This is a genomic window from Gimesia chilikensis (genome assembly GCF_007744075.1).
Classification (GTDB): Bacteria; Planctomycetota; Planctomycetia; order Planctomycetales; family Planctomycetaceae; genus Gimesia; species Gimesia chilikensis_A.
In genome coordinates, this window is record NZ_CP036266.1 from 1,935,413 (window position 1) to 1,993,083 (window position 57,671).

39 protein-coding genes (2 of these 39 running past the window's edge) are annotated in these 57,671 nt (G+C 51.9%); 23 read left to right on the forward strand and 16 right to left on the reverse strand.

The window, feature by feature from the left end; translation table 11 throughout:
* From HG66A1_RS07405 to HG66A1_RS07435, 7 genes are all read left to right on the forward strand, one after another.
* Positions 1–396, forward strand: partial view of a DUF1553 domain-containing protein gene (locus HG66A1_RS07405; RefSeq protein WP_197997023.1) — the end only. Its footprint begins 2,586 nt before the window's first position; only the last 396 of its 2,982 coding nucleotides appear in the window; the start codon falls outside the window, past its left edge; the stop codon is at positions 394–396.
* A 59-nt stretch (positions 397–455) separates the two neighbouring features.
* Positions 456–1,865 carry a DUF1501 domain-containing protein gene (locus HG66A1_RS07410; RefSeq protein ID WP_145181580.1) on the forward strand — a complete coding sequence of 470 codons (1,410 nt, stop codon included), beginning with the start codon at positions 456–458 and terminating at the stop codon, positions 1,863–1,865.
* 298 nt (positions 1,866–2,163) lie between these two features.
* The gene (gene pheS / locus HG66A1_RS07415; protein ID WP_145038121.1) at positions 2,164–3,147 is read left to right on the forward strand and encodes a phenylalanine--tRNA ligase subunit alpha; all 984 of its coding nucleotides are present in this window, start codon (positions 2,164–2,166) and stop codon (positions 3,145–3,147) included.
* Between the two features lie 53 nt (positions 3,148–3,200).
* A complete protein-coding gene (gene pheT / locus HG66A1_RS07420) occupies positions 3,201–5,651 on the forward strand; it encodes a phenylalanine--tRNA ligase subunit beta (protein ID WP_145181582.1) in 2,451 nt (816 codons plus the stop codon).
* 418 nt (positions 5,652–6,069) lie between these two features.
* Positions 6,070–9,408 carry a DUF1553 domain-containing protein gene (locus HG66A1_RS07425; protein ID WP_145181584.1) on the forward strand — a complete coding sequence of 1,113 codons (3,339 nt, stop codon included), beginning with the start codon at positions 6,070–6,072 and terminating at the stop codon, positions 9,406–9,408.
* Positions 9,409–9,459: 51 nt separating this feature from the next.
* Positions 9,460–10,875 carry a DUF1501 domain-containing protein gene (locus HG66A1_RS07430; protein ID WP_145181587.1) on the forward strand — a complete coding sequence of 472 codons (1,416 nt, stop codon included), beginning with the start codon at positions 9,460–9,462 and terminating at the stop codon, positions 10,873–10,875.
* Between the two features lie 54 nt (positions 10,876–10,929).
* Positions 10,930–12,042 carry an Ldh family oxidoreductase gene (locus tag HG66A1_RS07435; protein ID WP_145181589.1) on the forward strand — a complete coding sequence of 371 codons (1,113 nt, stop codon included), beginning with the start codon at positions 10,930–10,932 and terminating at the stop codon, positions 12,040–12,042.
* 10 nt (positions 12,043–12,052) lie between these two features.
* Here HG66A1_RS07435 and HG66A1_RS07440 read toward each other — a convergent pair whose 3' ends face one another.
* The 6 genes from HG66A1_RS07440 to HG66A1_RS07465 form a co-directional block, all read right to left on the reverse strand.
* Positions 12,053–12,709: a TlpA family protein disulfide reductase gene (locus HG66A1_RS07440; protein WP_145181591.1), complete on the reverse strand. Its 657-nt coding sequence runs from the start codon at positions 12,707–12,709 to the stop codon at positions 12,053–12,055.
* Between the two features lie 43 nt (positions 12,710–12,752).
* A complete protein-coding gene (locus tag HG66A1_RS07445) occupies positions 12,753–14,609 on the reverse strand; it encodes a beta-propeller fold lactonase family protein (RefSeq protein ID WP_145181593.1) in 1,857 nt (618 codons plus the stop codon).
* A gap of 121 nt (positions 14,610–14,730) precedes the next feature.
* Positions 14,731–15,285, reverse strand: coding sequence for a hypothetical protein (locus HG66A1_RS07450; protein ID WP_228030537.1), 555 nt, complete (start codon positions 15,283–15,285; stop codon positions 14,731–14,733).
* A gap of 192 nt (positions 15,286–15,477) precedes the next feature.
* Positions 15,478–18,165, reverse strand: a complete 2,688-nt coding sequence (locus tag HG66A1_RS07455) for a PQQ-binding-like beta-propeller repeat protein (protein WP_145181595.1) — start codon at positions 18,163–18,165, stop codon at positions 15,478–15,480.
* 277 nt (positions 18,166–18,442) lie between these two features.
* Positions 18,443–19,753: a DUF1501 domain-containing protein gene (locus HG66A1_RS07460; protein WP_145181597.1), complete on the reverse strand. Its 1,311-nt coding sequence runs from the start codon at positions 19,751–19,753 to the stop codon at positions 18,443–18,445.
* Positions 19,754–19,834: 81 nt separating this feature from the next.
* The gene (locus HG66A1_RS07465) at positions 19,835–21,817 is read right to left on the reverse strand and encodes a DUF1549 and DUF1553 domain-containing protein (protein WP_145181599.1); all 1,983 of its coding nucleotides are present in this window, start codon (positions 21,815–21,817) and stop codon (positions 19,835–19,837) included.
* A gap of 548 nt (positions 21,818–22,365) precedes the next feature.
* Between HG66A1_RS07465 and HG66A1_RS07470 the strand changes: the two genes are divergently transcribed.
* From HG66A1_RS07470 to HG66A1_RS07480, 3 genes are all read left to right on the forward strand, one after another.
* Positions 22,366–23,796 carry a sulfatase gene (locus HG66A1_RS07470; protein ID WP_197997024.1) on the forward strand — a complete coding sequence of 477 codons (1,431 nt, stop codon included), beginning with the start codon at positions 22,366–22,368 and terminating at the stop codon, positions 23,794–23,796.
* Between the two features lie 171 nt (positions 23,797–23,967).
* A complete protein-coding gene (locus tag HG66A1_RS07475; RefSeq protein WP_145181603.1) occupies positions 23,968–26,985 on the forward strand; it encodes a PVC-type heme-binding CxxCH protein in 3,018 nt (1,005 codons plus the stop codon).
* A gap of 268 nt (positions 26,986–27,253) precedes the next feature.
* Entirely contained in the window at positions 27,254–28,435 is a 1,182-nt protein-coding gene (locus tag HG66A1_RS07480) for a fasciclin domain-containing protein (protein WP_145181605.1), read from the forward strand.
* Positions 28,436–28,528: 93 nt separating this feature from the next.
* Here the strand turns inward: HG66A1_RS07480 and HG66A1_RS07485 are convergent, their stop codons facing one another.
* Positions 28,529–29,149, reverse strand: coding sequence for a GntR family transcriptional regulator (locus tag HG66A1_RS07485; protein WP_145181607.1), 621 nt, complete (start codon positions 29,147–29,149; stop codon positions 28,529–28,531).
* Between the two features lie 304 nt (positions 29,150–29,453).
* Here HG66A1_RS07485 and HG66A1_RS07490 point away from each other — a divergent pair, with 304 nt between their 5' ends.
* The 3 genes from HG66A1_RS07490 to HG66A1_RS07500 all read left to right on the forward strand — a co-directional run bounded on the left by HG66A1_RS07490 (position 29,454) and on the right by HG66A1_RS07500 (position 38,969).
* A complete protein-coding gene (locus tag HG66A1_RS07490; protein WP_145181609.1) occupies positions 29,454–34,649 on the forward strand; it encodes a PVC-type heme-binding CxxCH protein in 5,196 nt (1,731 codons plus the stop codon).
* A 432-nt stretch (positions 34,650–35,081) separates the two neighbouring features.
* Positions 35,082–37,460 carry an ABC transporter substrate-binding protein gene (locus HG66A1_RS07495; protein ID WP_145181611.1) on the forward strand — a complete coding sequence of 793 codons (2,379 nt, stop codon included), beginning with the start codon at positions 35,082–35,084 and terminating at the stop codon, positions 37,458–37,460.
* Between the two features lie 285 nt (positions 37,461–37,745).
* Positions 37,746–38,969, forward strand: coding sequence for a serine/threonine protein kinase (locus tag HG66A1_RS07500; protein WP_145181613.1), 1,224 nt, complete (start codon positions 37,746–37,748; stop codon positions 38,967–38,969).
* 7 nt (positions 38,970–38,976) lie between these two features.
* Here HG66A1_RS07500 and HG66A1_RS07505 read toward each other — a convergent pair whose 3' ends face one another.
* Together HG66A1_RS07505 and HG66A1_RS07510 are read right to left on the reverse strand one after the other, a co-directional pair.
* Complete coding sequence (locus HG66A1_RS07505; protein ID WP_145181615.1) at positions 38,977–41,913, reverse strand: serine/threonine-protein kinase; 2,937 nt, start codon at positions 41,911–41,913, stop codon at positions 38,977–38,979.
* A gap of 54 nt (positions 41,914–41,967) precedes the next feature.
* On the reverse strand, positions 41,968–42,600 hold the full coding sequence (locus tag HG66A1_RS07510; RefSeq protein ID WP_145181617.1) for a sigma-70 family RNA polymerase sigma factor: 633 nt from the start codon (positions 42,598–42,600) through the stop codon (positions 41,968–41,970).
* A gap of 759 nt (positions 42,601–43,359) precedes the next feature.
* On the opposite strand from HG66A1_RS07510, the gene HG66A1_RS07515 reads away from it, so the two are divergent.
* The 5 genes from HG66A1_RS07515 (at position 43,360) to HG66A1_RS07535 (ending at position 45,625) form a co-directional block, all read left to right on the forward strand.
* Positions 43,360–43,809, forward strand: a complete 450-nt coding sequence (locus tag HG66A1_RS07515) for a DUF883 family protein (protein ID WP_197997025.1) — start codon at positions 43,360–43,362, stop codon at positions 43,807–43,809.
* A gap of 54 nt (positions 43,810–43,863) precedes the next feature.
* A complete protein-coding gene (locus HG66A1_RS07520; RefSeq protein ID WP_145181621.1) occupies positions 43,864–44,166 on the forward strand; it encodes a hypothetical protein in 303 nt (100 codons plus the stop codon).
* Positions 44,167–44,217: 51 nt separating this feature from the next.
* Positions 44,218–44,700 (forward strand): hypothetical protein, encoded by a 483-nt coding sequence (locus tag HG66A1_RS07525; RefSeq protein ID WP_145181623.1) that lies wholly within the window; start codon positions 44,218–44,220, stop codon positions 44,698–44,700.
* Positions 44,701–44,913: 213 nt separating this feature from the next.
* The gene (locus HG66A1_RS07530; protein WP_145181626.1) at positions 44,914–45,369 is read left to right on the forward strand and encodes a phage holin family protein; all 456 of its coding nucleotides are present in this window, start codon (positions 44,914–44,916) and stop codon (positions 45,367–45,369) included.
* Between the two features lie 40 nt (positions 45,370–45,409).
* Complete coding sequence (locus HG66A1_RS07535; RefSeq protein WP_145181628.1) at positions 45,410–45,625, forward strand: hypothetical protein; 216 nt, start codon at positions 45,410–45,412, stop codon at positions 45,623–45,625.
* A 54-nt stretch (positions 45,626–45,679) separates the two neighbouring features.
* Here the strand turns inward: HG66A1_RS07535 and HG66A1_RS07540 are convergent, their stop codons facing one another.
* Positions 45,680–47,239, reverse strand: coding sequence for an alkaline phosphatase family protein (locus HG66A1_RS07540; protein ID WP_145181630.1), 1,560 nt, complete (start codon positions 47,237–47,239; stop codon positions 45,680–45,682).
* A gap of 331 nt (positions 47,240–47,570) precedes the next feature.
* On the opposite strand from HG66A1_RS07540, the gene HG66A1_RS07545 reads away from it, so the two are divergent.
* The gene (locus tag HG66A1_RS07545) at positions 47,571–48,158 is read left to right on the forward strand and encodes an ANTAR domain-containing response regulator (protein ID WP_232106854.1); all 588 of its coding nucleotides are present in this window, start codon (positions 47,571–47,573) and stop codon (positions 48,156–48,158) included.
* Positions 48,159–48,174: 16 nt separating this feature from the next.
* Here HG66A1_RS07545 and HG66A1_RS07550 read toward each other — a convergent pair whose 3' ends face one another.
* The 6 genes from HG66A1_RS07550 to HG66A1_RS07575 all read right to left on the reverse strand — a co-directional run bounded on the left by HG66A1_RS07550 (position 48,175) and on the right by HG66A1_RS07575 (position 52,463).
* Positions 48,175–48,450, reverse strand: a complete 276-nt coding sequence (locus tag HG66A1_RS07550) for a GlsB/YeaQ/YmgE family stress response membrane protein (protein ID WP_145181632.1) — start codon at positions 48,448–48,450, stop codon at positions 48,175–48,177.
* Between the two features lie 53 nt (positions 48,451–48,503).
* A complete protein-coding gene (locus HG66A1_RS07555) occupies positions 48,504–49,865 on the reverse strand; it encodes a DUF2254 domain-containing protein (protein ID WP_145181633.1) in 1,362 nt (453 codons plus the stop codon).
* A 202-nt stretch (positions 49,866–50,067) separates the two neighbouring features.
* Positions 50,068–50,979 (reverse strand): PRC-barrel domain-containing protein, encoded by a 912-nt coding sequence (locus tag HG66A1_RS07560; RefSeq protein WP_197997027.1) that lies wholly within the window; start codon positions 50,977–50,979, stop codon positions 50,068–50,070.
* A gap of 185 nt (positions 50,980–51,164) precedes the next feature.
* Positions 51,165–51,368, reverse strand: coding sequence for a CsbD family protein (locus tag HG66A1_RS07565; protein WP_197997028.1), 204 nt, complete (start codon positions 51,366–51,368; stop codon positions 51,165–51,167).
* Between the two features lie 76 nt (positions 51,369–51,444).
* A complete protein-coding gene (locus HG66A1_RS07570; protein ID WP_145181638.1) occupies positions 51,445–51,636 on the reverse strand; it encodes a hypothetical protein in 192 nt (63 codons plus the stop codon).
* A gap of 113 nt (positions 51,637–51,749) precedes the next feature.
* Positions 51,750–52,463, reverse strand: a complete 714-nt coding sequence (locus HG66A1_RS07575; protein WP_197993877.1) for a PRC-barrel domain-containing protein — start codon at positions 52,461–52,463, stop codon at positions 51,750–51,752.
* 729 nt (positions 52,464–53,192) lie between these two features.
* Between HG66A1_RS07575 and HG66A1_RS07580 the strand changes: the two genes are divergently transcribed.
* From HG66A1_RS07580 to HG66A1_RS07595, 4 genes are all read left to right on the forward strand, one after another.
* Positions 53,193–54,668 (forward strand): sigma-54-dependent transcriptional regulator, encoded by a 1,476-nt coding sequence (locus HG66A1_RS07580; RefSeq protein WP_145181642.1) that lies wholly within the window; start codon positions 53,193–53,195, stop codon positions 54,666–54,668.
* Positions 54,669–55,108: 440 nt separating this feature from the next.
* Positions 55,109–55,276 carry a DUF1328 domain-containing protein gene (locus tag HG66A1_RS07585; protein WP_145181643.1) on the forward strand — a complete coding sequence of 56 codons (168 nt, stop codon included), beginning with the start codon at positions 55,109–55,111 and terminating at the stop codon, positions 55,274–55,276.
* A 135-nt stretch (positions 55,277–55,411) separates the two neighbouring features.
* Complete coding sequence (locus HG66A1_RS07590; RefSeq protein WP_145181645.1) at positions 55,412–55,666, forward strand: hypothetical protein; 255 nt, start codon at positions 55,412–55,414, stop codon at positions 55,664–55,666.
* 244 nt (positions 55,667–55,910) lie between these two features.
* On the forward strand, positions 55,911–57,671 hold the 5' portion of the coding sequence (locus HG66A1_RS07595) for a PAS domain S-box protein (RefSeq protein WP_145181647.1). 1,659 nt of this gene lie beyond the right edge of the window; only the first 1,761 of its 3,420 coding nucleotides appear in the window; the start codon lies at positions 55,911–55,913; its stop codon lies off the right edge, out of view.

Consider the following 57,671-nt stretch of genomic DNA (forward strand, 5'->3'; position numbering starts at 1 on the left):
CTGCCGATCGTGCGGGGGAGTGTGCCTTCCGCGCTGACCGTGTTTGATTTTCCCGCTCCGGAAATGCTGGTGGGGAATCGATCGGTCACCACGGTGCCGGCCCAGGCGCTGTTTATGATGAACAGCCCGTTTGTGATTTCCCAGGCGGAAGCGACCGCCGAGCGGATTTTGAAAGACGAGCAACAGAGCGATCGCGAGCGGGTCACACAATTGTACCTGACCTGCCTGGGACGCGAGGCGAATGCCAAAGAGCAGGCCGAGGCACTGCAGTACATCGATTCGCTGTTCGGACTGAATCTGAAAGAGAATGACGACAAGAGTCGGGCCCGTCGTAAAGCGTGGGCTTCGTATTGTCAGATTCTGTTCGCTTCGACCGAGTTTCGCTTTTTGAATTAGACTGACACCCGGAACCTGAATTACGAGTTGGTTTACTGTTATAGAGAGTTGGATAGGCTATGGATTCACTGAATTTCTCCCGACGTCAGATGTTGAAGTCTTCGGCTTGCGGTTTCGGATATATGGCCCTGGCGGGCTTGAGTGCGGAAGCGGCGCTTAAGAGTGCGTCGCCGCTGGCATCGAAAGAGCCGCATTTTGCGCCGCGGGCGAAGCGGGTGATCTTTCTGTTCATGCATGGCGGACCGAGCCACGTGGATACGTTCGACTATAAGCCCCGGTTGAACAAAGAGGATGGTCAGCGTCTGCCTTTCAAGGCGGCGAAGAACATCGAGAAGTCATCGCAGGAAAATCTGCGACTGATGAAGTCTCCCTGGAAGTTCAAGCAGCGGGGAGAGAGTGGCCTGTGGATTTCGGAACTGTTTGATAACGTGGCGGAGCACGCGGACGATTTGTGCGTGATCAATTCGATGCACACCAACGGCCAGTCGCACGGGCAGGCGGTGATGAAACTGCATACCGGTTCGGACAGCCTGGTGCGGCCTTCGGTCGGTTCGTGGATGGTGTATGGCCTGGGGACCGAGAACAACAATCTGCCCGGGTTCATTTCAATTTGTCCTTCGCGGGGACATGGGGGCGTGCGGAATTACGGAAGCGCGTTTCTGCCTGCGGTTTTCCAGGGGACTGCGATTGGTGATGCGGATACCAAAGCGAAAGAGGCACAGATCAAGTTCCTGGCAAACAACAGCACGTCGGCCCTCGAGCAACGGAAACAGCTGTCGCTGCTGCAGGCGATGAACGAGCGGCATCTGAAAGAGGTCAAAGTTGATAATGAAATCGAAGGGGTGATTAACTCTTACGAGCTGGCTTTCCGGATGCAGTCGGAAGTGCCCACGCTGATGGATTTGAGTGCCGAGACGAAAGAGATGCACGCGTTATATGGGATCGATGACAAGACGACGGAGAACTTCGGGCGTCAGTGTCTGATGGCACGACGGTTCGCCGAGGCGGGCGTGCGTTACATCGAAGTCGCGCTGGGGAACAATCGCTGGGATCAGCACAGCGGACTCAAGAGTGGTCACGAACGGAACTCGCAACAGGTCGACAAGCCGATCGCCGGTCTGCTGGCGGATCTGAAGCAGCGCGGGTTGCTGGAAGATACATTGGTTGTCTGGGGCGGTGAATTCGGCCGGACCCCGATTGCCCAGGGGAAGAACGGCCGCGATCATAATCCGCAGGGGTACACGATGTGGCTGGCGGGAGCCGGGGTGAAGAAGGGGCATGTGCACGGGGCGACTGATGAGTATGGATACTATGCGACCCGGGACAAGGTGCATATCCATGATCTGCATGCGACGCTGCTGCATCTGATGGGCATGGATCATAAGCGGCTGACTTATCGATACGCGGGCCGCGACTTCCGGCTGACCGATGTGTACGGCGAAGTCGTACATGAGATTATGACCAGCTAAACAGGACCGATCGCAGGAGGGAACCTGATTATTCTGAAGACTGTCCGTAGGGAAAGGATTCCTGCGATGTTTCTCGACTCTGTTCAAAAGCCCTTAAACCGAAAGCGTTTAAGGGGTTCTGATGATGCGTATGGCCCCGCTGTGGGTGGTTGCAGAATTTTGCTGGAATCGGTACAATCCTTTGCTTTGGTGGGCTTTGCGCGCAACTCGTTGCCAATCCTTGAGATATGTACCTGTTGCGGATCTGTAAAGTGCTGAATTCCAGTCTTAGAGAACTTTGAAAACCTGAAGAATTATAATGGCTGACAACAACGACGCGCTGGTCGAAACCGCGGTAGAGAGTATGGCAGCTGCCACAACCCTTGCCGAACTGGATGAGGTGCGTGTCCAGTACCTGGGGAAAAAGGGAAAACTGAGAGCCCTGCAGGCCGAGCTGAAATCACTGTCCCCCGAGGAGAAGCGTGAATTCGGGAAGATGCTCAACAGCGTCAAAGAACGAATTCAGGGGGCCTTGAACGATCGCAAAGAGGCTCTGGAAGCCAGCGAGAAATCGGGGCCGGACCTCGAGATGGTCGATGTGACACTGCCCGGCGTTCGAACGCTGCCGGGGCACCGCCATCCGCTGATTGCGACGATGGAAGAGGTGAAATCGATTCTGCTCGGACTGGGTTTTCGCTACGACGATTACCCGGAAGTCGAATCGGAGTTCTTCAACTTTGATGCGTTGAACACGCCCGACTGGCATCCCGCGCGGGACATGCACGACTCGTTCTACACCACCAAAGGGAACGTGCTGCGAACCCATACGTCGGCGTTCCAGACACGGGCGATGAAGCAGTTCGGTCCGCCACCCTTGCGGGCGATGACCTCGGGACGCTGTTACCGGCGGGACGAGATTGATGCGTCGCACTTTCCGATTTTCCATCAGCTGGACGTGATTGCCATTGATGAGAATATCAGTTTTGCGGACCTGAAATGGGTGTTGTACCAGGTGGCCAGCAGTCTGTTTGGCGACGACGTGCAGCTCCGTTTCCGCCCGAGTTATTTCCCGTTCACCACGCCGAGCGCGGAAGTGGATGTGATGTTCAACGGGAAGTGGCTGGAGATTCTGGGCGCGGGAATGATTCGTCCCGAAGTCCTGGAAGCCGGCGGTGTCGACCCCGAGAAATGGCAGGGCTTTGCCTTTGGCCTGGGGCTGGACCGGATGGCGATGATCCGGCACGGCATTACCGATATCCGCTACATGTATGAAAACGAAGAAGCGTTTTTACGTCAGTTCTAATCATTCTTGCGGAACACTCACTGACGTAATTTTTCTGGCATAGAGAGAAAACGATGCACATTAATACTGGTTGGTTGCGCGATTACCTGTCGGCGGATTGCAAAGAGAGCGATCTGCTGGATGCCCTGATGACGGTCGGGCTGGAAATCGAAGAAGAACATCACCTGGGCCAGGCCCTGGCGCCCATCCGGATCGGTTTTATCCGGGAGAAGAAGCCGCTGGCTGGTGCAGATCATCTGTTCGAATGCCAGGTGGAAATCGAAAAAGGAAAGCTGATTACCATTGTCTGTGCGACCGCGCATCCGGTGGAAGTGGGCTGGGGTGTGCCTGTGGCGGTGGCCGGTACGAAGCTGCCCAGCGGGGCTCTGATTTCCGAAGGTAAGATTAAAGGGACATTATCTCAGGGAATGATCTGCCTGGACGGAGAGATGGGGCTGATTGCCCGTTCGACGGGGCTGCAGGTCTTCGAAGACGAAGCGACGCTGGGAGCCAGTCTGCCGTCAGTCGCCCCGCTTGAAGAATCGCTGGTGGAAGTCTCGGTGCTGCCGAACCGTCCCGACTGCCTGGGGATGATCGGTGTGGCCCGTGAAGTGGCTGCCGTCCTCGATATGGAATTGAAATATCCGAGTGCCCGCGAATTGAATTCTGCGGGCGCAGGTGACGCGGTGGCTGTTGAGATTGCCGACGATTCGCTCTGCTCACGTTATACATGCCAGGTATTTGACAGCGTCCAGGTGCGGAAGTCGCCTCACTGGCTGCAGAGCCGATTGCAGACGGCCGGTCTGCGGGCGATCAACAACGTGGTCGACATCACCAACTTCGTGATGCTGGAATGGGGACAGCCGATGCATGCTTTCGATTTTGACAGCCTGAAGGGGAACAAAATCGAAGTCCGTCGGATTAAAGAGGGCGAAACGCTGAAGCTCCTGGATGAGACAGAGGTCGATGCCAAAGAGCAGCCGCTGGTGATTGCCGACGGCGAGAAACCGATCGCGCTGGCGGGGATCATGGGAGGCGCAGACTCACAGACGACCGCTGAGTCGAAGCGGATTCTGCTGGAGTCGGCCTGTTTCGATCCGGTCTGCATCCGGACTTCATCCCGCAAGCTGAAGATCAGCACGGATTCTTCCTATCGCTTCGAGCGGGGGACCGATCCGAACGGGATGCTGAGCGGCGCGTTCAACCGGGCTGCGGAGCTGCTGCAGGATCCGGAACTCGCCGGGGCGAAGCCGGCTTCGCCCGTGACGGACAGTTACCCGAACGTCAAACAGCCGACACAGTTCCCCCTGGATGCACCGCGCATTTCGAAAATTCTGGGGGCCGAGATTACCAATCAGCAGATTACGGATTGTCTCTCCAAGCTGGAAATGACGCACGACGACAAGACGATTTCGGTGCCGACCTGGCGGGTGGATGTGAATAACCCAGTGGTGCTGGCCGAGGATGTGGCCCGGCTGTTGCGTTATGACAGCATCGTGATGAAACCGATGGTGGCGACTACGACCAAGGGGCGGTATTCCGAAGCGGATACGCTGCGGAGTCTGATTGCGAGCTTCCTGACCGGAAACGGATTCCTGGAAAGCCGGACTCCGCCACTGACGACCGAGCAGACCGCGCTGGCGTTCAGCCAGTGGCCGGGCGAATCGATTCAGGTGCAGAACCCGATTTCCAAAGAGATGACGACGCTGCGTCAGAGTCTGGTGGGGAGTCTTGTGGAAGTCGCGGAACGAAATGCCCGTCGTGGCGCCAGCAGTTTCCGCTTCTTCGAAATCGACCGGACCTTCCGCGAGAACAATTCTGAAAACGATGAGCGGTGGATGGTCGGCGGCGTACTGGGCGGTCCGATCAATGACGCTGCCTGGATTGCCCGGGAGAGCGAGATAGACTTCCTGCGTGCCAAGGGGCTGCTGGAAAACCTGCTGGCACATCTGGAAGTTGAGCAGGTTACCTATACCAATGAAGAGCCGGCCCTGGGTTACCGAGTGGAAGAGTTCGCTGTGATTTCACATGACGGCGAGCGGATCGGAGCCCTGGGCCGCATCGATCTGGGAGCCCTGGGAATCAAAGACCGGGCACGCGTGCCCCTGTATGGTTTCGAGCTGGATATCTCGACGCTGCTGAAGGGGAGAGGACCAGCCCGGATGTTCGCTGGTCTGGCACGAACCCAGGTGATTGCCCGTGATATTTCGATTCTGGTACCCGTCGATCTGCCTTACCTGGAGATCGAGCGGTCACTGGAGAATGCCTTCGCCGCGGCTGTGGATAATCTGGAGGCGGAGCCCCGTAAGGAGAGCGAAGGGGAGATCAGCCTGCAGCCAAAGCTGGAGAACGTGGTCTGTATCGATACCTTCGTCGGTGAGAGCGTGGGAGAGGGGGCCAAAAGCCTGACGATCCGAATGCTGTTCCGCGATGCGAACCATACGCTGACCTCGGGTGAAGCGCAGCAGCTGATGGACTTTGTCGTGAAGCAGCTGCAGTCCGAACACGGAGCTGTCCAGCGGTAACGGTCGCTGCTGCCCCCGATGCAATCGATTGAATTCAAAGCACACCTCAACGGTTTGGGGTGTGCTTTTTTCGTTGGGGTGAGAGCGTCTTTCACTGAACAGGTTGCCCTTTTTCGGTTTGTCCCAAAGGGTATAACTGGTTGTGATCCTGAGCCGTGTCGCGCATTGATTTCGCGACGTTTCTGCTGAACGGAGACCGATGGTCTGATTAGAGTGGGGAGTGGCAGATTCCGGCAATTTCAGAAAGTGCCGAAGATCTTTCAGACTGTGGTTGAAAATGCCTCAGGAATAGATTATATATTATATATAATCAGTTGGCTGTGAGACTGATCCTTCCAACCCGAGCCTCATTCCCGTGTAATCAAATAAGCGCCTAAGTATTGTCAGTTACATTACAAGCGTGCCAGGATGCTGAGCCATGAGACGACTGTTGCTGTTGGCATTTGGATTGTTCTGCCTCGTTTCTGCGGTCGAGAAACGCACGCTGATCGCGGCGGAAGCGGACCTGAAGCAGGCTGAGTTCTTCGAGAAACGGATTCGTCCGTTGCTGATTGCCGAGTGTTATGACTGCCACAGTGAGGATTCGGTTGAGAGCGGGTTGCGGGTCGATTCGCTGTCAGGATTGATACGAGGTGGCGAGCGGGGTCCTGCCCTGGTGCCGGGCAAGCCGAAAGAGAGCCTGCTGATCAGTGCCGTCCAGCACAGCGGGCAGCTGCATATGCCCCTCAAAGATAAGCTGAGCCAGAAGGCGATTGCCGATCTGATTCAATGGGTTGAAGCAGGCGCTTACTGGCCGAACGCGAAGCCGATCTCGGAAATCCGCAAAGAAGCCGCGGGAGATACGGGGCCGCTGTTTACAAAAGCGGAGCAGGAGTTCTGGGCCTTTCAACCGCCGCAGGAACCTGCGGTGCCGCAAACCCGGAACCGGGAGTGGGCACAGCAGCCGCTGGATCAGTTTGTACTGGCGCGCCTGGAACAGGCGGACGCGGAGCCGGCCTCACGCGCTGATAAGCGGACGCTGATCAGGCGGGCGACGTTCGATCTGATCGGTCTGCCTCCGACGAATAAGGAAGTCGAAGCATTTCTGGCCGACGATTCACCGGATGCGTTTGCGAAAGTGATTGACCGTCTGCTGGCATCACGACGTTACGGTGAGCGTTGGGGGCGGCACTGGCTGGACGTGGCACGCTATGCCGATTCGAACGGTCTCGATGAAAACCTGTCGTACGCGAACGCGTTCCGCTATCGGGATTACGTGATCGCCGCCTTCAACCAGGATAAGCCTTTCGATCAGTTTGTGCAGGAACAGCTGGCGGGAGACATTCTCGCAAATCAACCGGGGGCTGAGAACCGTCCTGAGAAAATCACTGCGACCGGCTTCCTGTCGATCGGGGCCAAGATGCTGGCCGAAGATGACCAGGTCAAAATGCAGATGGATATCATCGACGAACAGCTGGATACGGTGGGGCGGACTTTCATGGGGCTGACCCTGGGATGTGCCCGCTGCCATTCGCATAAGTTCGATCCGATTCCGATTGAAGACTACTATTCGCTGGCGGGGATCTTCAAAAGCACGAAGACGATGGAGAACTTCAAGGTGGTCGCCCGCTGGCAGGAACAGATGCTGGCCAGCCCGGAAGAGATTCAGGCGCTGGAGCAGCAGAAACAGCAGATCGCGAAGCTGGATGCCGAGATCAAGCAGATCGTGAAACAGGCCGATGAACGGTTTCTGAGTGCGGCGCGAAAGCGGTCCCGCGATTATCTGCTGGCGTCTGCGATTAAAAACTATCACGATCAACTATTGAAATCGACTGGGCCGATTGGTGCCGACCCCGGTGCCTATAAGTCTCACGCGGCAATCCTGGTCGAAGCGGAAAACTTTCAGACCGGTAACGTGAAGAAAGCGACGACCGGGTACGGCGAGGGGATTGGCGTCATCTATAACAAGGGGACGCTGCCCAACATTGCCGAGTATGAAATTGAGGTCCCGAAAGCCGGCCGCTATCAGTTGGAAATTCGGTATGCAGCGGCCCAGTCCCGGCCGGTGGAACTTTCGATCAACGGTGAGCTGGTCAAGAATGATGCGGCCAGTGCGGTGACCGGCAGCTGGTATCCCAAGTCGCAAGAGTGGAAGGTGGAAGGTTTCTATACACTCAAGCAGGGAAAGAACCGGGTGCGGCTGGAGAGCAAGATTCCCTTTCCGCACATTGACAAACTGCTGATTGCGGAGCCCCGCACCGCGACAGAGCAGCCCGGAGGAGTGCTGGCTGAGATCCCGGTTCCGGAGAATCTGGTTTCGAGTCTGACGCTGCAATGGGCCTCATTGATCAAGAAGTCTGCTGAAGATCAGGATTCGCCGTTTGCCATCTGGAATCATCTGATTCAAAAAGGATCGGTGCCCGAAACGTTGAGTCCCAAATGGGAACGCTTCAGTGGATTGAATGAACTTCCGGAGAAAGAGCGGATTTTGAAAGCTGCTGCACTTTACGGTACTCTGTTCAAGGAAGTGCTGGCAGAGTGGGAGGCGTATCAGAAAACGGAAGCCGGGAAAGAGGCGCAGGGACTGCCTGACCCACAGCGGGAAAAGCTGCGGCAGATGCTGACCGATGCGAAGTCCCTGTTTGCCTTGCCTTCAGATCGGGAGAGCTGGTATGCAGAGGCGACTCAAAAGAAACTGACAGCCCGGCGTGAGCAGAAGAAAAAACAGGAAGCGGCTTTGCCTGTCTACCCGACGGCGATGTCGGTCTCCGAGCAGAAGCCGGAAAACCTGAAAGTGCATTTGCGGGGCAGTCATTTCACGCTGGGGAAAGAAGTTCCCCGGCAGTTCCTGCAGATTATTGAGGGCGAAGAGCAAACACCCATCGATGACCAGCACAGCGGTCGCCTGCAACTGGCAGAGTGGCTGACCAGCGGTTCGCATCCGCTGACAGCACGCGTGATGGTGAACCGCATCTGGCGGTGGCACTTTGGTGACGGGCTGGTCAGAACGCCGGACAACTTTGGAAAGCTGGGAGAACGTCCCACTCATCCGGAACTGCTGGACTGGCTGGCGGTGCAGTTTGTGAAACAGGGCTGGTCGATCAAAGAGATGCATCGACTGATCATGCTTTCGTCAACGTACCAGATGAGTTCTGAGTACAACCCGGAACTGGCGGCACGCGATCCCGAGAACCGCCTGTTGTGGCGGGTGAATCGCAAGCGTCTGGAAGCGGAGGCAATTCGGGATTCGATTCTGCAGGTATGCGGCAATCTGGACCTGGAGATGGGTGGTTCAATGCTGGGTGTCGAGAACCGCAAATATGTTACCAGTACGCGAAACGTCAATCCGGTAATGTATCAGACCAACCGGCGTTCGGTTTATCTGCCGATTGTGCGAAGTGCTTTATATGAAGTTTTGCAGGCCTTCGATTTTGCCGATCCAAGTGTGCTGTCCGGGAACCGGGTGCACACGACGGTCGCACCGCAGGCCTTATTCATGATGAATAGCGATTTCATCATGCAGCAGACCAGTGACTTTGCGGAGCAGGTGCTGCACGAGACGCACCTGGATCGGCCGGGGAAGGTCAAGCTGGTTTACGAACGGGTTTTCAGTCGGCCGGCGAGCGAGTTAGAGGTGTCGCGGGCACTGGCTTACATGGATCAGTATAGGCAGGAACTGGAGCCGCTGGAGATGAAACCGGAAGAGCAGGAGCAGCGGACCTGGCAGAGCCTGTGTCGGGTGCTGATTTCTTCGAACGAGTTTCTGTTTGTGGATTGAGGGAACACATTGCGGGAATATAGCTTCCCTCCGTAGGAAATGGAACGAGATATGAATCACGGAATACATCATCAGAGACCAGCCAGGATCTCGCGGCGGGAAATGCTGCGTCAGAGTTCAGCCGGGTTTGGCAGTCTGGCACTGGCGGGGCTGCTGGGGAGTGAAAGCCAGGCGGCTGGAGCTTCGCTGGCGCAGCAGCCGCACTTCGCGCCCAAAGCCAAACGCGTGATCTTTCTATTCATGCACGGCGGTCCCTCGCACATGGATACGTTCGACTACAAACCGCAGTTGCAGAAAGACAGCGGGAAGCCACTCCCCTTTGATAAGCCGAAGATTTTCTCGGCCCAGACGGGCAACCTGCTCGGTTCTCCCTGGAAGTTCAAGCAGCACGGTGAGAGTGGTGCCTGGGTGAGTGAGCTGTTTCCGCATGTGGCGGGTTGCGTGGATAACCTGTGCATTATCAACTCGATGTACGGTTCGAATTCGCGGCACGGCGGGGCACTGCTGGAACTGCATACCGGGAGTGACACGTTTGTGCGTCCGAGTATGGGGTCGTGGATCACATACGGCCTGGGATCGGAGAACCAGGATCTGCCCGGCTTTATCACGGTCTGTCCGACGCTGACCCATGGGGGGGTGAATGCCTACAGCTCATCGTTTCTGCCGGCCGATTACCAGGGGACGCCGATCGGCAATGCAAGTATTCCTGCGGACAAGGCACTGATTCCCTTTATCAAAAACAAGAGCGGTGTGCCGCTGGCGACACAGCGGAAGGAACTCGATTTTCTGCAGCAGATGAACCGGGAGCACTTGAGTGAAGCGGGCCCCGATGCGGCGCTGGAGGGGCGGATCAACTCGTTCGAGCTGGCGTACCGGATGCAGACGACGGCCCCGGAACTGCAGGACATCAGTGATGAGTCAGAAGCGACCCAGAAGATGTATGGACTGGATAACGACGTGACGAAAAACTTCGGACGGCAGTGTCTGATGGCGCGGCGGTTCGCGGAGCGGGGCGTGCGGTTCGTACAGATTACGCATAGTTACAAGTGGGATCAGCATTCCGGATTGAAGACGGCGTTGCCGCGGAACTGTCAGGAAGTGGATCAGCCGATCGCGGCCCTGATTAAAGATCTGAAATCACGGGGACTGCTGGAAGACACGCTGGTGCTCTGGGGTGGCGAATTCGGTCGGACCCCCGTGAGCCAGGGAGCGGACGGCCGGGACCATAACCCGCAGGGCTATACCATGTGGCTGGCCGGGGGCGGAATCAAAGGAGGCCTGCAGTACGGTGCCACGGACGACTATGGTTATTACGCCGTGAAGGACAAGATCCACGTGCATGATCTGCACGCCACGATGCTGCATCTGCTGGGGCTGGATCATAAACGGCTGACGTACAAATTTGCCGGACGGGACTTCCGGCTGACCGACATTCATGGCGAGGTGATGTACGACCTGTTTGCCTGAGAACGTTTCGTGTCCCGATTGATGCGGGGCACAAAGTGATAGACGAGGTGTGTTTTGCCACAGATTGAAGTTGAGAGTGCGTTGGTCGATGCGACACAGTTGAAGCGGTTCTGTCTGCAACTGCTGACCGAGGCGGATCTGCATCCGGAAGAAGCGGAGCTGGTGGCAGACTCGCTGGTGGAATCGAATCTGCGCGGCATCGATTCACATGGTGTGGCCAGACTGCCGCACTACCTGGAGCGGATCAGGCAACAGAGCATCAAGGCTCGCCCGACGATGCAGTGGGAGCCACTGGGCGAGGCTGTGGGCCGGGTTGACGGCGATCATGGACTGGGCCAGCTGGCGATGGTAAAAGCTGCCGACCATGCGGTTGAGCTGGCGCGGGGCTCCGGTGCCGGCTGGGTTTCGATCTGTAATTCTTCGCATTGCGGTGCGCTGGCCTATTATGGTTTGCGGATTGCCCGGGAGGGGATGATCGGCTTTGTGTTTACGCACGTCGATCCGATGGTCACGCCTCATGGTTCTGCGGAGCCCTTCTGTGGGACGAACCCGGTCTGCATTACGGCACCCGGCAAAAATGCGCAGTCGCTGTGCCTGGATATGGCCACGAGTATCACGCCCTGGAATACGGTGGCCAATGCTGCGACGGAAGGGGTTTCGATTCCGGGCGGCTGGGCCCTGGACGCCAACGGGGAGGGGACGACCGATCCAAATCAAGTCGCTGCTCTGTTTCCCTTTGGCGGGTTTAAGGGTTCCGGTCTGGGGTTGTTGATTGACGTGCTCTGTGCGCTGCTGGGTGGTGCACCGATTGGGCCGGATATCCCGAAGATGTATGGCGATCTTTCCCAGCGACGGTTACTGGGTGGACTGGTGGGCGCGATTGACATCAGCCGGTTTACAGATGTGTCCGGGTTCCAGGATCGCATCGCCGAGATCATTCAGCGCTGGGGGGCTTTGAAACCCCTGGCGGCCGGTGAGAAGGTTTTGTATCCCGGTGAGCCAGAGGCATTAAAGCGGGAAGAGCGCCTGCAAACGGGGATTCCCGTAGGGCTCAAATTGATTGCACAGTTCAACGCACTGGCAGAACAACGTGGATTGCAGCCATTAGATGTAGAGACTTCTGTCGCTGAGGAAATCACATCCTCAACGACGGAATCGGTGAGTTGAGGGAGCCCGTTTACTCTTTAGACTCTGCGGGCTGTTTGAGCATTTCATCGATGTAGGGAATGATATGTTTGTCGTAAGTGAAACCCTCTTTCCCGTATTCCTGTTTTTCATTGTCGAAGCGTTTGGCCAGCTTCCCGTCGGGGCCATAAACGTAAGCTGCGGGGATTGAGGCGAGATCAATTTTCTCATACAGATCCATGTCAGGAGTGCTGGAGATGATGTTGATAATCTCCGCATTGTGTTTGGTGTAGAACTCCATCAGCTCTTCTTTATTGGATTCGGGGGGGGAGTCCTTACTTCCGTCGTAATTCATGTTGTACGAAACACAGACGACCTTTTCCGGGTATTTTTTCTGCAATTCGACGAGGTGAGGGAACTCGGCGATGCAGGGCTCGCACCAGGTGGACCAGAGGTCAACGACCACGACTTTTCCTTTTTGTTTCTGAACGAATTCCTGCACCTGATCCCAGTTGGCGATTTCCGCGGTTACTCCGTTCTCTTCGAACGTCTGGGCTCCAGGGATGGCAGGGGCCGGAGATTCCGTTTTTGCAACAGCGGTTTCAGCAGCCGGGGTTTCTTCTGGTGTGGAATCGGCGGTCGGCGTTTCCTGGCTGCAGGCGGAGAGAAGGGCAAGTGAGAGCGCGAATACAAGCGGTTTGAATGACATGCGTCAGATCTTTCGTGGTGTGTAATTTAGTGTCGTGGGGCGTTTATTTGTTAACTTTCACCAGTCCGGCGGCTTCTGCCTGGGGGACCGGGTCTTCATAGGGGAGGGCTTTCAGAAACTCGATGAGGTCAGCCCGTTCCTGTTTGGAGAGCTGGCTGGTAACGCCGTGCTGGTCGTCATGGTTGTAGACGGTCAGGACTTCTTCGAGGGTCTGTGCTTTTCCGTGGGACAGATAGGGAGCAGTGCGATAGATTCCCAGCAGAGTAGGGGTGTCATATTCGGGGCCCATCAGTTCGCCGGGGTTATCGACGGCGGTGCCCACGTTGTGCCGAATGATTTTGTCGGTGGGATTCGAATCAGAATAGAAGGGCCCGGAATGACAGGTGGCGCACTTCGTCTGCTTGGAAAAGAAGAGCTCTCGTCCCCGTTGGGCAGCCGGGCTGAGTCCCTGTTTGGCATGAGGGCTGAGGGTGAATTCGTGTGTGTTGGAATAGGCGGCCATCGCATCCAATGCCTGCGAGAGTCCTTTATTGGGAGCTTTGAGTGAATCGTTGATTCTACCGGTGACCAGGCCCCGTCCCTGCATCAGAGGGCCGCGGATGGTGTGCTCAAAATCCTGGACTTCATCCCGGTCGGCGGACCAGTGGATCGGATGAGTCCAGGCCATGCCAGCCAGGGATTGAGTGTTCCGCAGGCCTTCAGGGTTGTGCCAGGTTTTGCCGTCGGGTTGTCCATCGGGATGACAGCTGGCACAGGAGATCCAGAGGCGGCTCGACATGGGCTGCAGTGCAGTATAGAACAGACGCTTGCCGAGAAGCACTTCTTCGCTGTGCGGATTCTCGGTAACGGCGATCGTGGCTCGTCTCTGCAGGGTGTCTGTGTCATAGGCGACGATGTTAAAGTCGAGTGCGTTGTAAATGTAAAAAGTTTTTCCATCGGGCGCGACGCGGACTCCGCGGGGATTATGTCCCAGATTCAGCCGGGCCCGGAATGTCAGTTCGCGGTAGTCATCGTCGATGACATTGCACACGAACATGTCGTCGGTGCCGGCGAAGACGACGAAGAAGGTTTTGCCGTCGGGGGTAATCGCGGTATCCCAGGGGTTGGAAGTCACCCGGGCTCCCTGGAAGGAGTCCATGGGAATCTTCTTACGGCGTGAGCCATCAGCGGGTTTGGTATCCACGATAGAGACGATGGGAAAGATCGAGCCGGCCCCGTGGGCGACAGTAATTCGCGAGCGAATGTGTGGCAGATATGCCTTGGCCCGTCGGGGGTGCAGGGTGATCTGACGAGCGAGATTGTCTGTGCTGCCGCCTTCCCATTCATCGATGGTCTTGCCGGTTATTGCGTCAGTCTGACGGACCAGTGCAGTGTAGTATTCGGTGGAAAACAGGCTCTGGTCATCGTTGGAAATCGCCAGGCCTTTCACATGCTGGCCTACTGAAAACTCGTTGCTGACGCTTTGGGTTTTCGTATTGATCTCTACGATGCGGCCCGGATAATCCAGGGTCACATAGACCTTGTCTCCTTTTGAGGTAGAGACGATGCCGTAGGGTTCGTCGAAGACTTCAGTCTGTCCGAGTTGTTTGCCGGTATCTGCGTCAAGGAAGACGACGACGTCATCATCGTAGACGGCGGTCGCTAACTTGTGGGTGTCACCCAGAAAGGTGACGCCCTCGGGGTGCCGACCGACTTTGATTTCATGTACTTTTTCGTTTTTGTCCAGGTCGATGATCGATACCGTTCCGCTGTCTCGGTTCGAGCAGGCGAGCAGTTTGCCGTCGGTCGAAATGCCGAGCAGGCTGCTGGAACTGCCGGCGAGTGTTGGCCGGGGGGCGAAACTCAACAGTGTAAGTATAAGAGGCAGGGTAAAGCGAACGGACCTGGCACAGAGAAACATGGAGACCCCTTTAACAAATGTGAGGATTCGTTCCGGGCGGGAGAAGGCAGGAATTATAAACCCCGCTCACCCGGAAGGGTAAGCGGGGTCAGCTCATTCAATAAACGGTTCTTCCGAAGCCTTATTTCAGGATCTTGGAAGTTTCGTTGACGAGAGTGTCGATTTTGTCTTTGGACAGATCACCCTTCTTGAAAGCGTGATTGACTTTGACTTTGCTGTTAACCCACATCAGTACGGTGATGTCGGCGTCTTTGGAAATCTTGTAAGAAGAAGGACCGGCCTGACCTTCGAAGTTGGTCAGCGGTGTGTTTTTGATCTTCTTGCTGTCAGCAATTTTCTTCAGCTCAGAGCTGGACTTGTCGGCATCGTCGGTCAGATGCACAACGAAGGCAGCCATTTTCTTGTCGCGATTCTGGCCGACTTTTTCGTCGATTTTTGCGATCAGTTCCTGAACGTTGCCGTCCATTTCACGAGCGAAGATGTTGACAACAGGACGTCCGCCGTACTGGCAGCGATAGCACAGAGACTTTCCAGCATTGGGGCCGGTGCAGTCGTTAACTGTGTAGGCGCCGACACGGCTGCCAACTTCGATTCCGGATTTAACTTCTGCTGCAGTGCTGACAGAACCAGCTGCAACGAGCATCAATGCGACTGTAAGTGAAAGCAGTCTCTTCATGTATTTCTCCTCGTTTTCCAATGCTTGAAAAAAATGTGTCCCTGCCAATGCAGGCGATACGTCACGACTGACGTATGCGGTAATTTTAAATTTTGGTCAATCGGAGTGCAAATGAACGGCCCTTTTTTCTGCTTGTCTCAAAAACACTCCTTCATCAATTCTTCACTTCGATCCCCATCCGGGACTGTCATTTCAGGGGCGTTCCCAGATCGCGGGCAGTTTGTGGGATGCTTCGCCGTAGGTCTGGGAGACGATAAATCCACTGGCCTGCGACGTGTAAAAGATCCGTCCGTTGGAAACAACGGCTCCCAGGCATTCCCGCGAATCGATGGCGGGGCCCGTGGAGACCAGCTTGCCTTCGTCAGACAGGTCGATCATGTCCATATTGGCTCCGAGTACATAAGGTTCGGAGAGGGTAAAACGGCAGCAGGCATAGTTGTGGCCGATGCTGCTGACGACTTTGCCCGTTTTATGGTCGAAGACATTTCCTTTGCCGCGGAGGGCATTGGAGAAAATGTAATCCTTGCCAACGGTCACCACGTTGAGTGCAGAGGTGACGGCATCAGACTGCCAGACCAGGGAGCCATCCTTGGCATCCAGGCACCAGACGAAACGGTCCTGGGTACTTTCATTGGCGCGATTATAGCCGCCGATATAAACCCGGCCGTCGCGGGCACTCAGTGTGCATTTCGAAGTGACATAATACTTATTAGTCAGCCAGATCACTTCGCCTGTTTTGGGATCCAGGCAGGCGGTGATGCCGTTATTTTCAACGGGCAAGCCACGGCGTCTGCGTTGACTGCTGGCATAACCAAAGAAGGTCGAGTAATAAAGTTTGCCATCCAGAATGGCGATGCCACAGTCGTTGCCGCCACGTCCGTAGTCGGAGAAATCTTTTTCCCAGACGACTTTACCGGTATCCAGATCCCAGGCCCAGATGCGGGGACGATGATCTTTGGGATAGTAGGGGTTGTCGTTGGAATAGATCCAGCTCATCACTTCGCGACCGTCGGTAGTTTCAACCGGTTTGCCGCCGAAGGTGAAGGCTTTCTCGGTTCCCTGAGGAGCGTACTCTCCAGAGCCGGAAGCATAGATGGCAATGTTACCGTGTACCACGGGCGGGAACTGGCGGCTCCAGCTGGGAGATCCGGTAAAGGGGGCTTCCCAGAGCATTTCTCCGGTAGCGGCATCAAGACAACGCATGCGGGATTTTTTGATACCGGCCTGCGGAATCAGCAGTTTCTCATTGATATAGAGCGGGGACGTAAAGGAGAGATAAACGTCGGGCCAATAACGTCTCCAGAGCAGACGCCCGGTGTCCTGTTCGTAAGCAATGATCTGGCCTTCGGCGGTGTGGGTATAAAGACGACCGCCGCCACATACGGGCAGATGTTTGACGGTTCCTTCCAGACGTCGGGCCCAGCGCATTCTCAATGGGGGCTTCAAACCCTGTTCGTTGGCGTTGGTGCCCCCGAAGTCGCCGTAATTGGTGTACCAGTTAAACTGGGGATCTGCCAGCGGGCCAGTGAGGGGGCTGCGGATTTTCCAGACCAGCAGGTTCTGATCGGGCAGGGGAGTCTGTTCGGTTGGCGTTTTACCATCGGCCTGCAGGACGTAGAGATATCCATCTTCACAGGGGACGTAGATTTTCTGATCGGCGACCGCTACCGAAGCGGTGATCGGAGCGTCGAATGCGGTGCTGAAGGTGACAGCGTCTCCACCGGCAAGAGGGACAACATAAAGTTTTCCGTCCAGGCCGCCGTAGATCGCATATTTCTCAGTCAGGACCGGAGAGGCGACCGAGGGGGCTTTGCAGAGAACTTCTGTGGATTCGTCATCGAGTTTGTGGCGACACAAGCCGAGTCCCGCTTCGGGGCGGACACGGTAGACATCATTTCCCCGAATACTGACGGAGGCAAAGCTCAGCAGACCGGGATCCCGAATCGAGGTCTGAGTTCCTTTGACGTAGTCGGCTTCGATTTTTCCGTCTTTCAGTCGCATGACTTCAACTCGGCCCGCGTTATCACGGCGATGCCATTGCACGAAGACGTTGCCAGCTTCATCGGCACTTTGCCCAAAGGTCGCGGGGTACTCCGATCCAGCGTACTTGGGGATTTCGCCAACCACCTGCAGACGGGGGGCGGTCCCTGTGTCTTCAAGGAAAACGGTGCGACCACCGGCGGGAACGACGATGCTGTTACCAGCGAGACAGATGTCACGCGAGCAGACAAAGTGATCGCGCCAGGTGACGCGGTCTTTACGATGTTTAAGCCAGTCAGCGCCGCTCCAGCGGTTGCCGTCAAAGTCGACAACTTCTTTGACGAAGTCCCAGGTCCAGATGACGTCACCTGCCGGTTTGACGGCATAGACCTGCGCACCAAGCGTGGCAAAGTAAACGCGATCACCTTTCACAGCGGGGGCGGAGAAAATCGGTTCCTGGCAGTCAATTTCTTTGACGACGGTACCGTCATTCACATTCAATACATAATAGTAACCAGCGGTGGTACCGACGTGGAGATATTCATCAATGATGGCGGGAGATGCGACATTGTTACAGTTGCCTGCGCCGCCGCGGGTCGCGAATTTCCAGATGACGTTGTTGGTCTTCGTATCAATGGCGAAGACAACCCCCGAGCCATCGATCACGAAGACTTTGTTGTGGCTGACGACCGGCGAGGTAAACAGGGCATCGGTCAGAGGGATTGCGGCTGTGATAGAGAGAGGCGTTTCAATTTTACGATCAGCGACATTGCCAGAGTGGGTGGGAGTCCCTTTCAGCTGCAGCCAGTCTTCGGCCTGAAGCGCGGTTGTCGTGCAGACGATCAGCACCAGGCAGATACGAAGCGGAAGTAGACAACAGCTGGCGGCGGCTCTTATCATTTTCAGTCTTTCTCAGGCTGCAACAATGAGGATCACGGGGGGGACTCACGGGGCAAACTGTCGGCAAGTTAACTGATAACACGGGTCTGGCTGGTCATTCAGGTAGGATTTGGTAACGCGTTTTGCCAGACGATCTGTATTCGATCATAGGCAGGAAAAATCAGGGAGTCTACAATTTTTCTTCAAATTCAGCAGATTTCTGAATGTTCTTTACAAGGCAAAAAAAACGGCTTCCCGAGAGGAAGCCGTTTGCTGGTTTCAGTTGGAAGGCCCTGATTTAGAGCAGTTTCAGTACCGGATCGCCATCGTGGGCCACCTTGAAGGGGCGACCGTTGGGGGAGAAAATTTCCTTGTCGATGGGAAGTCCCAGGGCAGTGGCGATGGTGGCATTGAAGTCAGCCGGAAGTACGCCGTCCGTTTCGACACTTTGTCCACCTTTATCCGACTTACCGTAGAACTGACCACCCTTGATGCCGCCACCCATCAGGGCTGCTGAGAAGACACCGGGGTGATGGTCACGGCCGGCATTCTGGTTGATTACCGGGGTTCGACCGAATTCGGTGGTGAGCACGACGAGGGTCTCGTCGAGCAGGCCGCGGTCGGAGAGATCCTGAAGCAGGTTCCCGAGTGCTTTATCAAGGATACCTGTCTTGTTGGGCAGGATGTTATCATCATAAATGTCGCGGTGCATGTCCCAGCCACCGAAGGTGACTTCAACACAGCGGACATTGTTTTCCACGAGACGACGGGCCAGCATACAACCCTGTCCAAAGGAGTTGCGACCATAGCGGTCCCGGTCTTCGGCTTTTTCTTCATTCAGGTCGAATGCTTTCAGCTCATCGCTGGACAGCAGGTTCGTTGCCTGAGAATAGAAGTCGGTGTAGGCGACTACGCTCTCGTTTTTGAACTTCTTCTGAAACTTCTGATCGAATTTGTTGATCAGGTTCATGCGTTTTTCGAAGGAGTTATCCGAGAGATAAGAAGGAGCGTCGGTATTTTCCAGCCCCCGGTTGGGATCGCCAATCGGCAGCGGGCTGAAAGAAGGATCGAAGAAACCGGCGCTGGGGTGCCGAGCGGGCGAACTGATGAGTACGGTATCCGGCAGGTTCTTGTTTTGTCGGCCATTGAATTTCTGAATCCAGGGACCCATGCTGGGGTGCCGGGTCGAAGCGATTTCCTTGTAGCTGGTCCGCATCAGGTATTCTCCGGGGCCATGGGCACCGGTTTCTGTGTACATGGAATTGATGACGGCCATCTTGTCGAAATTTTCTGCCAGGGTCGGCAGGTGTTCGGAAATCTGGGCACCGGCTACGTTGGTTTTGATTCCCTTGGTTTCTCCCTGGTTCTTGTGACCCGGTTTCAGGTCGAAAGTATCCAGGTGAGTCATGGCGCCAGCCATGTAGAGATAGATCAGGCGTTTGGCTTTGCCACCTTTACCCTGAGTCTTGTCACCTTTTTTCTTGGCGGGAGCTGCGTTTACGATGTTATTAAACATCGGAAGCACGCTGACTCCCAGTGCGGATTTGGCCGCGTATTCAAGAAACTGCCGACGTCCCTGTCCATCCAGTTTTGAGAGTAAGTCTCGCATAAGTATGCCTTTGATTTAATTAAAATTTGATTTTGTATTGAGTCAAAGCCGCACCAGGCTGTGCTGGCGCGGCTGAAGTTTTTATTGAATGAACAGGAACTCGCGAGTATTCACGAGTGCCCAGATCACGTTTCCGTAACCGGCGGCGCCGTTGGTTTCGATTTCCTCCATCGCGAGTTTGAGTTCATCGCTGTCGGGGTAACGATTCAGAATCGTCATGAAGACCACTTCGATCCCTTCCTTGAGCGATTTCGACTCAATCACGTTGTTGTAAATCGTAGAGCCTTTTTCGAGCATCATGTGGGTCACGGGACCGTTGAACATGAACAGGACTTGTGGTACCGAACCGCCATCGGAGGAAGCTGAAATCAGTTCGCGATCCGACTGACCGAACGTACGCAGGAAGTGGCTGGGAGAGACGGGGGACGGCAGCTCCGAGGCCCGTGCCAGCAACTGACCTTTGTACTTGTACTTCTTTTCCCGTTTGTAGCGGGTGCGGTCAATCTCTTCCCGTTTCTGTTCATCTGCGTCGAGGACTTCCCGGGCAGAAGCCTTGTTCAGATCGACAGAAATGATTTCCGTTTCCATTTCCGCAGGCAGTTCGCGGTATTCTTCCGGTTTGACGACAGCCAGGGTCAGGAAGGAATCCCAGGCCTGCTCTGCAGTCATCCGACGCAGTACCGGGCCGGGGAAATGGTAGTACTCGCTGAGCGGTACGTCTTCCGTGGAAGCCTGCCGCTGATAGGTTTTCGTATTGTACAGAATTCGCAGGTACTCTTTCATGTCGAAGTTGAGTCGTTTCATCTCAGCTTCGAGATGCTTCATCAGTTCGGGGTTCTCTGCGACGGTATCGTCCATCATGTCATCGACGGGTTCGATCTGTCCGCGTCCAAAGGCCTGTTTCCAGAGCCGGTTGGCAATGGTCTTAGCGAAACGTGGATTGTTCTTGGAAACCATCCAGCGGGCGAAGGCCTCGCGGGGTGTTTCTCCCGGTTTCACAACAACAGCTTCACCGAAGATCGTTTTCGGCTCAACAACCGATTTTGGTTTGGCATCGCTGTAGGCGTAGTCGTGTGGCAGACGAATCTTGCGATTGGCCTGGTCGTTCACGACCATCATATTGACCCGGATCATACGGTTGAATCGTCCCTGATTGCGGCGGCGATCCTTTTCATCCTGATCAAGGTCCTGATATTCTTGACGGAGACGACGATTCGGGTCGCCTTCCATGTAGTAGCGTTTATCACCCCCGCTGGCACGCGTAGACGTTCCAAAGGTGAAGGCGGCCATTTCATAGAATTCTTTCTGCTTCCAGCGATCGAAGGGGTGATCGTGGCACTGAGCACAGCCGATGCGGGTTCCCAGGAAAATCCGAACGGTGTTATTCATGTTGTCCAGGGGCATACCGGAATCACGCTGCATGTAGCCGGTGGCGGGGTTTTCCCAGATCAAACCTTCGGCGGTGATCATTTCGGAAACCATTTTGTCCCAAGGCTTATTTTCGGCCAGAGACTGTTTGATCCACTGCCGGTAGGGAGCACCGTCAACGTTATTGTTCAGACGGTCGGTATATCGCAGGACGTCAGCCCAGTAATTGTAATAGTGGCTGGCGTAGCCATCGCTGTCCAGCAGACGGTCAATCAGCCGCTGACGTTTGTCAGGATGTCGCGATGCGAGGAAGTACTTGGTTTCCCGGTAGGTGGGAATGGTGCCCGTAATGTCCAGGTAGATGCGACGCAGAAACTGAGCGTCGTCAGTCATCGGATTGGGTTTGACGTTATATTTCTTATAGTTGGCTTCTACCAGACGATCGATTTCCTCAGCTGAACGCAGGGCGGAAGCCTGTTTCACGGGATCGACGGGTTTCGACTTGACCATGAAACGCGGCGGTAGCGGTTCTTCTTTTTTCTCTGCCGGTTTCTTTCTGACGGGTTTTCTACGTGGGGCAGCTTCCGAATCGGGCAGGCTGGTAACCACCAGTACTGCCAATACCACAAGACAACTTGCACTCAGCTTACCATACCACGCAAAACCTGCGCGGTTACGGACTTGTTCTCCTGACATACAAAACTCCCAGAGTCGTTCCTTGATTTGTTTCAGAGATGACAGAAAACCAGAGATATGGCGATGTGATTCATCTGGTTTGATACCTCATATTTTATACAACTCGCATTAGCCAAGACTAATGCTAACCGGCTTTTTTTGGCTCAACTCCCGAAGAATTCATATTCGGGAACGGTACAAAAGGTAACTGTACTTCCCGGTACTATTCGAGCTGAATTCCGTCAGTTTGATCTGTACCGCTTGTAGGGTTTCAACGAGACCAGTGACAGGTTGCGGACGGGGTCGCAGAGAGCTAACGCTCCGGCATAGATATTTAACCGCCTGAGGTCAGTGAATCTCATTCGATATTTTGAAAAATTTCAGCATGTAAGCACTACCGCGCGTCAGCCATTTGAGGGCCAGGGAACGGTAAGAGTAAGTCTTGCCTTTCCAGGTAGTCCCCGCGATTGCTTGATTCAACCGCGCAGTCTGGTACAGTGGAATCTCATCCAGACTGGTCAGCGTGCTCAGACCCGAAACCCTCAGATCATCAGCCAGGAGCAGTATTCGTGAGATGTTTTCCCCGGAGCGTGGTGTTACAGACCCTGGTCTGTCTGTGCCTTTTTCTATCAGTTTCCCACCGTCCGCTCTGCGCGGCCGATGTCCCTCAACACCCGAATATTATTGTCGTGCTGGTGGACGATCTGCGGTGGGACGAACTGGGGTGCATGGGGCATCCGTTTGTCAGAACACCTCACATTGACCGAATCGCCCGGGAAGGGGCCCGCTTTCGCAACGCGTTCTGTTCGACCCCCCTCTGTTCGCCGGTCCGAGCCTGCCTGTTGACGGGGCGTTATACTCACAATCATGGCATTCTGGATAACATCAATCGGAGCGAACACAGCCATACGCTTAAAACGTTTCCCCAGACACTGCAAAAAGCGGGTTACCAGACAGCCTATGTGGGTAAGTGGCACATGGGGAATGACGACACGGCCCGCCCCGGCTTTGATTACTGGGTGAGCATGAAAGGGCAGGGGACATCATTCGACCCGGTTTTGAATATCAATGGAGAGCGGAAACAGTTTGAGGGACACACAACAGATGTGTTGAATCAAAAAGCGAATGAATTTCTTGAGCAGAATCAGGACAAGCCATTCTGCCTGTACATCGCCCAGAAAGCACTCCATCCCGAGCTGACACAGCGGGACGATGGAAGTATTACCGATCCCTCCGCCGCGAAGTTCATGCCGGCGAAGCGACACGAAAACCTCTACAGCGATGCTGCGATTCCCCGCCGTTTAAATGTGCTGGACGACCTGGAAGGAAAGACGGCGTTACAGAGAAAGATTTCCGGACTGCCCCCTCTCAGTCAGAAGACGGGGACCAGTGATGATGTCATTCGGGATCGTCTGCGGATGCTGGCCGGCATTGATGAGGGGGTGGGCATGTTACTGAATCTATTAGAGAAACAGGAGCGCCTCGATCAGACCGTGTTTGTCTTCACCAGCGATCACGGTTACTGGTATGGAGAACATGGCTTGAGTGTGGAACGTCGGCTGCCTTACGAAGAAGGGATACGCGTGCCACTGCTGGTCCGGTTTCCTCCCCTGGTCAAAGCCGGAACGCTGGTGGATGAGTTTGCTGTGAGTGTTGACCTGGCTCCCACGATGGTAGATCTGGCACACGTAAAATCAGATCAGAAATATGACGGACGCAGTCTGGTACCCCTGCTCAAGGGAGAGCACCCAACTGACTGGCGCAAATCCATTCTGATCGAGTACAACAGCGATACGGTCTTTCCCCGACTGGACCGCATGGGGTACAAGGCAGTACGCACCCCTCACTGGAAGTTGATTCAGTTCAATGAGCTGGAAGGGATGGACGAACTGTATGATGTGCAGAACGATCCCTACGAGTTCAAAAATGTGATCGATCAACCGGAAAACGAAAAAGTGGTCAAGCAACTGCAGGCAGAGCTGAAACGACTGATGCAGTAGCAGAGAATTCTCCCCCACAAGCGGAACTGCGCTCTGATTTCCAGTTTTTCGCGGAGTTCCGCAAATCCTTCCTTCAATCTTCCCTGCAGGTCGCTCTATAATGAGCGACAGCGAATAAATTAAATAAGTTAATATATTGTCCCGCCTCAGTGATTTAAACAGGATCTGATTATGCCCTCCCTCCGCGTCTCTACCCATCTTTCTCGGAACTTCTCGCTGATTTTGTTCCTGTGTGTGCTTGTTGGGTTTATCAGCAGTCTGACTCTAACTGCAAATTCGGCAGATAAAAGTGCTTCCCCCAAGAAGGTCGACTACGCGGCAGAGATGAAACGGATTCCTCCGCGGGCTCCAAAGGATGCGTTGAAGTCATTTAAGATTCATCCTGATTTCAAAATCGAACTGGTGGCCGCTGAGCCATTGCTGCGTGATCCGGTTGCCATGTGTTTCGATGCCCGGGGACGGGCATACGTGGTGGAAATGTCCGAATACAACGACGCTCACAAGGAAGGTTACAGCTCTGTCAAACTGCTGGAAGATACTGACGGTGATGGCGTCTTCGATAAAAGTTCTCCGTTTCTGACTGATGTCACTTTGCCGACCGCAGTCTTCTGTTCTCAGGGGGGCGTATTTGTCGGGGCACCACCTTATGTCTATTACTGCAAAGATACGAATGGCGACGGGAAGGCCGACGTGCGGGAAGTCGTCATGGAAGGCTTTGGGCGGGACAAAGGGGATGAGGGGATGATTAACTCCTTCCGCTGGGGAATGGATAACCGTATTTACTTCTCAACGGGCATCGATGGCGGAATGGTTACCGTGGCTGCGGAAGGGCCAGAAAAACAGTTTAATACTAAGGGGCGGGGCGTGATCCTCGATCCTGCAACGCGTAAGATTGAACTCACAACAGGCGGCGGACAGCATGGGATGAGCCTGGGAATCTGGAACCGGGCCTTTGTTTGTGCCAACAGTGTGCCGATGCAGGTGCTGATGTACGATGACCGTTATATCGCCCGCAATCCCTATCTGGCGCCGCCACCGGCTCCGGTGAATATTGCTCCCGGCGGAAAGTTTACCAAGCTGATGCGCATCAGCCAGATCGAGCCCTGGCGTATTTTGCGGACCCGACTCCGGGCAGCCAGCGAGCGCGGGGATTCTGAAGGCGGAAAGCCCTCGGGCTTTTTCACTGCGGCGACCGGGATTACCGCCTATCGGGGCGATGCCTGGCCCTTGGAGTACCAGGGAAATCTGTTTGTCGGTGAACCTGCTAATAATCTCGTCTATCGAGCTGCGCCTAAACCCGATGGTCTGTCGCTGGTGGCTCCGCGTGCCGACCAGGATGCTGAATTCCTGGCCTCAACCGATGTCTGGTTTCGACCAGTGCAGTTTGAAAATGGCCCCGATGGTGCCTTATATGTGTTGGACATGTATCGTGAATTGATTGAAGGGGCGCCCTTCATTCCGGAAGAGATTCTTAAACACATCGATCCCATCGGCGGGCAGGACAAGGGACGCATCTATCGGATCGTGCCGAAGAACTTCGAGCGCCCCGCTCTATCTGATTTGACGAAGCTGTCATCAAAGGAACTCGTGGCCCTACTCGACAGCGATAACGGCTGGACGCGCGATACTGCACAGCGGCTGATCTACGAGCGTCAGGATACGTCGGTTGTTCCTGATCTGAAACAACTGGCAGCAGCTTCCCGGAAGCCGGTAACCCGCGCGACTGCACTCTGGTCTCTGGAAGGATTGAATTCTCTTGATGCGGATACGTTGCTCAAAGGACTCAAGGATCAGGATCCGCAAGTCTGTATTCAGTCATCGCGTATTGCGGAACGATTCGCTAAAGATGCTCAGGTTCAGCAGGCCATGATCGCGCTGGCAGGACATGACTCCATTGAGGTGCAGTATCAGGCTGCGTTTTCTCTGGGGGCTTTTGAGAACAGTGCCCGCAACCAGGCTCTGGCAATGCTGCTGTCAAAGAACGTCGATAATAAATGGATGCGGATGGCGGTCCAGAGTTCGTTGAATCAGGGGGCCGGGGAAGTCTTTGTTTTACTGGCCCGGAACAGCGATCTGCTCGAGAATAAACAGACACAGGCGTTCCTGGGCACGCTGGCTACCCAGATCGGTGCACAGTCTGACGTGGAGAACGTCAAGCTCTTGATGGGGGCTCTGGAAAGCTTGCCCCAGTCCCAGCAGAAGCTGGCACAACAGTCATTTCGTAACCTGCTTTCCCGGGCATCCACATCAACGAAACAGGTGCTGGCAAAGTCGAAAAGCGAATATACGGCTCAACTGTTATCGGGGATGATGAAGTCTACCATTGAGCAGGCGACCAACTCGAAACTGCCTGTAAAAACCCGCGTTGAGGCCATTCCCACCTTGAGTATTGGAAGCCCTGATGAAACGTTACCGGTTTTCGAGGAGCTGCTGTCAGTCCAGCAGCCGCTCCCGATTCGCCAGAAAGCAATCACCACGTTAGGGCTGGTGAATGATGAGCGGGTGCCGGAACTGCTGGTAGAAGCCTGGCCTGGTCTGAGCCCGCAATTACGCATGAGTGCAGTCGAAACACTGTTCTCCCGCCAGCCGTGGCAGGTCGCCTTACTGGATGCGGTCAAAGCAGGTGATATCAACTCCGGTGATATCAGTCCCGAACGCGTTCAACTCCTGAAAAGCAGTCAGGACAAAGCGATCAAAAAACGGGCGACCGACCTCTTTCAGAATCAGCGACTGACGGGTCGCTCGGATGTGATCAAGCAGTATCAGTCTTCACTGAAACTTAAAGGTGATCCTGCCAACGGTAAGCTGGTCTTCAAGAAAAACTGTGCTGCCTGTCATCGTCTGGAGAATGTCGGCGTGCAGCTGGGAGCAGACCTCAAGGCGATCAAGGACCGCGGGACCGAAGCCGTCCTGCTGAATATTCTGGATCCTAACCGGGAAGTAAAGCCACAATATGTGACTTACCTGCTGGTTACCACTCAGGGGCGGACGATTACCGGTCTGATCAAGGCAGAGAATGCGAACAGCATTACGATCGCCAGGGCAGATGGCACCAGCGATACCGTTCTGCGGATCGACATTGATGAATTGATTAGCTCGAAGCTCTCGTTTATGCCTGAAGGCCTGGAGAAGCAGATCAATCAACAGCAGATGGCAGACCTGCTGGCGTACCTGAACTCGATCAGGTAAGTCAAAATGTCGGCTGGTCAATAACGCCTTACCCGACTTGATGGTCTTGTTTATCAACTTACTGTTGAGGAACAGTTTCTGGATTAAGCTGAGGGATCAGTTTGCGCCTCTGTCAGGTAATTTCCCAAAATTTGCCTGCGTCGCCGCTTGTCAAAGAGTTTGCTCAATCTAAGGTACCGGTAGTTCGGGAATTGCAGTGGCCACTCATTCTCTCCGGATGCTCAGGTAACAGAGTTGACAATCTCCAGACAATTAAGGAGTCGTTCTGATGAATCTCTTCGTTAAGCAGTACGCGGCGCTGGCCACCGCCTTCACTGTCATGATTTCGGCCAATTTCACGCACGCCGCAGAGCAGAAAAACATCGTTGAAACCGCTGTCGAAGCCGGTTCATTCAAAACACTGGCGACAGCCCTCACTGAGGCAGATCTCGTTAAAGCGCTCGAAGGTAAGGGGCCATTTACCGTCTTCGCTCCGACTGATGAAGCTTTCAGCAAGCTGCCACCGGGAACGGTAGAAACTCTCCTCAAGCCGGAAAATAAATCCAAGCTTGTTGACATTCTGACCTACCATGTTGTCTCGGGTGAAGTGCCTGCAGCCAAGGTTGTGAAGTTAACCGGAGCTGAAACTTTAAATGGTCAGCGAGTCGACATCATGACTAAAGATGGTTCAGTTATGGTCGACGGGGCAACTGTCATCAAGGCTGATATCAAATGCTCCAACGGGATCATTCATGTGATCGACCAGGTAATCTTGCCCGCAGACAAGAATCTCGTGGAGACCGCATCTGCTGCTGGTAAGTTCAATACCCTGTTAACAGCTGCGACCAAAGCTGGTTTGGCAGGGGTGTTGTCAGAGAAAGGGCCTTTCACAGTGTTTGCTCCCACAGACGAAGCATTCGCTCAACTACCAGAAGGCACGATTGAATCATTGTTGAAGCCAGAAAATAAGAAGAAACTGGCCGACATTTTGAAGTACCACGTTGTCGCCGGCCGCGTCTATTCAGAAGATGCCGTGTCTGCAGGCGAAGCTAAAACGCTGCAGGGGCAGAAGGTGAAGATCAGTGTTAGTGGTGGTGTCGCCAAAGTAAATCAAGCTAAAATCCTCAAAACTGATATCGATGCTTCGAACGGCGTAATTCATGTGATTGATGCAGTAATTTTGCCGCCGGAAGGCAAGAAAGTAACGGCTCGAGAAGCCTGTCACCAGATTCGTGAGACAGTTGCCCAGGGGGCTCACCTGTATAACTGCGGTCACTATCAGCAATCAGCGAAATTGTATCGAAAGACGATGCAATCCATGTTACAGGATGTGGATGGAATGCCTTCTGATGTCAGTCAGCAGATGTATCAAGCATTGACCTCATCCAAGAGCATGCATTGTGCATCGCAGCAAGCTTGGACGCTGCGGAATGCATTAGACCATGCCTACGCACGGATGTCTGCACTGTAAGTGGTTCCTGGTCAACTTCAGTGAGGTGCTCCCGTGGTCTGTGAAACGTTCCGGACCGCGGGAGCGTTTTTTATTAATCGCCACTTTGAGAACTCAGTCGATATTTGAAATCAGCGCCTGGATGGAGGGTTCCAGTTTGCCGGAACGAAACATGGAGACAATCGCCAGGTGTTCGTAATAGACCTTCATGGGGTCATTCGGCTTCTGAAAGCCTTCCAGAAAGTGTCTCCGCAAGCGGGAGACGAGCGTCAGCCAGATGGTCATCAGACCCTGTTCCGGGGAGCGGGCGACAATCGACTGATGGAATTTGATATCCAGTTCAGTCAGTTGCAGGAAGTTCTGGTTTTCACAAGCGGCTTTCATCTCAGTGAGCAGGACTTCCCACTCCGCAAAATCATCGTCATTCAGATCATCAAAGATCGATCGGAGGGCGAAGGATTCCACGGTCTGTCTGAGTGGAATGACAAGCTCCTGCATGGATTTGGAGGAGGAAGGTGCCACCCGCATGCCACAATTGGGTTTGGACTCCACCATGCCTTCATGAGCCAACTGCTTCAGGGCCTCGCGAATCGGAGCCCGACTCACCTCGAAACGCTCTGCCAGACTCACTTCGCGTAAGGCGGCGCCCTCTTCGATGCGTCCGGTAATGATTTCCATTCGCAGTTGATCAGCAATGCTGGCTGACGGGTTCGATGTCAGTTCTACCTGGCTCATGGCTCATTTCCATTTAGGTCTGGTGGGCGATGTATGTGCTCAATGGGATGTATTGTATACAAAAAGAGTGTGCGAAGCTAGAAGGTTTACCTGCAGAATAACGTGAGTATCTCAAGCATTTCAGGGTGTAGGGCTGATTGCGATGTTTTGCATCTTTGTTGAATTGTATACAAAATGAGTTGCTCGGGCTTGACTCGACAGTGCAGAGCCAACAGACTGGAATTGAAGAGCGGTCTGACTGTAAAAGACGAATCAGGCTGCGCCGCTCTACGCTCGACCCCCGCTGGAAAATGGAGATTTCAAGATGCCCTCTGCTGCTCGTCTTCAGGCTGCTTCTCGCATTCGTGGTTCCCTGGTATGGTCACTGCTCCTGGTTTTGCCTGGTCTGCTGATAGACTGTCGCATCGCTCGGTCGGCTGAAAAACAGGCGACACAAACCGGCAATCGACTGGTCTATCTGGATCAGGACGATCCTTACTATGTGTCACTCAATTTTCCCAAACTGACGACCCCTCAGTGGTATGGTGACAAAGAAGTCAAGGCGGTTTGCGTGCTGGCGATCGACGACATGCGCGATGTCCAGAAGTACGAAACCTACCTGCGACCGATCCTGGAGCGACTGAAAGAGATCAATGGTCGGGCCGGCGTCAGCATCATGACCTGCCGCGTCGATCCGAAAGATCCCCACCTGCAGAAGTGGATTCAGGAAGGGGTGAGTATCGATGTGCATACTTATGATCATCCCTGTCCGTTGTTGAAAGATCGAGATTTTGAGAAGGCCAAAGGGACCGTTGAACGGTGCATCGATCTCTTGAACCAGATTCCCAACAGTCAACCAGTGGCGTACCGTATGCCGTGCTGTGATTCACTCAACACGGTCAGCCCCCGCTTCTTTACCGAAATCTTCAATCAGACTACCCCCGAGGGGAACTTTCTGCAGATCGATACTTCGGTCTTTCAGGTATTTTCGAATCAGGATCCGGACCTGCCAAAGGAACTCGTTACCGATCCAAACGGGCAGGGGAGAATCGAAAAATACGTCCCCACAGATCGAGGGTTCGTGAATACGATTTTCAATTACCCCTATCCTTATCCCATCTCGAGGCTCTGCTGGGAGTTTTCCTGTGTGACTCCCAGCGACTGGTCAGCCCAGTATCGTCAAAAGCCCTTCAATCCGCTGACGGTTCGCGACTGGACTGCCGTGCTTGATGCGACCGTTGTCAAAGAAGGGACGTTTAATCTTGTATTCCATCCGCACGGCTGGATCAGTAATGAGCAGATCATCAAACTGATTGATCATGCCGTTCAGAAGCATGGATCGGCAGTGCGGTTTCTTTCTTTCCAGGAAGTATTGGAGCGAATGAATCGGCATCTGCTGGCGGGGCAGCCGCTGCGTAATCAGCAGGGAGCTGATAATGGTGTGCGCCTGCTGGATCTGAATGCAGATGGATTCATGGATGTGGTTATCGGCAATGCGCAAGTTCAGAAAACCCGTATCTGGAATCCCGTGCAGCAGACCTGGAGTGAAACTGGATTTCCCACTCGACTCGTGGCTGCTCCTGATGCCAAGGGAAATCAGGCGATTCGGGGACGGTTCGGAGTTCTAAACGAACAGGTAATCCTGCTGACCCTGACACCTGAAGTCTCCGCTGCCTGGAAGTTTGATGGCAAAACGTGGCAGCCTGCTTCCGAGTTACTGGCTGGTCTACCTGAGGGGCAGGACGCATTGTTCACACTAAAAGCAGGCCAGGATCAGGGGCTCCGGCTGCGGGATCTGAATCATGATGGTCAGTGTGAACTGCTCGTTTCCAATCCCAAACAGAATGCGATCTACACATGGTCTCAGAAAGATACCTGTTGGAAGAAATTACCCTGGTCTCTTCCTGATTCTGCGTCGATCGCCGACGAACAGGGCCGCGATGCAGGACTGCGCTTTGTCGATATCAATGAAGACGGCTTTGAAGACATGCTGTTTTCGAACGAGAATCACGCATCACTCTACCTGTTCGCTTCGCTTAAGTCAGGCTGGAAGAAAGTCTTTGATGAGGATCGGGCTGACGATGGGGGACCAGTACCGATGATTTCGCGCAAGGGAACCAATAACGGAGCCTGGTTCCATTCGAAGCATCTTTGGGTGCAGAACGAAGATACCGCGAAAATGAAACATCTGGTGGCGGGCAAGTCGTTTGCGGAATTACTGGATGAGCAGGGACCTCAACCTAAAGACCCGGACGCGGCTCTGAAGACTATTCAGGTCAAACCCGGATTTCATGTGGAACTGGTGGCGTCGGAACCACTGGTGAAAGACCCGGTCGCATTTGACTGGGGGCCGGATGGAAAACTCTGGGTGGCAGAAATGGCTGACTATCCGCTGGGGCTGAATGAAACGGGTACATTCGATGGACGAATTCGTTTTCTGGAAGATACAGACGGAGACGGTAAGTACGACCGATCGACTGTCTTTCTGGAAGGCGTGGGTTATCCCACAGGAGTGATGGCCTGGCGAAAAGGAGCGATCATCACAACTGCTCCAGAAGTTTTCTATGCGGAAGATACTGACGGCGATGGCAAAGCTGATCACCGCGAATCCCTGGTGACCGGGTTTGCAGAGGGGAACCAGCAGCACCGGGTAAATGGTCTGCGTTGGGGCCTGGATAACTGGGTGTATCTGGCCAATGGTGATTCCGGTGGGGATCTGTTGTCGGTCAAGACAGGAGAAAAACTGAAATTTGGTCGTCGGGATTTACGAATCAAACCTGATACCGGTCAGATGGATCCGCAGTCGGGGCAGACCCAGTTTGGCCGTGAACGGGATGACTGGGGGAACTGGTTTGGCAGCAATAACAGTAACCCCGCATTTCATTATGCATTGGCAGATCATTATCTCCGTCGTAATAAAAACCTGATTGCCCCTGATGCGAAAGTGCAGGTTTCGGTTCGTCCCGGGGCGGCAACGATTTTTCCAGTCAGTCGCACACAGGTTCGTTTTAATGATTTCAATAAGGTCAACCGGATCACCTCTGCCTGCGGTCTCTGTTTTTATCGCGATGATCTACTGGGGGGAGAGTTCACGGGGAACTCCTTTATCTGTGAGCCGGTACATAACCTGGTGCATCGCGAAATAGTGAAACCGAAAGGGACGACCTTTACCAGCCAGCGGGCACAGAGCGAACAGGATTCCGAATTTCTGGCATCGACCGACAACTGGTTTCGCCCTGTAATGGCCCGCACAGGACCAGACGGTGCACTCTGGGTCGCCGACATGTATCGGCATGTCATTGAACATCCGCAATGGATTCCCAAAGAGATGCAGGAAAAGCTGGACCTGCGCGCCGGAAAGGAACAGGGGCGGATTTACCGGATCGTTCCAGATAAGGCATCCGTACGAACGGTACCCCGTCTCGATCAGCTTTCCCCCTCAGATCTGGTTCAGCAACTGGAAAGCCCGAATGGGACACTGCGTGATATGGTGCAGCAGTTAATCGTGACACGCGGCGACAAGTCTGTTGTCCCAGATCTGAAGCAGATGGTTAAGCAGGGCAAATCGCCGGCTGCTCGTCTGCATGCACTTTGTACGCTCGATGGACTGGACGCGATCACCGACGATGTTCTCCTGGTGACTTTGGCTGACAAACATCCTGGAGTCCGCCGCCATGCGATTCGACTCAGCGAGCCATTTCTGAATGAGTCACCTGAACTGGGTGATCGACTGCTGGCATTGGTCGGGGATACTGATCCGCAGGTTCAGATGCAGTTGGCTTACACACTCGGAGAATGGAATTCTCCCAAGGCGGGATCGGCCCTGGCCCGTCTGGCTATGGCACATGATCAGGATATTTTTCTGCGGACAGCGATCTTGAGTTCCGTAGGACCACATCTGGATTCCTTTACCGCCTTTCTGTTTGAAGAATTGCAGGGGAAGCAGCCACCGTTACAGATTCTGAATTCCCTGGTACTTATGGCGATCTCTGCAGATCAGCAGGATGTGCTCGCAAATATCTACGAGCGAGTCGCACAGTCAGAGAAAAAACAACCTTGGCAGGCCTGGCAGTTCGAGGTGGTGGCAACGTTGTTGCAGTCCCTCGCTCGTAAAAATCAGAGCCTGCCCCAATATGCAGGGAAAGCCAGCCCCCGACTGCAGAAAATACTGGAAGAACTCAAGCCACTGTTTCAAGAGGCACGGACGATCGCCGCTGATGAAACAGCAACAGTCAGCTTACGCAGGCAGGTCCTGCCACTACTTGGACATGGTTTTGCGCAGCGGGATGAAGATCTGGTGCTGTTGTCTGAGATGTTATCTCCTCGAAATCCGCGGATCATACAGAGTGCCGCTGTGGCAGCGCTCTCACAACGAGGCAATTCGCAGACAACAGAACTTATGCTGGCACGTTGGAAAAACTATGGCCCGGGTTTACGCTCTGAAGTGTTGAGCTCCCTGCTAAGTCACAAGGCAGGAGTGCAGTCTGTTCTGGAAGGATTGAAAGACAAAACAATCTCTGCAGCGGACATCGATGCTTCGAGTCGACAACTGTTGCTGAATAACAAGGATCAGAAAATACGACAACAGGCTGAGAAGCTGCTGGCTGCTTCACTTGATTCTAATCGTGCCAGGGTCGTCAAAGAGCACGCTGAGGTAGTCGCACTGACTGGAAAAACTGAAGCGGGGCATCAGGTGTTTGTGAAACGCTGTGCTGTCTGTCACCAGCTCAACAATGAGGGTAAACCAATCGGTCCTGATCTGACAGCCCTGACAGACAAATCGCCTCAGGCCCTGCTGACGGCGATTCTGGATCCGAATCGTGCCGTGGAGAATAAATACATCAGTTATCTGGCTGTAACCGAAGACGGACTGACATTTAATGGTTTGCTGGCGTCCGAGAGTGGCGAGAGCATTACGCTTGTGCAAAGTGATGGCAAGACGAAGACGCTGCTCCGTACCGATCTGGAAGAGCTGATCAGTACCGGAAAGTCACTGATGCCCGAGGGGCTGGAAAAGGATATGACGCCTCAGAATCTCGCGGATGTGATCGCATATTTGAATTCAACAAAATTACCCAGAAAAACATTTCCGGGTAACGAACCGGCTGTCGTTGTCGCGGAAGCATTGCGCGGCGACTACTTTTTGATCCCTCAGCTGGCAGAAATCTATGGCTCCTCTCTTACATTTGAGAGCAAGTATAAGAATCTCGGATACTGGCAGAGTGAGAATGACCGGGCAATCTGGACGCTGGATGTCCCTCAGGCAGGCCGGTATGATGTCTACCTTGAATTTGCCTGCCCCCCCGGGACGGCCGGTAATCGTCTCCTTTTGGAAACAGGGGAAGAACAACTGTTCTGGACTGTGCCCTCCACGGGGACCTGGGATGTCTACCAGAACCGCAGAATTGGCACCATTACTCTCCCCGCCGGAAAGCCTCGACTGACGGTTCAGAGTCAGGGCAAAATCAACAGTGCCTTACTCGACCTGAAAACGGTCCGTCTGCGTGTCTCCAGCAGGTAATCGGTTGCTGATCCCGATTACTGAATGGCTCGCTGAAGTTCGAAGTATGTTGCGATCGCAGTGGTTATACCGAATCTACCCTCGCCATATTTACACGCTGACAGAGCCCGGAAATACGATTTAATTCACAAAAACTCAGTGAAAAACAGATAGCATCTCCAACATTCTGCCGTTATTGGGGGTAGAAAAGAGGTGCTGAGACTGCACATTCCTTCGGGCCACTGAGTTTTCGTGAATAATCATCTGAGAATAAAAAAAATCGATTGCGTAATTTTTTTTTATGAACGATGATTCTGTATATCTATCAATACCTCCTTGATATTCGATGATCCTGATCTGATCAAAAGAATATGTCGGGTGGCGGGCACCCCGTGGGGTTACTTTTAGCCGTAACCAAATGATTGAGGCTTATGGTCTCAGGAAATTAGAACCGTGTCGGACGAAGGTTTTAAAGATCCCCTGGATGGTGAAGAAACTGTGGACGAATTTCCTCCGGTCAATGTAGATGAAGAAGAAACTGTCGATCAGTTTCCCCCCATTGATTTCAAGGAAATCGACAAGACCGTCATCGGTGTCGACAGTGCTGCCAGCAAATCTGCTCAGCAGATGGGAGGCCCCTCCGCAGAGAAAGCTGCTGCCTGGATTGGCAGGAAACTGGGAAAATATGAAATTACCGGTCTCCTGGGGCAGGGCGGTATGGGGGTCGTCTATCGTGCTTACGATGATACCATCGGCCGCGAAGTCGCCATCAAGCTTCTGCCGGCTGAATTAGCCTCCGATAAAAATATGCTGGAAAGGTTTCTGGCGGAAGCCCGGGCTGCCGGCCGTTTGACGCATCCTCATATTGTCTCGATTCACGATATCGGCCAGGAAGGGGATGTCCATTATATCGTCATGGAACTGATGACCGGTGGCAGCACCGACGATCATCTGGAGACTATCGGCCCCTATTCACCCCTTCAGGCAACACGCATTATTGCTGATGCCTGTGAAGGATTGATGGTCGCTCACACTTCAGGGCTGGTACACCGGGACATCAAACCCGGGAACCTCTTGCAGTCCCGACATGGCACGATCAAGGTCGCTGACTTTGGTCTGGCGAAACGGGTCGTTCAGCAGTCACTTCAGCTGACTCAAGACGGGCAACTCATCGGGACGCCTTACTTCATGAGCCCTGAACAGTGTGAGTCTAAACCCGTTGATTTACGCAGTGATATCTATTCCCTGGGCGCAACATACTACACTCTACTGACGGGCGATCATCCCTATGAAGACGCGGGCAGCATCGTACAGATTATGTATGCTCACTGTCATGCCGATCTGCTGGATCCTCGGAATGTCAACGCACAGATCCCGGACAAATGTGCCGCCATCGTGCAGAAATCCATGGCGAAGAAACCGGAAGATCGCTATCAGTCCGCCCAGGAGATGCTGGTCGATCTGAAAGCGATAACGGCCAATTCCGAGAAGTACGGCGATACCACAGTGCTCAGCCAGGAAGAACTGGACCGGGCACATGCAAAACCCCAGGAGTCTGGTGGCTGGCGGAAAAACGTATTCAATGGTGTCGTGTTCCTGGTGACCTTTTTACTTTTGACACTGGTTCCCTGGTATTTCTGGAATGGAAATCAAAATCAGGAAGCGGGAAAATCGGTAGCACCCCAGGCGAATGCTGGACCTTCCGGACAGGGAGTTACAGCAGAAAAAATCCTACTGGGAACCTCGACGGCTATGACCGGAGCCAACAAGGAACTGGGCAATAACATGGTCATGGGGATGCAGGCCTGTTTCAAGCGAGTTAATGAAGAAGGAGGCATTGGGGGGCGTCAGATTGAACTCGTGGTCAAAGACGACGGGTATGAACCCGATCAGGCCCTCGCAAACATGCAGCACTTGTTTGAAGAAGATCAGATTTTCGCGGTAGTCGGAAATGTGGGGACTCCTACAGCGAAAGCTTCGGTCCCGTATGCGAATGAGCATCAGCATCTGTTCTTCGCTCCATTTACCGGCGCTCAGGCCCTCCGCCGCGATCCACCTGATCGTTATGTATTTAATCTGCGGGCCAGTTATGCTGACGAAACAGCGGCCATGGTGCATTACTTTGTTGAGAAACAGCGCATTGCTCCAGATAAGATCGCAGTCTTTGCACAGAATGATTCATTCGGCGATGATGGCTTCGCCGGCGTAGCCAAGGCACTGGAGAAGTATAAGATCCAGCCGGAAAATATTTTTCGCGTAGGCTATGACCGGAATACTACTCAAATCACCGATGCGGTCGAGCAGATCGTCCAGAATCAGAACCGGGTTGAGGCCCTGATTATGGTAGCGACATTCAAGCCAGCCGCACTGATGGTTCAGCAGATCAAAGATCGCAAGCTGAAGATTCAGACTGCAGCTGTCTCATTCGTCGGAAGTGAACTGCTGGCCCAACAGTTCAAGGAAATGGGGGCTAAATACGCAGAGGGCGTAATCGTCACTCAGGTTGTACCCTATTATCTTTCGAGCGCAACCGGGGTCTTACGCTATCGCGATTCTCTAAAAAAATATTACCCGCTTTCTAAACCAGGATTCGTATCTCTAGAGGGGTATCTGGCCGCTGAATGTCTGGTTGAAGGTCTGAAAAAACTACAGGCGTCAGGGAAGGCGGTCACGACGGAGAATCTGATTGACGCTCTGGAGCAGATCAAGAATCTGGATCTGGGGATTGGGCCGATAATCAATTTCGGTCCCTCGCGTCATCAGGCTTCAGATCGGGTCTGGGGGACAGTCCTCGGAAAAGACGCTCGCTATCAGGAGCTGGAACTGGAATAGGCTTCCCGCCGCTGGTTCGGGCGAATGACAAGACTGCGAGAAATCTCTGTTTTTCAGTAGTTCTGCTTCCTCTCAGAGCGTTATAACCTCTACGGGCCCACTTATGATCTTGTTTCCTCCCTCACTTGTATGTCATAAGTGACCTGCCAGAAAGCAGATAAGCCATTTCAATGTCTTAGCTATGGCTGAATCTGTGCCCCACAGTCTCATTCTTTGAATACCCGTATCATGGGCCGATTTGAATCGAGACTAAAAAGCGACTCCGGACGCTCGTGAAGGTTCATCATGAATACTGAGCTATTAACGCAAAGAATCGGCACTGCTGGGACTGATTCGGGATACTGTACGCTTGAGGAACTGGCGACTCAATTTGTGGATGAATATCGTCGCTGGCTGAATCCCTCCATTGATGACTATGCCGATAGCTATCCGGAATATGCTACAGAAATCCGAGAGAGTTTTCCTGTTCTGATTGCGATGGAAGAGTGGAAGGGGAATCAGGAAATCGACTGTCTCAAACAGCAGTCTGCTGATTGTCTGAAGCTGAGGCAGCTGGGAAATTGTCAGTTGATTCGCGAAATGAGTCGCAGTCGCACCGCCCTGTTTTTCGAGGCAGTGCAGGGAGCACAACGACGACCGGTGGCTGTGAAGTTGATGCCCTGGAAATCGGAATTGACGCCACGCTGGCGGGACCGGTTCAAACGGGAAGCCCATCTTACATTTCGCTTGCAGCACAAAAACATTATAACCATCTACAGTACTGGAGAAGACCAGGGGTATTCGTACGCTGTACTGCAGCAGGTACAGGGAGTTGGTCTCAATCAGGTAATCGCCTGTCTCTCTGGTTCTGCGTTGTCATTAACGGGGGACCGAGATGAATCACAGCAAAACATAAAACAGATACAGGCTGTGACACATGCATTAGAGCGTGATCGCTGGCGGATGTCGGCGTTGATCGCACTTCAGTTATCTAATGCATTACGCTACGCTCACAATCATGGGGTATTGCACAATGATTTTCGCCCGGAGAATGTTCTGGTGAATGCGGACTGGGACTGTTGGTTGACCGGGTTCGCCCTCCCTCAGTTTGCAGAAGGGGCATTGAAACAACAGCAGACTCTGACCTTACGCAATCAGTCTCCTGATCGCTTAAATGGCGTAGTCAGCGAGCAGAGTGATTTGTATTCTCTGGGAATGACTCTTTATGAATTAGTGACAGGTATCCCGGCTTTTACTGCCCGAAGCAGCAGTGAGTTGATTGAACTCATCATGCATTCGGAACCTGCAAGACCCAGTGAACTGGTAAAAGATATTCCGACGGATTTTGAAAACATCATCTTGAACTGTATCTCCCCTGTAGGCCAGCGGTATCAGTCAGCAGACGAGTTAAGTATTGATCTGGTACGTTTTCTCAATGGGAAAAGCGTGCGGCGTCGCTTGAGTCGACGGTCCGCTGTGTGGGGGAAATGGTCCCGCTTCTGGGGTAAGTCAAAGAATTCGTCAGGTTAGCAAAGTTCTAACGAGGCGGACGTCGGCCATTGTTTTGACCGGGGCCACCTGGCCGAGGAGGGCGACGTTCATGAGGGGGGCCGTGACCGGGCCTGCCTGGTCCAGGGCCGCCACGATTAGGCTCAGGATGACTCTCTCGAAAATTATCCAGATTCAATTCGGGAAATTGCTGTTCGAATTCTTTCTCATATTCATCAAACTTATTCCACATCAGCCAGCTGTCGACATCAGAGCCGGTCCGGTGGTAGAGCAGAGCCAGTTCCTCAGTGGCGTCGATGATCCCAGCCAGCTGTTTGGGAGGACCAGACTGTTTTTTCCAGGCCGGTTCCAGAATCTGGAGCGCATGCTTATAGAGAGTGATTGCTTCCTCGGTGTTTCCTTTCTTACCGACGATCATCGCCAGTTCGAGTTCAAATTTAGCCAGCCACTGATTGTGCTCTGCTGATTCAGGAAACTGTTCCGCCAGTTCTTTTTGTAATCGCAGTGCCGTTCGCAGAGACAGCTCTGCCGTATCATGAGACTGACGAGTATCAATTTCCGGTGAATGATTTCTCGTGAGAATATCCATCGCATGTGCCAGTTTATTGTGCGAATGAATCAGCGAGATTTTGTACTCGGGAATGGTCGGAGAATCAGTGACCAGGTGAGTCGCATGTTGTATGGCGTTCTTTAAACGTGAAATCACTGTCTCGGTGATATCGCTTGCACGGGCATTGCGAAGTTCAACACGTTCATAGGATTTCACCAGGGCATGCCGATAGTCGGAGATGTTGGGGTGCTCTTTAACCAGATTTTCCAGAATGCTGTATACGCGTGCCTGCTTGAGACTGTCCGATTCTGATTGTGGAATCTGGTCCGGAATCTGTTCCTGGAGACAGAGTGCCAGCAGATAACGATATTCGGGTCTGGTCTGGTCTGAGGCAATCAACTGTTCCAGAATGTCGATGGCCTGCTGCAATTGAGCCGCGTTGGGGTTCTGATCAGGCTTGAGACGTCGTTTGGGACTCCGATAGTTACCGCTTTGGATTGCCTCGGGACGGGATTGGCGGGCATTTAAAAAGTACGTACGTGCCAGTTCAAAACGCAGGTCTGATTGATCCTGGTTTTGTGCGATCGCTGTTTCCAGTAATTTGCGAGCAGTTTCGTGAGACGTTTTGGATTCGGGAAGCTCGTCCAGATGGCTGTGAATTCGACCAATTTCGTTATACAGAGTCGCGATCGTCAACGTTTTAGCTTCACTAAAATCCTGCTGGTATAGTTCCAGTGATCTCTGATAGGCAGCCAGAGCAGCCTGGAAATCTCCCAGCCGCCGATGGATATCGCCGACTTTATGTTGCGCGTTGGCTGCTTTGAGTCGAAATTCCTGTTGCGATCCAGTCGACTTTGCCAGCTCCTCATAAAAGGGAATCATGCCCGCGAGAAGATCTGCGGATTCACGCGAGAGCACCGGTTCAGAGTAATCAGCTGGAGTACTGGTCGTTTCCGAGGAATGAATCCGACTCGGTACAAAGCGGTCGAAGACACGGTCGAGAGTGGCCGTAGCCAGTTGTGCTGAAGCTTCTGCCTTTTTCCTCTCGCGACGTTCCCGTTCAAATCCAATGGCCAGCGTCACGCCCAGCAGGAGCAGTAAACTGAATGCGATTCCCGAGAGACTGGCGATAGCTGGATTCCGGCAGCTCCAGCGCCATAGGTGTTCCAGCAGATGGACTCGTCTGGCACGTATGGGCCGGTTTTCCAGGAAGAGATTAAGATCCTCTGCCAGCTCACTCGCTTTCTGATAACGGTGTTTTGTATCGGGAGAGATGGCTTTGAGGATAATCGTTTCCAGATCGCGGGGGATAGTTGGATCGATGCGGCGCAGGGAAGTAATTGAGCCTTGCGTGATCTTTTCGATCATCTCATGGCGGCTGGTGCGCTCAATCGCGAATCGCCGGGTCAGCAGTTCATATAGAGTGATGCCCAGACCGTAAATGTCACTCTGGCGGCAGGTCTCTCCGCGAAACATTTCGGGGGCCATATAGCCCAGCGTGCCGGCGATGTCTGTGGATTTACTCAGGTCATTCTGTTCTGCGACCCGCGCCAGACCGAAGTCTGTGATACAAAGCAGGCCGTCATGGTCCAGAAGCAGATTGCCGGGCTTAATATCCCGGTGCAGGATTCCACGGTCATGTGCATATTGCAGTGCGTTTGCAGCCTGAATTCCCAGAGCAGCGATTTTGTAGGGAGAGTCAACATATTGTTCGAATTCCAGGTCAGCGACTTTGTTTTCCGTTTTAAGGGGGAAGTCGGTTGAACCGCCGTCACTGGAAGAACAGATGACTGTTTCCTCGCCACTAAGCGAGATCGTCGCACCAGGAGACTTGTTCGTTTTGAGACCTGTGCTGGCAGCGGTGGCGACTATTTTCTGAGTCAGTTCATCCAGTCCGATACCTTCGATCAGCTGCATGACGTAATAATGAAAGCCGCCATTCTCACCGACACCATAGACGGGAACAATGTTGGTATGGTGCAGAGAAGCAGTCAGTTCGGCTTCACGTTGAAAGCGTTTAAGTTGTTTTTCATCCAGCAGTAGATGTCGCGGGAGTAATTTTAAGGCAACCCGTCGATTCAATGATTGCTGGATGGCCTCATAGACAACGCCCATACCTCCACGACCGATTTCCCGGACAATTTGAAAATCACCCAGTTGCTCAGGAACCGAAGCGCCTAACGAGACTTTGCTGGGAGCGGGCTCTGCATATTTACCCCCTTCCAATGCTGCGATTGCGGGAAAGAACTCTTCAATTTCAGCAGAGAGCTCGGGGTATCGCTGACGGTATTCCTCTACGGAAGGGTGCTCACCCAGGCGGATTCGCGAAATAAACTCTTCCGCCAGCTGTTCCAGGTCTACTGGTCCGGGAGGCGTCAGGTTCTTAAGCGAGCGATCTGATTCGGGGGATAGCATTGCCCAATGTCCTGTCGATTACCATCTACGATGAGGCAGACAAAGATAGTCTGATCATTCAATAATACCGGGAATTTGTACCAGAATGGAGCGCAATCTGGTTAATGCTCTGAAATATCTCATGCTGGCTGTTTTGGGTTCGATTTCGAGTACCTCGGAAGCCTCCAGGTTGGAGAGTTCTTCAAAATGTCTCAGAACCAGAATTTCCCGGTCGATTTCGTTCATGCTTTCAAGGGCTTCATGTAACTGTCGGGCCAGCTCTTCTTTAAGGGCCGCCTGACTGGGGGAAGTTAAATCTCCCAGGAGAACATCAGCGATCTGAAACGAGGTCGAAGCCGAAAAGACCCTTCGTTTTTGTTTCACCTCGCGGCGGGCATCACGCTTTTGTGCACCAAGATGCCGACGATGTACGTCGATCAATGTCTGACCGACGATGGTCCGCAGCCAGATGAAAAACGTAGTAGCCGGATCGTTAAGATAATGTTCAATCCGGGTGGCCGCATCCAGGTAGGCTTCCTGCAGAATATCATCCGCATCAACACGTCCGAGCAGACGATGATCGAGACGAAAATTGACAATTCGCCATAACCGATCGCGGTAGCGGTCATATTCGTCCGCTAAAACACCCTCCGGATTTTCTTTCAGCCGTTCCAGAAATTCCTGGGGGTCTTCCTGCTCTTCCAACAAAAATCTGTCCTCCCGAATAGTTACTGTTTAATCTCAGGCCTGATTCTAGTCGAATGCTTCCCGAAACAACAAGTCGCGTCTCAGGTTCGAAGAGAGGGATTATCACAATTCCACAGGCCCCTGGGGCAATGCGCAGACGAGAGGCGATCCGTATCTCTTACGCATGATTCAAGCTGTTTGACGGATGACATTTAGAACATTGCCAGAAATTCAACTCGGGCCCCGGAACCGACGCCCCGAGATTCCTGCTTGAAAACAAAGCGGTCCAGCAGAAAGGTTCAGGATGACTCCATTGGTTTCTGAACTTGGATTCCACCAGCCATTTTATGGTCTGAGTAATTAGGGACCTGTATTGGCCTGAACCTGAAACTGCATATCGGAATGAACGTCAGTGTTTAGCTACTGTTTTCGAAAGTCGTTCCAGATCAAACATAACGGATTTCAAACCGGATCAAAGCAACTGATTGACTGGAGATGCCTTACGGGGGGTGATCGATTGAGAGACAGTCTGGCTCGCAGGCGACCAATTCTCCATGGATTCGGTGAAGACTTGTTTTGCATTCTCCTGTAAGAGGGAGACACGCTATCTGGTAGAAGACCGCTGCAAATTCAGTCCATACCTGTAAATAGAGATGAGACCCTATGGACGTATTCATTACTTTTCGGACTATGGCACACCACTTGCGACACTTTGAATTCAGGATATTGTTTCAAGAAAACAATTCAGCAGAATTTGATTACAATTCTAAGGAGCGAGATATGGTTACTCGAGAAGAAATACGCGGTCATTGGAATGAATTGAGAGGTCGGATTGAAAAACACTGGAATCAACTGAGCCCTCACGATCTGGATGGAGTTGAAGGAGAGACTGATCAGTTGGTGGGAAAAATCCAACAGAAAACCGGACAGGCTTCTACTGAAATCCGACAGGAGCTGGATTGTATCGTCGACGATATGTCCAAGTCAGCTGCCCGTGCTACCGAAAAGCTGGGGGAAAACTTTGAGAACACGGTCAATAAAACTAAAGAACAGTTTCAGCATGCCTCCGAAGCGGCTCGCGCACAATATGAGCACTTAAATGAATCCATGCACAAAGGGTACCAGCAGGCGGAACAGACGCTGCGAAAGAATCCAGTGGAATCAGTTGCGGTTGCTTTTGGGACTGGCCTGATCGCAGGAGTTATTGTGAGTCTGGTCTGGCGCCGTTAAGAAACACGGTCCTATGCAGTAGTTAAACCATCCAATTGACATCAGGAGGTAAGGATGATTCATCAATACGATGATCTTGAGATACGCTCGCAGCAGCGAGCGAAGTCTGTAACCGACAAAGTTGAGCAGGAGTCTGCTTCCGGTATGTGCCAGTATGTTGAAGAACAGCCCGTAAAATCAGTTTTTATTGGTTTAGGCGCAGGTCTTGGAGCAGGTCTGTTACTGGGCGCTCTCTTCAGGGAATCAACCAGATATCTCTATCATGAACCTGGTATCGCTGAACGGGTTGGAAATCAAGTTAAAGATTCCTTGTCTGAGATCTTTCCCAGTTCGTTTAAAAGTCATTTCAGATCCTGAGACGCAAAACTACTAGTCACAGACTGTAAGCTTTAACTGAGGGGGGGAGTGATGAATCACGGGGGGCCAGGTCGCAGTGCAGAAGAGATCAGCCACTCCATGAAGCGGTTGCGTAACGAGCTTGATGGCGATGTGCATCAAATCAAGCAAAGTGCTGCGACCCTTTCTGACTGGCAGTATTACATCAGGAACTATCCCTGGATAAGTCTGGGAGGTGCAGCGTTAATTGGATATCTGCTTGTGCCTAAAAGACTAGAGATTCAGAGCCCCGATGCTGAAACGATCGAAAAACTGGCCCGTAAGAACCGGCTGGTTGTCGAGAATCAGCCTCGGAAACATGCTTCCAGAGGAGGGCTACAGACCGTTGCCTCGTTTGTAACCCGATTGCTTGTGAAAGCAGCTACCGCACAGTTAATGCACCATTTTGCCAATGGTATTGCATCACAAGAGCCAGCAAGTTCCTTTGCCGGCTCCGAAACCAGTTCTAACGGGGCAGGTGAGCATTTCAGCAGAATTATGGGCGATGGAGATTAAATTGAGGGCGTTACAAATGTTAAAATATCAGTTGTATGATTCCAGATTATCAAAACATCTATTGAGAGATGTTACATCAACTACCCGGAGATCCGGTAAGCCAGATGATAATGATTCTGCCTTAATTGGTGCAGATTCAGCTATTCGTCGACAGATTTCCAAACATCCAGCAATTGCACTCAATGTAGGTATTGCTACAGGATTTCTCCTGGGATGGCTGGTGAAGCGATGATTCGTAACAGCATGAAAAATCAGTCGCCAGATATAAGAGGTGGATTCGGCGATTTGATAGCAGATTTGATTTCACTTAGTGAACTCCAGATTGAGCTTTTGACCATTGATTCCCGCGATGCCCTGCGCAAATCTATCTACCCTCTAATCCTGCTCTGCCTGGGTTTAGGCTTGATCGTTGGCGCCTTTCCCGTGATGTTGTTTGGCATGTCCTGGTGGCTTAGTGAGGTCACCAGTCTCAGTCTGGCGGGGAGTTGTCTGACCATGGCTCTATTGTCGCTGGCAGGGGCTGGATTACTGTTCTACCTGGCCCGAAAGGGGCTGGTCCACAGTCTGGGACATTTCAAACGAACTCGAGACGAGCTACGCAGTAATACGCAGTGGATAAAGAAAATTCTTTCTGAGAAGCAGTGTTATCATCAGACGTCAACCAGGTGATGCAGAAGTCTGTATTACGCTTTAGTTAAGGATAGACATTATGAATATGAATGCCACCAAAACTCAAAATACTTCAGACTATAATCAGAATCGTTCTCCGGTAACCGACGAGTTACCCAGGCAAGGTGAGCCATTAAATCCCTCCGACGATTTCATTGAATACGTTTCGGCTTACGCTCGCCAGAAACCCGGCACTGCAGCTCTATGGTGCTTCGGAGTAGGGTTTATTCTGGGCTGGAAGCTTAAGCCCTGGTAAGAATGACTCTTCGCTCTGAGGAAACTATTCTAATCAGGGGCTCGTTCAACAAATTCAATCTTGCCGGGGGTATGGTTCTAAGATCGCACTTGCCCCCGGCTTTCTAAATGACTCGACTCCCAGTATTTGTAGACAGATGGGAGTAATATCAGTTAACCGCAGGTGCTCCGGTAATTCAAAGTCAGTGGGTAAACCGGCGGCTATCAACGGAGCCGTCGAGTCCAGGTAGTGTAAGGATCCGTGTGAACCAGAGGGGTTACATTTCAGATCTGGCAGACAAAACTCCTTCCCGAGGCGGGCAGTAATCCATATGTTTCCCGTCTGCTGTGAAAAGCAGGTTGCGATTCGCTCAAAGGCATTTGGGTAAGTCTCAAATGTGATCAAACCGTCCGAATCAACTTGGGCATCAACTGCTTCCAGGTTTCCTTCCCAGAGCCAGGGGGTCCCATAGCAGTCCACCCCATCTCGTTTCTTCTTTACAGCCGGCTTGAATACCAGTTGCCCCCGGTCACTGGTAACGACGTGGAAACCTGGCTGTTTACTTCCGTTAAGTCCATGGTCATCATCACACCAGATGACTTGATCGATATCCGGGCACTTCAGTAGACATTGAATCACATCACGTCGATGCTCCCAGATTCCGGACTGCAAATAGATCTGGGCAGATCGCATGTTAGGGCAGACCATTAATTCTTCAGAGTTACTCCAGGGTTTACCCGCAGTTACAAGTTGGAACTCCTGAAGAACTTCATTCAGGTCAACTCCAGAGTCAGCATCCAGATCGCTTTGCGAATGATCACCTGTGATCAGGATGGCAAATTCTTCCAGAAAACGCGTGATTCCGCCCTCAGATTCGATCAGGGAGCCCAGAGTTTCATCAATAGCCTGGAGAATGTCGACTGCGTAAGTCGGACCTTTCTCATGACTGACAAAATCATTATTGGGGAAATAGGCCAGAGTGAAATCCGAGAAACACTTCTGCTGACTCAGAGCGAGCAGGTAGTCAGCCGTGGTATCGTCGTGAAATCCAAATCGATAGGAGAGTCCACCGCGAGCTGAGGGCAGGGAACCATAGAGGGGAGTCGAGACAAAATCACCCAAAAACATTGTATGGGGACCCTGCATACTCTCGGCCAGTTCCACGCCTGGTGCCAGTTTTAGCAATAGTGGTGTTGTGGTTTCGTGTGTAACAGTACCCCGATACCACATATAATTGATGACTGCATCAGACAATGAGCCATGCTGTTCTATCAGCTCAAAAATCGTGGGGACCAGGAGGCGTTCCATATTCAGTTTGATCTGAAAATCGTTGAGATACTCTCCCATCCCCTCATTCATGATGGCTGTCAGGTCGGATCCAAAAAAGGCAACTTCATCCTTGGTCCGGTCATACCAGTAGGCGCCGGAAATTCCGTGTTCAAACGGGTATGCTCCTGTGGCTATCGTGCAGGTTGCAGCGGGCGTGATCGAGGGGAAAATGGAAGTACATTCCGAGCGAAATACTCCCTGATCTATCAACTTGGACAGATTCGGAAGCCAGCCCTGTTCCAGTGCGGGTTGGACAACACGTGTTGCCAGGGCATCGATGACGATAAGTAGAACTTTTTTTTTCATTTCTGGACTGTCTTTCCATCCATTTCAGCTGGAGCCTCTGACTGCAGTATATCATTCTCTTCTACAGGTTGAGACTAGTATTTCGTTCCGTCAAGAGTAATCGAAGTCAGAATAAATTAAGTGCAACTGAAATGCCGTTTCATTAAAAATGAACAGAATTGTGAGTAATATCAGGTTAGATTTCAGGCTGTCTCAGCGGCAAATTTTAAATTTACTTCGTCGGGTATGGCTTCTAATTAGATGTTTTGCTCTAATATGCTCTAGTTCCAATCATAGTCTGAATGAACTTACTGTTTAGCGGGCCATAAAAGCAGGATTCACAGTAATGATCATGGAATCTCTTCAGATTCTCATTGCACATAGTAATCAAAAAACTCTGTCAATTATCAATAACGCGGTTTTAACTCTCGGTCATAAAGTGGTCGATACTGTTGAAACAGGCGAGGCGCTGGTAAAATGTAGTGAGTCTCACCGACCCGATCTGGTGATAAGCGGGGTCAAGATGCCGGACCTTGATGGGATCCGGGCATTGACACTCATCGGCTCAGAAACTCCGGTACCCGGAATCATCGTAACTCCCAAAAGTGATCTGGAACTGGTGGAGACTGCAGCTCTGGATCATATCATGGCCTGGCTGGTGGAACCAATTCGGACTGTTGATCTGGCACCAGCCATTCTGCTGGTTCACCGCCGCGCTCAGGAATTTGCGGAACTCCGTAAAGAAAATCATGATTTACGTACGGCTCTGGTAGATCGGAAAACTATCGAACAAGCTAAGGGAATTCTGATGAAATCTGCAGGTCTGGATGAAGGAGAAGCCTTCAAACGGTTGCAGAAAATGGCATCGCGCAAACGAATTCGCTTGATTGAAATGGCGCAGGCTGTCATCCACGCAGAAGATGCCATCGATCTTAAGTAAGTTGTTTTCCTGATCCTCATTTGCCTCGAAATGAGATCAGGCTGAGCACGGCTACAAAAAGCGAGGCCCCGATAATTGACCATAGAATCGGAAACGGTTGATCGCCAAATTGAACCGTCAGTATTTCCGGTAATCCCAGCCCCTTCGACATCCAACTCCCCAGTAAGGCGCCAATGAAACCGAGTGCGATCGATGTCAGGCACCCCCCGCGAGAGTAACCTGCCAGAGATTGTCCTATACCTCCACAAATGGCAGCGACAATCAGCAATATGAGCAGTTCAAAGATTCCCATAGTTTTGTTTCCTTTTAAGTGCTTAAGTCAAAGTGCGCTGGCATCTTCAAGTTTCATGACTGCTTGTCCTGATCCAGGATTTCCGATAACTGCCGATACTTTGAACGGAAAGTTTCAAGATCTTGTTTTACAATATGCTGGTCGACGTACGCCGTCTGGAGCGCTTCAGCTTCACCACGGATGGCATGAATATCGTCAGGGCGACTGGCATGATTGGTGATTTCAGTCAGTGCTTTCAGTATGGTCAGAGAGACGGCAGTGCTACTGGCACCATATTCACGAATCTGTCCAAATGACTGAATCAATACTTCGGGAAAATCATCTGCCTCTGTGATCAGAACCCTCGCGACTGAATCATCGTCGCGACGAATCCGCACCGGTACTGACCGTTCAACCAGACGTCCCAATGCCCCTCCGAGTCTGTCGACACAGCTCATCGCTGTAAAAGGATCGTTAATGCCTGGTGACAGGGCTCGCAGTGCAATCTCAACCAGTTCACGAGCGGCATATCCCACATCCTGACGCGGAGTTCGTCGAGGGCCGACAATAATGACGCGATTCACCGAATTGGTGTAAGATGTAGTCATGTCCTCCGTCTTTTCTGTATCCCGTGGCAACCAGATCCGGGCCAGCAGCTTTTCCCGAGTCACGAAGTCCCCCGGTTTGCATAGAAGCTCAACGACGCCTTCAGCTTCACATGCCAGGGAAACCAGGCTTTCGCCATCAATTCCCTCGATATAACCTTCCGCTTGAGATGCGACTGTAATGTTGTTATCGCTTAACTCTGCACGAAGGTCCTCAATACTGAGTTTAGCTTCTTCTTCATCGGGACGTTCACCGATCCGTTCCGGAAATAGTCGATCTACGGCGAGATCCAGGTCGCGTGCTACCGCAGTGACGATTGTGGGAGCCTGAATGGCTGTCGCAACATGGTGGATAAACAGGATTAACATCCCCATACAGATTAATCCCAGAATTAATCCAACGGCCGTACCCAGCTGTGGAGTGAATACATCCGTACCATTTTTACCTTCGCGAACGGTCTGAAGCACAAGCATGCAGTACAGGCTGGTTCCCACATACTGACCGATAACAAGGTCTGCAATGCTGTCGCTCATGACGTTACGCACAAGTCTTGAACCGAACTGTGAGGAAGCAATCGACAGGGTCAGAACCGTGATTGAAAAGACGACGCCGGCCAGTGCAATGGTGGCACCTGCCACTGAGGAAAGAGTAGACCGAGCTGCTTCTGCTGTGGTAGAAAACCAACTCAGTTCTCTGTTAGAGCTGGCAATCATCTCATCCAGCTGACATGTCCCCATTGCAAGTGCAATTGCGAATAATGACATAATTGAAGGGACAAACCAGAAACTGCTGCGAAAGGAATCCCATAAATTTGCCAGACGTGCTCTCATAAGTTGGAAGAACTCCTCAGAAGGATTAGCCTGCCGTGTCTATTTTCATTTATTGGCAGATCGGTTTAGCGTCAATTTCAATAAATAGTATTCTAAGGTTCTGGTTTGGAGTTGTGACAGTAAAAAAACGCTGCAGTCGACAAATAGACGGCTGCAGCGTCAGATTCTAAACCAGATTAACTGGTTCAGTTGTGGACTTGATTCAGCTATCAATGCCCACTTTCACACCTTGGTCTTTTTGCTTTTTAACAAACAGGAACTGTTCGATGAGTGATTTCCGGTAAACAGGATCTGTAAAATCCGGCCAGTGATCGCGATCAAATCCCTGGATCTTCGTGATCTGATGATTAGACATCTTCAACACCAGGTTTTGCTGATTGCGATTTTTCAAGTCGAACTTAACCTGGAATGCCTGAAAAGGAACTGCAAAAAGCTTGTTTCCATTGGTGGTATGATGATCTAAAGAGACAATGATATAACGTGCTTTGCGATGCGCCGTATCTAGAATGATCTCTTCAACTTTACCAATTTGATGGTCTTCTATATTAAGAACTTTTAAGTTTAAAAGCTGATTGGCCCGGATGACTGCATTTGATGGTGGGACATCCTGGTCACGGCGGACGTTGTAGCGACGATCGAGTTTATTAAGGAATTCCTGATCTGCAAAATCTGGCCAGTGATCTTGCTCAAATCCTGTTGCTCCGTCAAGTTGTTCCTGATCCACTTTCAGTAGAAATCGATGGTCATGTTCGTGATTGTTGTTTGGCAAAACAGTTATAGCCTCGAAGGGGACAGCAAACATTTTATTTCCGAGCCCTGGAAAACCACCATAGGTTACCGCAGCGTAACGGATTTTGCCGTTATTTGAATCAAGAACGAAATCATTGATCTCTCCCACATCCTGTTGGTTTAAATTCGTAATCCCTTGGGTCAAGGCCGATCCTGCCCTGAGGAATGTGCAGTCTTTCGTAAGTGGTCTACTGATTTTATCTAGACTGTCCGAATGGTCCTCTTTCGGAATATTGGGTTTGTTCTGTGCGTGGCCACTTCCGGTCAATAAAACTGATCCGATACTAATGGCGATCGCTCCAGTGATCACTGTGACGGGCTTCATGATATTTCTCCCTGGACTAACCTGGTACAGAGCTGATCTCGGCGTACTCGAAATCTCTGAAACAAATTCAGATAAAATGGCCCTACTGTCGGAGAACAGCTTTCCAGGCTTAGTTTTAAACATCAGCCATGTGGAAAGTGTACCCCGACAGGATCACTGCTGTTCTTGATATGGCCCGCCATGCATCAGCAGTGACATGACGATTCAAATTGGTTTACCTGCTCTTCGGCTTCATCTTTCGCGATGCCGTAGTGCTCCTGGATCTTGCCGACCAGTTCATCTCGTTTTCCATCAATCTGGTCGAGTTCATCATCAGTCAGTTCTGCCCATTTCTGTTTGGCCTGACCTTTGATCTGTTTCCATTTTCCTTGAATAATGTCGCTATTCATCAAACTATCCTCCAATTTCTGGTTTTGAAATGTCTGGCGAAATACATACTTCGCCGATTAAGAACGAGTATTCATCCTATTCTTTTTTATTGAGCTCGACTCCAACCGAGCCATCACTCTTATCTCGCTCGATTTCGAGCTCGCCGGATGGGGTTTCCACATCCAGAACTTTTTCTTTTTGTTCACACCCCGTGAGGGTGAAAGTTGAGAAAGACATCAACATTAGAGCCAATGTACTTAATCCGAATTTTAAAATTGAACTTTTCATGAGATTCATCCTTCTAAAAGTAGATGCCTCAGTTTCTATGCGCGCAGTGGTAGCCGCTCGAGCACACAGGGGTTAAGCAAAAGTTGCTTACAAGCATTCAGACGCAGTTAGAATCACCAGTAAGTGGGTCTTCCATAAAAGTCATAAAGCTGAACTTCATAAGCGCGGTTGACAGGTAGTCGCGGATCATAAACCGGCGCATCTCTTACCTGTTCTTCAGTCAGATCGACATGAGCTTTTTTATCTTCCCACGTAAAATGTGTGATCCAGTCGAATGCGATAATTACTTTTTTGCCAGGTAACCAGTTTTGAGTATCGATCACCAGATATCGCATGGTCCAGCTTTCGGTATCTACAATCAGATCATCTATATGGCCTAACGTTCCTTCCATACACTGAATGTGATAACCAATAACCTCTTTTACGCTACGTAGGTGAGGGTTTCCGTCCAACTCCACAACCTGTGTTTGAGTTGAGTGATGATCCAGACCGGAGTCGGAATGCCCCCAATACATAGGCCAGTTAAAGTGAGACGAGAGTGCTACTTCCTTCTGCCGGGACACAGGAAGGTCGTCCTCCAACGCCGGAGAAGTTTCGATATTTTCCCTGGATAAGACTGTCGGTAATTCACGTGTATCAAGATTTGGCTGATCAATGGCTACTGGGGAAACCAGTACTTTTCGCCCCGGCAGCCAGTTCCCCGTGTCGATTACAAGATAACGGACGATATTAGACTCATCATCAAAAAGAAAGTCTTTAACGGTACCGCACTCGCCGTCTGTGGCCAGCACGTGATATCCATTAAGTTCATTGGTACTGCGAAACATTTGTGTCTCCTTTCCTGACTCTACCTGTAATCGGAAAGCAGATGGCGTGCCAAATCTGGTCAAATCATTGGGTGGCACTTGAGTTTGTTTAGATTCCATAAAGGATTCTCGCTGTTTTTTAGAGATATCAGGATTTAAAAATAATTCCTGCTGTGTTCCGTTTGCCTGCGCTAAACTATTTAAATTCTGTTCTATCGACTGCTGGCAAACCGGACTGCTTGAAGAACAGCCAGATTTGAGATGGACCCGGTCGAGCGATAAAAAAAGCCCTGCAGCGCAGTAATGTTATGCGCTGCAGGGCTGTCATAGGCCTGCTTATGATGTGTCTTTTGGACAAATCTTCTCTATCCCCAGTCTAACAAGACTGCGTCGTGAGTCAATCCACTAAAGTTTAGTATTAGACAGACCTCAATTTGGATTGTCTTGTTCAGGCTCACCTCACGCTTCAGGACGGGACTGAAAGGGACTTCGTACTACTCAAGTACGAGCTCAACTATTTGATTCGGACAAAAGAGTGCTATAATGGTTTTAAATTTCAGCTGAAACTGATTCCCTCTGAGTCTTATTGGCCTCGAAAAAAGGGAATATGGTTGCTGAAGTACGGGCCAGATAACACTTTATTAGTTATAAAAGCAGGGCTTGGGCCGACTGGAATCGTAAATACTGAATCTATCCGTATTTTGTTTACATCGATCCCCTTTATTCTTGCTGACAATGGAATAACAAAAGATGCCAGAAGCACTAGTGGTTGATGATGATCGTACAATCCGAGAGATGGTACGAAGTTCTCTGAGTAAAATTAACGTTGATATCATCCAGGCAGGTACTGCTCAGGAAGCGCTTGAGGCAATTAAAACTGGCTCTCCGGAAGTGGTACTGCTCGATATCATGCTGCCGGTCGTATCCGGACTGGACGTGTTTCGAGAAATTCGTGAGTTGGATCGCAGGCTGCCAGTGCTCTTCATAACCTCTTCCAGTGAAAGCAATGTTGCGATTGAAGCAATGCAACTGGGAGCGTTTGACTATCTGGCTAAGCCATTGGATCTTCCCAAGCTGAACGATCTGGTTTTGAAAGCGATCGAAAACAGGCGATTGATGAATATTCCTGTGGCCCTGCCGGTGGGAGGAAAGAAACGGAGTAGCGGAGATCAGTTTGTCGGTCGCAGTCCACAGATGCTTGAAGTCTTCAAATCCATCGGACGTGTCGCCTCGGAAAATGTTAATGTACTGATTCGTGGTGAAAGTGGTACCGGGAAAGAGCTCGTCGCCAGAGCTATCTACCAGCATAGCCCTCGTTCTGAGGAATGCTTTATGGCGGTAAACTGCGCAGCCCTGACGGAAACTCTGCTGGAAAGCGAACTTTTTGGCTATGAAAAAGGAGCTTTTACAGGCGCTGATCGACAGCGAATCGGTAAATTTGAGCAATGCAATGGTGGTACAATCTTTCTGGATGAAGTGGGGGACATGTCGCAGCTCACACAGGGGAAAGTACTGCGGCTGTTGCAGGAACAGAAGTTCGAACGTGTAGGTGGCAATAAAACGATTGAAACAGACGTACGTATCATTGCTGCGACCAATCGAAACCTGGAACAGATGGTAAAAGACGGCACGTTTCGAGAAGACCTGTTTTATCGTCTAAATGGAATGACTATTTCGCTACCTCCTCTCCGGAAACGAGGAAACGACATCGCTTTGCTGGTTGAGCACTATCTCAACGAAGCGTGTTACGAAATGGGGCGTACCGAGGTAGAAGGGATTTCCTCTGAAGCCCTGGATCAGTTGTTACAATACCGCTGGCCAGGGAATGTGCGTGAATTGCAGAGCGTAGTCCGTCAATCTCTCTTGAACAGCACCAGTCCGGTAATCGTTCCCTCTTCTCTTCCTGAAGACGTTTCCAGTCAATTTAAACCAACTCCCGAAGTCTTCCAATCAGACGATCCCCTGGATGAAGACCCAGCATTGCCGCTCTCAGATCTTCAACTTTTTGTTGATCAGAGGCTGGCAGCACAAACCAAAGACTTGTACAGCGAGACTCTGGAAACGATGGAGCGTTATCTCTTAACCCGTGTTCTGAATGAAACGGGGGGAAATCAGACCCGTGCTGCGGAGATCCTGGGGATCACGCGAGGCAAAATTCGTGATCGTATTGCGCAATTTGGAATTTCCCTCGAGAAGACAGTCAGCATTGATGAGAATGGCGGTTAACTGCTCTCACAGTAGATTGGCCTCAATGTGACCGGAGGCAGGCTCAGGTGCAGCTGTTAACTTCTCAAGCTCCTTGATAATTCCCCTTTCAAAGGCAGTGGTCGCTGACCAATCACGGCATTCTTTGAGCAGATCGATTATCGACCGCTTTCTTGCTCTCCACATGCTCTATTTTACAGACAGTCTAAAATTGCAGAAGGTTATCCGACTGCTATTTAAGGACTTATGCTGAATATCATTTTTGGGGACCCAACTCTGGCATAGCACTTGCTTATTCATATTTTGTCGCAACAACGCGATTGAAAATGTGAAAAGTAAATTATCTGAGCCAGGAATTTTACCTGGTCGGTTGGCACCGGCAGATTAAGCGGAGAGCCCAACCGGATCGGAAGCAAAATTCTGATTTCGAAAATTGGCCTGGATTCTGAAAGGGTATCACCATGTTAAGTTGGGCATTGATGTTTCTGATTATTGCACTGATTGCGGGACTGTTTGGGTTTGGACTGGTTGGTGGCATGGCCTATGGTGCAGCTAAAATCTGCTTCTTCATCTTCCTCGTACTGGCGATTTTCAGTCTGTTGACCGGTCGACGGGTTCCTACTGACTAATTCCTGAACAGGTATTTAAAACAGTCGATTAATAATCTGCTGGAGCACTCAACCGACGGCATGTTTACGAATGTGTCGTCGGTTCGTGCGCTATAGTAGTTCCCGATGGTAGTGAGAGGCCAGGAGAGAAGAGCTTTGCGAAATTCAACTGTAATTATATTGATCATCGTAGCTGTAGTTGCGATGGCATTTGGGGGCTGGATTTCATTTAACGATAGCGGGGAGAAAGCCAGCGTCACGATTCACAAGGAAAAAATTAAGCAGGATACAGAATCTGCAGTAGAGCAGGGAGAAAAGCTTGTGAATAAGGCGACAAGTAAAAGCAAAGAGTTAATTGATCAGGAGACTCAGGGCGAGCCAGCTAGTGAAAATGCAACTGACATAGAGTAAACTGAGCCTGCTGCCTCCCCTTGAAATTTCAGTATAAGACTTCAAAGTCTTCAATTCGCACTTTCATCTTTTAGAATCTAAGCAGACTTCTCGACTGATAAATGTCTGAAGATGATCCATTTCAATTTCACCTCACCAATTTAGTAGAATAAGAGTCTGGAATTTGATAACTTCATTTGAAGTCCACTTCCCTGGTTTATCGTTTTGAATCAATCGAAAAATGCTATGAAAGTATAAGCTACGCATGGTTCCTTCCTCGCCGAATGAGAATATCCCCAATTCAGCACTCTGGGCTTCTGATGAACAATTGCAGAAGATTATCGATTCTGCTCTGGATGCTGTCATTACTATGGATATGGAGGGGCTGGTAGTAGATTGGAATCGACGTGCGGAGGAGATCTTTGGCTGGTCTTACGATGAAGCAGTTGGGAATCCTCTGGTTGATCTGATCATTCCGGAGCAGTATCGTCTGCAACACCTCGACGGTTTGAGACTTTTTAAATCGACAGGCAAGGGGCGAGTCATCAACCAGAAGCTGGAGCTAACCGCTCTCAGGAGAAATGGTCACGAGTTTCCTGTGGAACTGATGGTTACCAAAGTCGACTGGAAAGAGCAGACCATCTTTAATGCTTTTGTTCGCGATGTTTCGGATCGCAAGGAAGCGGAACAGTTAATTGCACGGGAAAAACTTGAGGCTGCGCTTCTACAACAGGCCAGTTTTGCTTCATCGACCATTGATGCTCTGGAAGATGCCTTAAGAATCTGTGTCGCTAATCTCGGCGAAATTTCCGGCTGGCCTGTCGGGCATGCATTCCTCATGAATCAAAATGGAACTCGTCTGGTCTCTTCGCGGATCTGGCATTTTTCCAATCGAGATAATTTTCGAGCATTGGATGAGGCTTCCCAGCAACTCAGTATTTCCCGTGGTGAGGATTTGCCCGGACAAGTCTGGCAACGCGGCGAACCGGTCTGGATTACAGATATTGAGCATGATCAATCACTCCAGTCTCCCCGCGACTTTTCGTCACTGGGGGTACGCTCTGCATTTGGATTTCCCGTGAAACTCGATGGCGAGGTTATCGCAGTCGTAGAATTCTTTAATACGCGGCTGACAACCCCTGATCTGAATCTGCTGGCACTGGCACGTGGGGTGGGAAACCTGATCCGCCATGTTATTGAACGTGTGCAATGGCAAGAAGAACGAACTCGACTGGCCGCGATTGTGGAGTCTTCAGGGGACGCCATCATCGGCAAGGCGCCCGATGGTACAATCACCTCCTGGAATAAAGGGGCCGAGGAAATCTATGGCTGGATGGCGGATGAAGTTATTGGCGAGACAGTGTCGGTCTTACTGCCTCCCGGGATGGCTCGTGAGGAATCAGAGATTTTGGAAGCAATGAAGACGGGACGTCGCCTCGATCAATTTCAGACACGACGGGTGAGAAAAGATGGTTCGATCATCGATGTTTCCATATCAGTTTCACCAATCCGTGGAATGGATAACCAGATTGTAGGAACTTCTACGATTGAGCGAGATATCACTGCACGCCGACGACGAGAAGAGGAGCTCAGCAAGGCACGCGATGAAGCAGAGCAGGCAACCCGCACACAAAGTGAGTTTCTGGCAAACGTCAGTCACGAGCTGAGGACACCCATGAACGCGATTCTGGGAATGCTTGAACTGACTCTTCAGGAAGACTTAACTCCGTTAAAACGGGACTACCTGCAGACAGCAAAAGACTCCGCCGACTCACTGTTGCTTCTGGTAAATGACATTCTGGATTTCTCACGACTTGAGGCGGGTCGCTTTGAGCTGGAGCCCGTTGCCTTCAATTTGAGAGAACTTATTGATGAGGCAATCAAAACGCTCTCTCTCCGCGCCTGTGAAAAAGGGCTGGAGGTAATCTGTCGCATTGATCGGCGTGTGCCGGCGCGCGTCATTGGAGATCCGGTCAGGTTGAGACAGATTTTAACTAACCTGGCAGGTAACGCGATAAAATTTACC

Excerpts from the sequence above, each read along its gene's own strand:
- HG66A1_RS07410 (WP_145181580.1), top strand. The coding sequence starts at position 456 with ATGGATTCACTGAATTTCTCCCGACGTCAGATGTTGAAGTCTTCGGCT.
- pheS (WP_145038121.1), top strand. The coding sequence starts at position 2,164 with ATGGCTGACAACAACGACGCGCTGGTCGAAACCGCGGTAGAGAGTATG.
- pheT (WP_145181582.1), top strand. The coding sequence starts at position 3,201 with ATGCACATTAATACTGGTTGGTTGCGCGATTACCTGTCGGCGGATTGC.
- HG66A1_RS07425 (WP_145181584.1), top strand. The coding sequence starts at position 6,070 with ATGAGACGACTGTTGCTGTTGGCATTTGGATTGTTCTGCCTCGTTTCT.
- HG66A1_RS07430 (WP_145181587.1), top strand. The coding sequence starts at position 9,460 with ATGAATCACGGAATACATCATCAGAGACCAGCCAGGATCTCGCGGCGG.
- HG66A1_RS07440 (WP_145181591.1), bottom strand. The coding sequence starts at position 12,709 with ATGTCATTCAAACCGCTTGTATTCGCGCTCTCACTTGCCCTTCTCTCC.
- HG66A1_RS07445 (WP_145181593.1), bottom strand. The coding sequence starts at position 14,609 with ATGTTTCTCTGTGCCAGGTCCGTTCGCTTTACCCTGCCTCTTATACTT.
- HG66A1_RS07450 (WP_228030537.1), bottom strand. The coding sequence starts at position 15,285 with ATGAAGAGACTGCTTTCACTTACAGTCGCATTGATGCTCGTTGCAGCT.
- HG66A1_RS07455 (WP_145181595.1), bottom strand. The coding sequence starts at position 18,165 with ATGATAAGAGCCGCCGCCAGCTGTTGTCTACTTCCGCTTCGTATCTGC.
- HG66A1_RS07460 (WP_145181597.1), bottom strand. The coding sequence starts at position 19,753 with ATGCGAGACTTACTCTCAAAACTGGATGGACAGGGACGTCGGCAGTTT.
- HG66A1_RS07465 (WP_145181599.1), bottom strand. The coding sequence starts at position 21,817 with ATGTCAGGAGAACAAGTCCGTAACCGCGCAGGTTTTGCGTGGTATGGT.
- HG66A1_RS07475 (WP_145181603.1), top strand. The coding sequence starts at position 23,968 with ATGCCCTCCCTCCGCGTCTCTACCCATCTTTCTCGGAACTTCTCGCTG.
- HG66A1_RS07480 (WP_145181605.1), top strand. The coding sequence starts at position 27,254 with ATGAATCTCTTCGTTAAGCAGTACGCGGCGCTGGCCACCGCCTTCACT.
- HG66A1_RS07485 (WP_145181607.1), bottom strand. The coding sequence starts at position 29,149 with ATGAGCCAGGTAGAACTGACATCGAACCCGTCAGCCAGCATTGCTGAT.
- HG66A1_RS07490 (WP_145181609.1), top strand. The coding sequence starts at position 29,454 with ATGCCCTCTGCTGCTCGTCTTCAGGCTGCTTCTCGCATTCGTGGTTCC.
- HG66A1_RS07500 (WP_145181613.1), top strand. The coding sequence starts at position 37,746 with ATGAATACTGAGCTATTAACGCAAAGAATCGGCACTGCTGGGACTGAT.
- HG66A1_RS07505 (WP_145181615.1), bottom strand. The coding sequence starts at position 41,913 with ATGCTATCCCCCGAATCAGATCGCTCGCTTAAGAACCTGACGCCTCCC.
- HG66A1_RS07515 (WP_197997025.1), top strand. The coding sequence starts at position 43,360 with ATGGTTACTCGAGAAGAAATACGCGGTCATTGGAATGAATTGAGAGGT.
- HG66A1_RS07520 (WP_145181621.1), top strand. The coding sequence starts at position 43,864 with ATGATTCATCAATACGATGATCTTGAGATACGCTCGCAGCAGCGAGCG.
- HG66A1_RS07525 (WP_145181623.1), top strand. The coding sequence starts at position 44,218 with ATGAATCACGGGGGGCCAGGTCGCAGTGCAGAAGAGATCAGCCACTCC.
- HG66A1_RS07530 (WP_145181626.1), top strand. The coding sequence starts at position 44,914 with ATGGCTGGTGAAGCGATGATTCGTAACAGCATGAAAAATCAGTCGCCA.
- HG66A1_RS07535 (WP_145181628.1), top strand. The coding sequence starts at position 45,410 with ATGAATATGAATGCCACCAAAACTCAAAATACTTCAGACTATAATCAG.
- HG66A1_RS07540 (WP_145181630.1), bottom strand. The coding sequence starts at position 47,239 with ATGAAAAAAAAAGTTCTACTTATCGTCATCGATGCCCTGGCAACACGT.
- HG66A1_RS07545 (WP_232106854.1), top strand. The coding sequence starts at position 47,571 with ATGGAATCTCTTCAGATTCTCATTGCACATAGTAATCAAAAAACTCTG.
- HG66A1_RS07550 (WP_145181632.1), bottom strand. The coding sequence starts at position 48,450 with ATGGGAATCTTTGAACTGCTCATATTGCTGATTGTCGCTGCCATTTGT.
- HG66A1_RS07555 (WP_145181633.1), bottom strand. The coding sequence starts at position 49,865 with ATGAGAGCACGTCTGGCAAATTTATGGGATTCCTTTCGCAGCAGTTTC.
- HG66A1_RS07560 (WP_197997027.1), bottom strand. The coding sequence starts at position 50,979 with ATGAAGCCCGTCACAGTGATCACTGGAGCGATCGCCATTAGTATCGGA.
- HG66A1_RS07565 (WP_197997028.1), bottom strand. The coding sequence starts at position 51,368 with ATGAATAGCGACATTATTCAAGGAAAATGGAAACAGATCAAAGGTCAG.
- HG66A1_RS07570 (WP_145181638.1), bottom strand. The coding sequence starts at position 51,636 with ATGAAAAGTTCAATTTTAAAATTCGGATTAAGTACATTGGCTCTAATG.
- HG66A1_RS07575 (WP_197993877.1), bottom strand. The coding sequence starts at position 52,463 with ATGTTTCGCAGTACCAATGAACTTAATGGATATCACGTGCTGGCCACA.
- HG66A1_RS07580 (WP_145181642.1), top strand. The coding sequence starts at position 53,193 with ATGCCAGAAGCACTAGTGGTTGATGATGATCGTACAATCCGAGAGATG.
- HG66A1_RS07585 (WP_145181643.1), top strand. The coding sequence starts at position 55,109 with ATGTTAAGTTGGGCATTGATGTTTCTGATTATTGCACTGATTGCGGGA.